This is a genomic window from Lachnoanaerobaculum sp. ICM7, from assembly GCF_000287675.1.
Lineage (GTDB): Bacteria > Bacillota > Clostridia > Lachnospirales > Lachnospiraceae > Lachnoanaerobaculum.
Genome location: NZ_ALJL01000024.1, coordinates 1 through 57,671 on the forward strand (window position 1 = coordinate 1; position 57,671 = coordinate 57,671).

Consider the following 57,671-nt stretch of genomic DNA (forward strand, 5'->3'; position numbering starts at 1 on the left):
AGTTTCTGAAGTTCTTTCGTGCTATCAAAGCGCGTGATATCACCAACTTCTGCTATGAAACCAGCTACGGTTGTTATTCCTATACCTTTTATTTCAAGCAGCTTATCCGCATACCTGACCTGTTGGCACAGTTCTTTGATCAGGTCATTGACCCGTTCAAGGCGTTTTGTCTGGAGTTCATAATCCTCTATCAGATCCTGTATCTCCATCCGAGCTTCTGTAAGACCTGCTTTTAATCCTATGCTTTTCATGGCTGCATTCAGAATCAGCATAGCCTTCTTATGCCCATTTCCTCGGAGTTTAGCGTCTTTCCATATCTTTATGATACCTTCCACTCCTAGTCTTACTATCTCCTCAAGAGTTGGTGCCTGCTTTAACACCAGCAGACCTCCCTTGGCATCTATGTGTGTATAAATCCCCTTATATTCCGGGAAATACACTGCAACCCACTTCTGCAGACGGTTCTTCGCCCTTGTCTGTTCTTCTACAAGCACAAACCGGCGGTTTGACGCATTCCGCAGTTCTGCATATACACCTGTCGGCATATATGAATAAAAATATCGTCCATCCCTTACAAGCCCTGCAATAACACGAGGATCTTTTCTGTCATTTTTAGATGGACTATTGTCATCTAATTCTTTGGTCTTATGCACATGGTGCGGATTTACCATCACAAACTTTATGTTCTTTTCACCCATGAACTGCCCAAGATCAAACCAGTAGTGACCGGTTGGCTCTATTCCTACCAGTGCCTCTTCAAATTCACTTTTCTGCATCAGTTCCACAATCGTATTGTAAAAGCTGTTGAATCCCTCCATAGAGTTTGAAAACGCTACAGGCTTTCTAGTAAGCTCGATGCCTCTCCAGTTAAAAGCTCTGAAATAATGCTTCTCACTGCCAACATCAATGCCAACAATCATTGTTGTTTCTTTTACTTGCTCAATCTTCTTATTTTGTGTAGAATTAATTTTTAGATACCTTCCTTATTCTGTTCATTTGCTAACTGGCCGGTCAGCAATGACAGTTTAACTTAGGTATCTATTTTTGTAAAATTATTTACTTTCTACACTTTGAATTATACAGGAAGCTATTCATTTATTTTATAATTATAGCAAAAAAGTGTCAAAACTCTTCAACTTCAAAGAGTCTTGACACTTTCTATTATCTGTTCATTATCAAATTTTTATATCTTGCAAGTTCTTCCTTGGCCTTTTTGAAGTCTACCATATGCCATTCCCAGTTCGGGCTGCCGACTGTTCCCGGTGTATTGATATGACCTTCTTTACCAAGTCCGATGATATCAGCCAAAGGTATGATGGCATACTCTGCCTTACTATTTAACACATAGGTCAAAAGTCTGTCCTTTATATTGCCTGCCTTTATACCCTGCTTCTTTAAAAACTCTCTGACCTTTCTCTTTGCAGCCACAGTCAGGCTTTCATACCACTGCATCAAAGTATCATTATCATGAGTTCCTGTATAGAAAATAACATTTTCTATATCATTTGATATATCTTTTGCATACTTTCCTTTTGTATCAATGGAGAATAAAAGGATTCTCATTCCCTTTAAGTGATAGTGATCTTTTAGCTCCAATACCTCAGGACGCAATTCTCCCAAATCTTCAGCTACAAGATTTACACCAGGCAGCTCCTTATTTAGGGTATCTATCACTTCATAGCCCGGAGCCTCAACCCATTCTCCGTCAATAGCTGTAGGACATGATGCAGGTATCTTCCAGAAAGTATCAAATGCACGGAAGTGATCGATACGGATGATATCAAATAACTTATTGCTGTATCCTATTCTATCCACCCAGAACTTATATTTGTGTTTCTTTAGGTAGTCCCAATCATAGATAGGATTTCCCCATCTTTGTCCTGTAGCACTGAAATAATCAGGCGGCACACCTGCAATAAACAGCGGTCTTCCGTCGGTATCAAGTAAGAAATTGTCCTTACCTGACCATACATCTACAGAGTCAAGTCCGACATAGAAAGGCACATCGCCCATAACTTCAATGCCTGCTTCATTGGCATATCTTTTTACATCCATCCACTGAGTATAGAAAATATATTGAATAAAGCATTGATATCTTGCTTCTTTTTCTACATTCTCAGAAAGTACACTCTTATCTCCTGACCAATTCTTGTCATCAGCCTTCCAATCATTCCAGCAATCACCGTTGTTGTCAAGCTTTAGGGCACGGAATACACCATAGGTATATACCCAATCCTGTGACATAAAGTCTACATATGCAGGATCTTTTTGTCCGTCTCCGGCTACAAAATTTTCGAAGGCTTCTCTTAGGTAACTCTCTTTAAAAGCTCTTACAGCTGTATAATCAACTCTTTTTGCATTTTCTCTAAATTTATCAGGTTTCTTATCAAGTAGTCCTGCTTCGAAAAGCAAGTCAAGGCTGATATAAAGCTCATCACCTGCACATGAAGAGTATGGTTGATAAGGAGAGTTTCCAAAACCTACAGGATTTAGCGGTAAAATCTGCCAGATCTTTATGCCATTCTCCTTCATTATATCAATCCACTGATAAGAAGCCCATCCAAGCTCCCCCACACCTGTGGTAGAAGGGAGAGCTGAAACCGGCATTAAAATTCCTGTTTTTTTCATTCAATACTCCTTATAAATGCCAGATATCCTTGTTGTACTCCGCGATGGTTCTGTCTGATGAGAAGAATCCTGCTTTTGCCATATTTACAAGAGCTTTCTTTGACCAAGCTGTCTCATCCTCATAGTCATTTAGCATTTGCTCTTTTGTCTTTATATAATCCTTTACATCAAGGAGTGCCATAAACCAGTCTTTATTTACAATTTCCTTGTAAAGTCTGCACAGATTCATCGGGTCTCCGATACGAATAAGTTCTTTGCTGATAATGAAGTCTACCAACTCCTCCACCTCAGGGTCGTTGTCATAGATATCGGCAGAACTATATGAAGCTGTTTCATAGAGCTTTATTACATCTTCAGACTTCTTACCGAAGATATAGATATTTTCATCACCTACAAGCTCATGAATTTCTACATTGGCACCGTCCTCTGTACCAAGTGTTACAGCACCGTTTAGCATAAACTTCATATTTCCTGTTCCTGAAGCTTCCTTTGATGCAAGTGAAATCTGCTCAGAAATATCACAAGCAGGGATAAGCTTTTCAGCCTTTGTGACATTGTAGTTTTCCACCATAACTATCTTAAGATATGGACTTACAGCCGGATCATTGTCCACCAACTGCTGCAGGCAAAGTATCAAATGAATGATATCCTTTGCTATAGTATAAGCAGGTGCCGCTTTTGCTCCGAAAATCATTGTGATCGGACGCTTAGGTAGATGTCCCTTCTTGATTTCTTTATATTTGTAAATAGCATAGAGTGCATTCATCTGCTGTCTCTTATACTCATGTAAACGCTTTATCTGAATATCAAATACAGAGTTCTCATCAATATCAATATTCTGAGTCTGCTTTAAATACTTCTTAAGCTCTAATTTGGCATCCTTTTTAATCTCTCTAAGCTTCTTTAACACCTTCTCATCATCTTTATAAGCTAAAAGCTTTTCAAGATTTTCGGCATTATCCATATACTCAGGTCCTATAAGCTCGTTTAAATACTCTGAAAGCTCATGATTGCAATGAATTAGCCATCTGCGGAATGTAATACCGTTTGTCTTATTGTTAAACTTCTCAGGGTAGATATCATAAAAATGCTTAAGCTCGGAGTTTTTCAAAATCTCAGTATGAAGAGCCGCAACTCCGTTTACCGCATATCCGAAGTGAATATCAATATGTGCCATATGTACACGGTTCTGATTGTCTATGATATATACTCTCTCATCACTGAACTCTCTTCTTATTCTGGCATCAAGCTCATAGATAATAGGCAATAACTGTGGAACTACCTTCTCCAAGTAGCTGATTGGCCACTTCTCAAGTGCCTCTGCAAGTATTGTATGATTGGTATAAGCACATGTCTTTCTTACAACATCAATAGCAGTATCCATATTGAAGCCCTTTTGCTGTGTCAAGATACGGATAAGCTCAGGAATAACCATAGTCGGGTGAGTATCATTGATCTGAACACATACATGCTCATGAAGTCTGTAAAGATCTACACCTCTTTCTTCAGCTTCTCTTATAATCAGTTGTGCAGCATTGCTTACCATAAAGTACTGCTGATAAATTCTGAGCAGATGTCCTGCCTCATCACTGTCATCAGGATATAAGAACAATGTAAGGTTCTTACCGATATCATGTTTATCAAAATTTATTCCGTCTCTTATAATAGACTCATCCACACTGTCAATATCAAAAAGATGTAATTTATTGCATTTGCTCTGATGATATCCCGGAACATCTATATCATACATTGTAGATTTCAAAGTAAAGTCTTTGAAAGGAACTTCAAAACTCACATCAGTTCTTGTAAGCCAACTGTTGTCTGTAATCCATGGATTCTTCTCTTCATACTGCTTATTGTCTACAAACTTTTGTAAGAAAAGTCCGTCATGATAGTTTAATCCTACACCGTCGCCGTTTAATCCCAGTGTTGCGATAGAGTCAAGGAAGCATGCGGCCAAACGTCCAAGACCACCGTTTCCAAGTGAAGGCTCAGGCTCCACCTCTTCAACTGCTGTTATATCGTGGCCATTCTTTGCAAGTATATCTCTTACCTCATCAAAGATTCCAAGATTGATCATATTGTTAGATAAAAGCTTTCCAATCAGGAACTCTGCTGAGATGTAATATAGCTTTCTGTTTCCTGTATTATGCTCCATTCCTTCCATCTTCTCTTTTGTAATGTTCAAGAGTGCTGTGTAAATTTCCGCATCTGAAGCTGCTGAAATTTCCTTACCAAGTTTGTTCTTTAAAATTTCTTCTAATGACATACCTTTTTCTCCTTTTTTCAAATCCTACGGATTAAAGTTCCGTTTGCTTCAAGTACTTCTCCGTCAAACTTTCGTGAAAATAAAATCTCTTTCCCCATATCTATTTTGATCGGATTTTCCGAAGCATTTATTAAGACTTCCATACTGTTTCCGTCTTCATCAATCTTGATATATTCCACACATCTGTCATTATCATAGTTATGTGGAAAGTGGAAATGTGGACTCCTACACATTTTCTCATTGCGCCTTAACATTATAAGACTTCTCATTGTAGCAATTTTTTCTACATTTTCAATGCTGTCAATCTCACTCCACGGCATACATCTCCTGCAATCCGGATCATGTGCACCTTCCATGGCTATCTCCGTACCGTAGTAGATACAAGGGCTTCCCGGAAGTGTGAAAAGAATTGCAAGCTGCTGATAAAACTTATCCAAATCATGGAAGCGGTTCATAAGTCTCTCAGTATCATGTGAATCCAGTAGATTAAATAAAACATTGTTTGACTGCTGCATATACATTGTATAACAGCGGTTGACCATATACTCAAACTCATGCTTTTTCATTGTCTTATCAAGGAAAAAGTCATGAATTCCACTAAGCAGAGGATAATTCATCACAGAGTCGTATTCATCTCCCTGAAGCCACTGTATTGCATCATGCCAGATTTCTCCAAGCAGGTAAATATCGGGCTTTATAGCCTTTAGATGCTCTCTGATTTTTTTCAAAAACCTGTGTGATACCTCATTACCTACATCAAAACGAATACCGTCTATATCAAACTCTCTTATCCAATCTTCACAGATTTTACAAAAATAGTTTATAACCTCATCATTGTTGGTGTTAAGTTTCGGCATACCGTCCGTAAATGCAAAAGTGTAATACCTCTTATCCCTTGTATCTCCTCTTTTTGCAATGTCTGCCCAGTTTTCAACCATGAACCAGTCTGCATACTTTGAGGATTTCCCGTTTTCAAGCACATCAAGCCATGGCCTAAATTTTCTTCCGGAGTGATTAAACACCGCATCCACCATAATACTAATACCCTTATTATGAGCCTCTTTGCAAAGTGCTTTCATGGTATCAATATCTCCAAAAGAAGGATCTATCTCTGTATAATCTGTTGTATCATACTTATGATTAGATTCGGCTTCCATTATAGGATTCAAATAAATGCCTGTTATTCCAAGGTTTTGCAGGTAATCAAGCTTACTTTTGATTCCTTCCAAATTTCCACCGAATTTCTCATAATTATTAACACTTCCATGATCTCTCCAAGGCAGAATATCATCTGTATTTTTTTCCGGAGTACCGTTACAAAATCTGTCCGGGAATATCTGATACCATATGGTGTCATTTACCCATGCAGGTGTAATATTTATATCTGACGGATTCATCCACGGCATAATGAAGCATTGCAGCATTCTTCCGTCCATATGGAACTGTTCCTTGGTTAAAAATCCGTCTTCAAAATAATACCAGACACTGTCATCTGTATGCAGTTCAAAAAAATACTTACATCTTTTGTATATCGGAGTAAGAGTTGTAGTCCACCACAACTGATTTGATAATCGTTTTTTGTATACTATTTCTTCTCTTTTTCCGGTCCACTTCTCGCTTCCGCCAAGTATTCCGGCTTCAAACGGGTCACCATAGTGGATAAAGACCTGTTTAACATCATATCCTGTTTTTAAATTTATAATAAGTCTGTCCTTATCAAGAGCATAACTCATCTGTTCTGATGTTCTATGGTATACACCGGTAAATTCCATTATATCTCCTCTATTCTTTTCTTACCAAGTATCAATACACTTTGTTTTCCTACTTTTATAGGAGCCTTTGCGCTTATATTCTTTTTCCAAAGCATACTGTCATTGCCGTCACAAAGTACTTCAAAATCTCCGTCTAAAGACTTAACTTCAAAGTCCTTCTTTGAAGCATTATAAATGACTTTGACCTGACTCCATAAAGAATCCTTATCACTGTTTACACTAAATCCTACTACCTGCTTTTGTTTCCACATATCGGTGATATGTTTATAGCTATTTTCAGATTTATCGCAAAGCCCCGAAATTTGCTTTCTAAGTGCAATCAGACCTTTATAGTAGTCGACAAGGTCCTTATTCTTATATGCAAGTCTCCAGTCAAGCATGTTTACAGAAATAGGCATATTGTAGGTATTGTCATGTCCGGCCTTTGTTCTGCAAAACTCCTCACCCGATAAGAAAAACAAAGTACCCTGACAAGTCATATAAATTGCGGCTGCCAGCTTGTTTAATCTCATTGCCTCTTCTTCCGTGACTGTATAATCTAATTTATCCCAAAGTGTCTGATTGTCATGTGCCGAAACATATGTGACTATCTGTGACGGTGCTTTCACACCTTTAAACTCTTTGTTGTATTTAGGATCACACCATGCGCTTATACTTGCAAGTATATCGTCCTCTTTATCCTTGCCTCCGTTTACAAATCCTGCTTCTCTTATTCTGAGAGCCGAACCTTTTATAGCATCTCTGGTGTTGTCACAAAATACTCCTATGTTTTCATCTAAAAGAGCTATATTGTATTTGTTTGCAAGTTTTTTATTATACTCTATTGCGGTATCTGTTGCAGACCAAGGCTCACCATAGATTATCTTTTCACCCTTACCGTATATGATATCAAGCTCTTTTCTGATATTGTTCATCAAATCAGTATCCAGAAGTCCCATCAAATCAAAGCGAAATCCGTCAATATGATATTCCCTTGCCCAGTAAAGTACAGACTCCAAAATATATTTTGAACACATGGCTCTCTCACTTGCCACATCATTTCCGCAGGCGGAACCGTCAGATACCTTACCGTCACTAAATACTCTGTAAAAATACCAAGGCAGAGTTCTTTGAAACCATGAATCAAGTGAGTAAGTATGATTGTATACCACATCCATAATTACTCCAAATCCGGCTTCATGGATTGATTGTATCATCTCCTTCATTTCAGTGATACGAACCTCTCCATGAAATGCATCTGTAGCATATGAACCTTCAGGTACATTGTAGTTGACCGGGTCATATCCCCAGTTGAACTCATAGTCTTTTGTTTCATCCACAGAACCGTAATCATACATCGGCATTATTTGAATATGTGTAACACCGAGTTCTTTCAGATAATCAAGTCCTGTAGGATGAATACCGTCATTATTTAGTGTTGTATGCTTACAGGTAAAAGCTTTATATTTTTTGCGATACTCCGGAGGGAAACCTCCCGACTTGGCAAAGGAAAATTCTTTTACATGAAGCTCATACACAACTCTTTCTTTATCCTTTTGCGGTGCCTTATCATTCTCCCATCCCTTAGGGTCGGTTTTTTTTAAGTTTACCGCCATACTTCTTATACCGTTGACTCCGGATGCTTTTGCATACGGGTCCGCAGTTAGTACTTCTTTAGAGTCTCTTTTTATCAAATAGTCATAGTACACTTTATGAAGCTCTTTGTGTGAGTGAAAGCTCCAAACTCCCTTATCCTCTTTTTCCATAGGAATCTGCTCATAAGCCTTACAGCCGTCTCCTGCTTCATAAAAGTTTAGTACTACGCTCTTTGCACCCGGTGACCACAGTTTGAATGTGGTCCCGTTTTCATTACATTCCACACCTAGGTCGTTTCCTTCATAAATATAGTTTTCAAGAAACTCCTTTGAAGAGTAATATTTTTTGAGTTCAATTATATTTTCCATTATTATCCCTTAACAGCACCTGAGATGCCGTCTACATAGTATTTCTGCATGAATAAGAATAAGAGTGCAATCGGAATGGAAATAAGAACTGCACCGGCAGCAAAGCTTGTGTACCAGCTGTCGATATATTCTTTTTCAAGCATCTTCCAAAGTCCTATAGCTATCGTATACTGGTCCGAGTTTGCTCTGCATATAACTCTCGCAAAGATAAAGTCAAGCCATGGTCCCATAAATGATGTTAAGACAGTATATACAATAATAGGTTTACTAAGCGGTAATGTAATCTTATAAAAAATCTGCCATCTGGTACATCCGTCCAAAAGCGCCGCCTCATCTATAGCTGCAGGAATTGTATCAAAAAATCCCTTTGCAATCTGGAATCCAAGCCCTGCACCTCCGGAGTAACATAGAATAAGTGCCAATTTAATAAGATTTCCCTCTGTAAGTCCCATTGCCTTTAATATAAAATACACAGCAATCATTGACATAAATCCCGGGAATAGTCCTAGTACCATTGCCATGTTCATATAAGGCTTTCTTAATTTAAACTTTATTCTTGAAAGACAGTATGAAACTGCAAGTACATAAAATGCCGACAATATACATGAACATATTGCGATAAACAAGGTGTTCATAAACATCTGCGGAAAGTTTAATATAGTTGTATCACTGAACAGCTTTGCATAGTTGTCAAGTGTAAATGCCTTTGGGAAGAAGGTTGATACATATGATCCTTTTTCCGCTCTGAAGCTTGTTAAAACTACCCAGAATATAGGGAAAAGCCAAATAACGGCCAATATAGCAAGAACGATATGTACAATAGTGTTGTTTATCATTCTCTTTTTCTTTGCAGATTGAAATTGCTTTGCCATAATTAGAATCCTCCCTCTTCCTTATATGATTTACTGTTTCTGTATGTGAACAGTGCACCGATTGCCAAAATAACAAATGTCATAATACCGATAACCGCACCGATATTGTAATACTGTTTGTCAATTGTCAACTTATAAAGCCATGTAACCAAAAGGTCTGTCTTACCTGCTGTTGAAGAGAGATCTGTGACAGGATCTCCTCCCGACAAGAGGTAGATAACATTGAAGTTGTTGATATTACCTGTAAATGTAACTATCAAATAAGGTGTTGTAACATAGAGCATGTACGGCAATGTAATCTTTGTAAATGTCTGTATTGCATTTGCTCCGTCAACTCTTGCCGCCTCATAAAGATCCTCAGGAATATTTTGCAATACACCTGTAAGCTGAAGCAAGGTATACGGTACACCAACCCAGATATTTATTATAATAACGGTCACTCTTGCCCAAGTAGGATCAGTAAAGAAAGGAAGACTCTTATCACTTGCTATAAGGCCAATGTTTCTAAGAAGTACATTTACCGCACCTTCAGGCTGTAACATTGTACGCATGATAAGAAGTGATACGAACATAGGTACCGCACATGAAAGTACAAAACAAAATCTCCAAAATCCCTTTGCTCTTGTTCCTTTTCTGTTTATAAGGAGTGATAAAATCATACCGAAAATATAGTTACTGAATGTTGCAAAAAACGCCCAAATAACTGTCCATCCAAGCACCGACCAGAATGTACTTCCAAGGATACTTTTTGAATCAAACAAAGTCTTGAAATTATCAAGTCCCACCCAATCAAACAGCATTAAATGATTATCTATACGGCTGTAGTTTGTAAATGCCATACAGATCATAAATACTAAAGGAAGTATTGTAAATATAAATACAAATGCTGTAGGCGGTGTCATAAACAGACGATACAAATTTTCATTTAAAAGTGTTTTCAAATCTTCCGCAAAGTTATTTACATGCTTACCTTCTTTGCGAAGACATTCAGCTTTGTATGCACTCTTTAATGTACCTCTCCAGATAACTACCATAAGAACGGTAATTAAAATTGCGGCCACACCGTACAGCAATATAAGTATGGACTGGTCGCCCTTTGTATAGGTATAAATCTGCTTTGCCTCATCCCATACTTCCTGCTGCTCTATACTTCCAAGTGTTCGTAGGCCTGCTATAAAGCCGATTCCGTTTACAAACATAAAGACAAGATATGCGATCTCTATAAAAAGATATATGAGTCCTTTTATAACCTGTCCGTTTACTATATTTCCAAATCCCATCAGGATCATGGAAAGCTTAGTTGATAATCCGCCCTCTTTTATTGCATTGGTGCAAGTGTATGGAGTCGGAAATTCATTAACTCTTTTTTTAAATAAACCCATAACATTTACCCCTTAATTTATTCCGTTACTGTTCATTGCCGCATTCATTGCTTCTGTCTGTTCTTTGGCATTATCATGTGTCACGCTCTTGTTTCTGATTCCCTTGCCCATGTTTTCAACAGGACTCCAACAATTACTCATAGCCGATACGAAAGGCTGAAGAATTGATGTATTGTTAAAGGTATTGTTCTGTGCCAAAACAAGTGCATCAGATGCTATCTCAGGATCCTTTAAAAGTTCGGTATTACAAGGAATAACATTTCTCAACTCATAGTGTGCTTTCTGTGCTTCCATTCCTCCAAGGTATACTGCAAGTGCAACCGCCTGTTCCATATGCTCACTGTGAGAATTTACTCCGATTGCCTTTGAACCTGCATATGCGAGCATCTGCTTTTGTTCACCTTTAATACTGTATGTAGGAAGTGAAGCTGCACCCATATTTTCTCCAAGTGCTTCCTTAATTGCATTTGCATCCCATGAACCTGTAAACATTGCATTTACACTTCCGTCACGAAGCCCTGCAAGTGCAGAACCGTCAGCATCAATTTTGAAATTAGGATTTGCTGCAAGGTCTATAACATAATTTGTGGCATCTACAGCCTTGTCGCCTCCGAAGTCAACACCCTTTGATTCATCGTTTTCATTTCCGAACAATGTACATCCGTTTCCCAGATAGAATGAAGGCAGATACCATGAATTTACAAGCGGAAAAGATACCGTACCCTTCTTCAACATTGTATCAAGATTTTTTATGTCATCATCTGAAAATACGGACTTGTCATAAAACATATACCATGTGTTAGTTGTAAATGGTACACCGTAAAGCTCATTATTTACAGTAAGTGAATCCAAAAGCTCTTTTGAGTTGGTTGACTCAATAGTCTCTTTATACTTTCCTCCAAACTTTGCTATTGCCTTTGCATCGATAAGATTACTTATACGATCGTTTGCATACATAAATACATCGGCGCTCGCTTCCGGATCCTGTGATACCTGATCTGCAGCAGTCGCTTCATCTGCAACTCCGTAGACAAATGTGATATCCCATTCCGGATGTTCATTCGCAAAATTTTTACACATTGTCTGAAGCCACTCACCACTGTCTTTTGACTGATCTTCAGACGGCGACCAAACCATCAGCCTGACTTTCTCTACTCCGGCTGAGCTTTTACTGCCGGCACATGCGGTCAGCCCTACTCCCAGAGTCAAAGCCATGATTCCTGTTAGAAATCTTTTAAGACTTCCTACCATAATCTTACTACCTCCTGATTAAATTTTCGTATTGTTTCGTTAATGTAAATATATATCTTTTTTAATTTCCAGTCAATAAATTTTCATGTTTTCTTTATGTTTTTAAAGCCAGAAAATAATACTGTATACAGTATTCAAAAATTTTCGTTTTCTTTCCGAAATTCTTGAAAAATACCATATTATGTTCTTTGTTGCTTTTTACCATTTTATTCTATATAATGATATAAAAATGATTTTCTTTTATATGAAAGGATATTAAACTATGACTACAATACAGGATATTGCTGATAAATTAGGCATTTCCAAGAGTACTGTGTCAAAGGCATTAAATGATGCACCTGATGTTAGCGAAACTTTACGCAAACAAGTTCTTGAAACTGCTGTTGCATTGGATTATACAAAATTGAGGCGATATAAAAAGCCGATAAAAAAAATCTGTATTTTAATAGAAAGAGAAAATATAGAGTACTTGGAACCACATCACTTTGCTTATGATATTATCATCGGTTTTCGTCAGCTTGCAGAGCCTGCAGGCTTTGAGGTGGAAACAGTGCCTGTTGATACCGATTTTCAAAAAAATACGACATATGATATCTTTATGCTTGAACATGATTATGCAGGTTCATTTGTACTTGGATTCTCACTACATGATCCTTGGATTAATGATTTTAAAGACAGTCATACTCCTGCTGTGCTTTTTGATAACTATGTTACCGGAAATCCGTCTACAGCATATGTCGGCATTGACAATAGTGAAGGAATGGAGCTGATTCTTGATCATCTTACAAATCTCGGTCATAAAAAAATAGCTTATCTTAGCGGTTCACTTGGATCCTATGTACTTCAAATGAGACATGCGGCTTTTTTACATTCTATGCATAGTCATGGCCATAAAACGACACCTGAGAACACAGGCTGTTCTTACTATCTGTCTGAGTGTATAGAAAAGCATCTACCAAGATTTTTGGAAGCCGGAATGACTGCTATAATCTGCAGCCATGATAATATTGCAGCCGCATCAATAACTCAGTGCGGGCAGCTTGGCTATAAAGTGCCTGAAGATGTAAGTATTATCGGATTTGACGATTTGCCTATAGCGGCCTACACATCACCGCCCCTTACTACAATAAAACAGGACAGAATAGAGCTTGGAAAAAGCGGATTCTTTGCCCTCTCAAGTCTTTTAAGCAATATACCCATCAGTACTTTTTTACTTCATGCAAAGCTTATTGAAAGAAAAACAACATCAAAAGTCTGTACAGGCAAAAAAAGCGACAATCTGTGATAACACGGCAAGTCGCTTTTTATTTAGTTATAATTTTTTCGTATCAAGTATCCTGTTGGCATTTTCTATCCTTTCCTTCGTAGGCGGATCAATACCTTCAAGCTTATACTCAATTCCCAGATTATCCCATTTATGTCTTCCCAATGTGTGGTATGGCAATACTTCCACCTTCTCCACATTTTTTAATGAAGAAATAAATTCTCTAAGCTTGACAAGATCCTCATCATAATCACTTCTTTCAGGTACCAAAACATGACGAATCCACATCTTTTTACCCATTTCATCCATTGTTTTTGCCATTTCAAGAATATGATCGTTTTTCATGCCTGTTATAATTTCATGTCTTTTATTGTTTATCTCCTTTATATCAAGCATAATAAGATCCGTATATTGCATCAAGATTTTGAACTTTTCAAAAAACTTTGAATCTTTACTAAAAGGTCCTCCGGCAGTATCAAGACAGGTATTTACACCGTTTTCTTTACACAGTTTAAAGAGCTCTATTACAAAATCTATCTGTAGTAAGGGTTCTCCACCACTTACGGTAATCCCTCCGTTGTCCTTCCAATACGGCTTATATCTTATTGCCTTGTCAAACACTTCCTGAGCGCTGAATATCTGATTTTCCTTTGTAGACCAGGTGTCCGGATTGTGACAGAACTGACACCTCATAGGACAGCCTTGTACAAATACAACAAATCTGACCCCCGGACCGTCCACCAGCCCGAATGTCTCAAATGAGTGTATATTTCCTCTTACTTCCATATTTCCTCCAAAAGCTAAAGGCTATGCAAAGTAAACTTCACATAGCCAAATATCAAATCAGTTTATATTATAGCTTATCGTGGCATGTTCTGGCAATAACGTCAAGCTGCTGCTCTCTTGTGAGGTCGATAAACTTAACGGCATATCCTGAAACTCTTATTGTGAAGTTTGCATACTCCTCCTTCTCAGGATGTTCCATAGCATCTATTAGTTTTTCAGTACCGAAAACATTTACATTAAGGTGATGCGCTCCCTGATCAAAATATCCGTCCATTACCTGAGTAAGGTTTTTCTTTTGTTCATCCTCTCCATGTCCGAGAGCTGACGGATTGATAGTCTGAGTATTTGAAATACCGTCAAGTGCATACTCATACGGCAACTTTGTAAGTGAATTAAGTGAAGCCAAAAGTCCATTTTTTTCTGCACCGTAGCTTGGATTTGCTCCGGGAGCCAGAGGCTCTCCCGCCTTTCTTCCGTCAGGCATGCTTCCTGTCGCCTTACCGTATACTACATTTGAAGTAATTGTAAGTATGGATGTAGTCGCTTCCGAATTTCTGTATGTATGTCTTTTCTTAACCTTTTTAAGGAAAGTCTTTAAAAGCCATACCGCAATATCATCGGCTCTGTCATCATCATTTCCGTATCTTGGGAAATCACCTGTTGTCTCATAGTCAACCACTATTCCGTTTTCATCACGTATTGTCTTTACCTTGGCATATTTGATTGCACAAAGTGAATCTACTACATGTGAAAATCCTGCAATACCTGTTGCAAATGTTCTTCTGACATCGGTATCTATAAGTGCCATCTCTGCAGCCTCATAATAATACTTATCATGCATATATTGAATAAGATTTAATGTATTTACATAAAGTCCTGCCAGCCAGTCCATCATTACATCATATTTCTCCATTACCTCATCATAATCAAGGTATTCAGATGTTATAGGTCTGTAAGCCGGTCCGACCTGCTCTTTTGACTTTGCATCCACACCGCCGTTTATAGCATAAAGCAGGCATTTTGCAAGATTTGCTCTTGCTCCGAAGAACTGCATTTCCTTTCCTGTTTCTGTCGCCGATACACAGCAGCAGATTGAATAATCATCACCCCATACCGGACGCATTACATCATCATTTTCATACTGTACAGAACTTGTTCTTATAGAAATCGCTGATGAATACTCTTTAAATGCCTTTGGAAGTCTGCTTGAATAAAGTACGGTAAGGTTCGGCTCAGGTGAAGGTCCCATATTCTCAAGTGTATGTAAGAATCTGAAATCATTCTTTGTAACCATCGACCTTCCGTCCATACCGAGTCCTGCCATCTCAAGTGTAGCCCAAACCGGATCGCCTGAGAAAAGCTGATTGTAAGAAGGTATTCTTGCAAACTTTACCATTCTGAACTTCATTACAAGGTGATCTATCAACTCCTGTGCTTCACTTTCTGTAAGATTTCCTGCATTTAAATCTCTTTCAATGTAAATATCAAGAAATGTTGAAATTCTTCCGACACTCATTGCCGCACCGTTTTGTGTCTTTATAGCCGCAAGGTATCCGAAGTATAACCACTGTACAGCCTCTCTTGCATCCTTTGCAGGTTTTGAAATATCAAATCCGTATGCTGCAGCCATTTCCTTCATCTGTTTAAGAGCCTCTATCTGCATTCCCAGTTCATCTCTTTGACGGATTATTTCATCAAACATTGTACCGTCGCCACATTTTTCCAAATCTTCCTGTTTCTTTTCTATAAGAAAATCTATTCCATAGAGTGCAACCCTTCTGTAATCTCCTACAATTCTTCCTCTACCGTATGTATCAGGAAGTCCTGTAATTATTTTATTATGCCTTGCCGCATGCATTTCAGGTGTATAAGCCTCAAACACTGCCTGATTATGAGTCCTGTGATATTCTGTAAATATCTTATGAAACTTCTCATTTGTCTGATAGCCGTAAGTACTTGCTGCCTGCTCTGCCATCTTGATACCACCAAAAGGCATAAAAGCTCTCTTTAAAGGTTTATCTGTTTGAAGTCCTACAACCTTTTCAAGATCTTTCATATCTTCATTGATATATCCCGGTCCATAGGCAGTTAGAGTCGAAACAACTTCTGTCTCCATATCAAGGACTCCGCCTTTAACTCTTTCCTCTTTTTGAAGTCTTGAAAGCTCACCCCAAAGCTTGTTTGTAGCTTCTGTAGGACCCTCCAGGAAACTCTCGTCTCCATCGTATATTGTATAATTATTTTGTATAAAATCACGTACATCTATATCGTCACGCCATTTTCTTCCCTTAAAACCATCCCAGCACATAAGTACCTCCTTTTAAAATAAACAAATTAGTTAGGCTTTACTAACCTCTTTATGTCCTGATAATATCACCATTAAATTTATTATTCAAGCCATATTTGTTAAATTTTTCTCATGTTTCCAATAAAAAACAATTCCTAGCTATTTACTGGGAATTGTTCTGATATTTATACATTATTCTATTATACTTTTATCTTTATTTATCTATTTTAAAGACATTACTAACTGCAATCGATATAAAAATTGTGATAAGCATGCTTGGTATTGTACTTCCTATCGGTGTATCAAACTTCATCAAGATTCTGTATATTATAAAGCCTGTCACCCAGATAATAATATTTTTTATTGAAAACATTTTTTTATCATTACTTATTTTCAATATAAAGAAATCCGCTATTTGTATTGCAATCATCGGTGCAAACACCGACCCTATAAGATATAAAAATCCTGTAATATCATCCATAGGTAATACAATTCCTCCCAAAGTTCCTATTACGGTAATAGCTACCGCCACCCACTTTGACTTTATTTTTGAAAATATTGATTCTGTAGATACTCCTGCCGAATATACATCTAAAAATGTTGTAGTCACTGTCGAGAGTACCACTATAAAAAGTCCCATTATGCCAAGTCCGGCTTTCAGTAAAATCTTGGCTATATCCGACTCCATTGTAAATAAGGCCGCACTCATTCCTATAATGTACATCCAGATACTTACAAAGCCGTAAACAATACTGCTTGCAGCAGTTGCTTTAACAGGCTCTTTTGCCTCTTTTGTATAATCACTGATAAGAGGCAACCATGACAGAGGCATAGCTATTGAAAGCTCCATTGCGGCACCGAAACTTATACTGTTATCTCCTTTATCGAATGCTGTCCCACCTTTAAATATGATAAAGCTTAAAATTATTGTCATTAAAAATAATGCCGACATGGCAATTACATTTAACTTACCTAAATTTTTAACCCCTATAAGTATCCACACCAAAATCAGTCCTCCGATAACAATGCACCATATAAAATGTCCTATAGGCAGTATACCTTGAGTAGCTGAGGCTCCGTCATAAATCATTATACCTGTCCAACCGAAAAGCTGTAAGATGTTCAATATTGCAAAGAAAATCCCACCTTTTGTTCCGAAACTTATCTTTACGGTGTCCATTGCGCTTTTTTGAGTCTTTGCACCTATCATTCCTGCCAAAAAAAGTAAAATACAACCCACTATATGTCCAAGCACTATGGCAAATAAGCCTTTTAAAAATCCTAAAGATGCAAAGTATGTACCTGTTAAAATCTCTGCTATGGATACTGCGGCTCCAAACCAGATCAAACCGTTTTCAAATACTGATGTTTTCTTATTCATTATCTGCCTCCTTTGCATACTCTCCGTTTATATTAAATGCATGATTTAGAGGGCCGCTCCCCTTTCCTATATCAAGCATAGCAAGTAGAGCATCGGATATATAGTTCTTTGCCCTTTCAACGGATTCTTCAAGTGTATATCCCTTTGCAAGATTTGATGCTATTGCCGATGAAAGGCTACATCCGGTACCGTGAGTATTTTTATTATCTATACGTTTTCCTAAGAACCACTTTGCTTTTTTATTCTCATACAATAAATCATTGGCATCATTTATACTGTGTCCCCCTTTTAACAGTACCGCACAATGATGATTTTCATAAATTATTTTTGCCGCCTCCAACATGTCTTTTTCATCTTTAATACTTATACCGGAAAGTACTTCCGCCTCAGGTATATTCGGCGTTATCACTCTTGAAAGAGGAAAAAGTTTTTCTTTTATTGATTTTATTGCACTGTTCTCCATAAGATTTGATCCGCTTGTAGCTACCATTACCGGATCAAGTACAATATTTTTCGCCTTATATTTTAGAAGTTCGTATTCAATAGCTTCCACTATTTCCGGCGAAGATACCATGCCTATTTTTATGGCATCAGGAAAAATATCATCAAAAATCATCTCCAACTGACTCTTTATAAATTCAGGAGCAATATTTAGAATTCCCTTTACCCCTGTAGTATTCTGTGCTGTAAGTGCCGTTATGGCACTCATTGCATATACATTGTTTGCAGTCATTGTTTTTATATCAGCCTGTATACCTGCCCCTCCGCTTGAATCACTTCCGGCTATTGTCAATACTTTTTTCATATCATGTCCCCTCGATTAATTCACTTGCCAAATTATAAAGTTCCTTTGTCGCCTTTTTTATATCGGCAGCTCCAAATATTGCAGATACTACTGCAACACCGTCTATACCGCTTCCTTTAAGTTTTAATATGTTTTTAGAATTTATTCCTCCTATTGCCACTTTAGGTATATTTACAGCTTCACATATGGATTTTAATGTTTCATATGAGAGAATACCTACATCATTTTTTGTAGAAGTTTCAAATACCGCACCTAAACCTATATAATCTGCACCGTTTCTTTGTGCCGAGACAGCCTCATCTACCGTATGTACTGAAACTCCTATTATCATATCTTCTCCGACAATCCTGCGGACATCTTTAAGTTCCATATCATCCTGCCCTATATGTATTCCGTCGGCATTTGAGGCAATAGCCACATTCAGATTGTCATTTACAATAAATGGAATATTATACTGTTTACACAGTTGCGATATCTTTTTTGCCTCCTCTATAAAGCTGTCTTCATCCAAGCTTTTTTCTCTAAGCTGTACACAGGTTACACCGCTTTCAAGTGCCTCTTTTAGTTGCTCATATAAAGTTTTATTCTCTGTCCACGCTCTGTCTGTAACCGCATAAAGATGCATGTATTTCTTATCTAATCTCATACCTCGCTCCTTTTTCAAGTTCATCAGGAGTAAGATTATAAACCGCATCTATTAAATAATTTCTGTAGCTGCTGTTACCGTCTTTATCTGTCATACGCTTCTTTGCTATTTCTCCACATAATCCCATTGCACTTACACAGGCAAAAGCGGCTTCTAAAATGTTGTCAGGATTTGCACTTATATATGCTGCCGTCATAGCTGAAAGCTGACATCCGCTTCCGGTAATTTTACTCATTATACTGTCGCCGTTATATACACAGTATGCAATTTTACCGTCCGTAACTATATCAATAGCAGATGTTATAACTGTTACACAGGAGTTTTTCAATGCAAAATCCTTTGCGAACTCAACAACATTATCAAGATTTTTTTCATTGATAAAATCAACGGAATCAACACCCCTCGTATTACCTTTTCCTGCGGCAAGGCATTTTATCTCTGATAAATTCCCACGTACAACGCTGAATTTTACCTTTTCAAGCAGTTTTTTTGCAGTATCCGTTCTTAATTTGGATGCTCCTGCTCCCACAGGATCAAGTACTATAGGATGATTCAATTCATTTGCCTTTTCACCTGCCGCAATCATTGAAAGAATCGTTCGTTTATTTAATGTACCTATATTTATATTAAGGCCTGAACATATTGATGTTATCTCTGCAACTTCGTCCAAATCGTCAGCCATTATAGGACTTGCTCCACAAGCAAGAATTATATTTGCACAGTCATTTACTGTCACATAATTTGTTATATTATGTACCAGAGGTGATTTTTTTTTGACATTTTCAAGCATTTCTTTTATCATATTCTCACCTCTCTTCCCACAATTTTAAACAACAAAAATGAAACAACCGTCTTTTTGACATTACTTTTACTCATAAGTAACCCTCCTAAATTAAAGTTTTAACCATAAAACTTATATACTTATATTCAGGTAAATTTTTGCAATAAAAAATGAGATACAAGAACCTGTATCTCCTGAAAAGAAAGTCAAAAAAACATCTCCCTACGTTGGCATTATCCAAATCAGGTAAACGGTCGAAAGTCACACTTCCCTCTCAGCCTATATATAAGCTCCCAAGTTTATATCGTTATATTTTACAAAAAGTATATCACTGCAATTAAAAATGTCAATAAAAAAAGTCAATTGCAACTCTTGAATTTGTATTCGGCTTAATTAAGCTTTCAACAATTGCCACATGCTTTTTTGATGTTGCATACTTATTAAGAGCATCTTCATCATTTACATCAAGTATCAAAACCAAATCATGAGTACTTGTAGGTAAAACATTATAAACAACATCTGCCTTGACTACTTCATCCATACTTTTGCATAAATCAAGCAGACTGCTTTTTATCTCTTCACCTATAATTTGCTTATCCACACCCTCATTAAACTTCCACATTACGATATGTCTTAACATAAATTCTCCTTTACATACATTACTCTTTTTTTAATTTTGAAAAGAATTCACATACAGCCGTAGCGGACTTTTTATTCATTCCTTCCACCGACATAAGTTCTTCAAAACTTGCATTTTTAATATTTTCAATTTCTTTAAAATGCTTCATAAGTGCTTTTCGCCTTACAACTCCTATTCCCTCTATATCATCAAGTATCGACTTTACCTGAGTTTTTGATCTTAGGCTTCTGTGATACTCTATTGCAAATCTGTGCGCCTCATCCTGTATTCTTGTAATCAGTAAAAATCCTTGAGAATGAGTATCTATAGGAATTTCTACATTGTTGTAATACAGTCCTCTGGTCCTATGGTTATCATCTTTTACCATTCCGCATACCGGAATATTAAGTCCGAATTCCTCCAAAACCTGTAAGCAGATATTTACCTGACCTCTTCCACCGTCCATTAGTATTATATCAGGCAGTTTATTAAATCCGGTATCCTTTTCATCAACACCGCGGTCAAATCTTCTAGTAAGCACTTCCTTCATTGAAGCGTAGTCATTTGGACCTATTACAGTTTTTATTTTGAATTTTCTGTAATCACTTTTTTTCGGCATTCCATTCTCATAAACCACCATAGAACCTACAGATTGAACACCTGAAATATTGGAAATATCATAGGCCTCCATTCTTTTTAAATTAGGCAATGATAATAGCTCTTCAATTTCCTTTACAGCTCCCACACTTCTTGCTTCCTGTCTTTGAAGCTTTTCTCTGTCTTTTGTTAGAACAATTTCAGCATTTTTCTTTGCAAGTTCCACCAGCTTTTCCTTAGAACCTTTCTTTGGAACAATTATATTTACCTTTGAACCTCTTTTAGCAGAGAGCCATTCCGAAATAAGGTTTTCATCCTTTAACTCATACTGTGACATGATTTGACTCGGTACAAAAGGTGTTCCTGCATAAAACTGCTTTATGAAGCTCTCCAGAATATCCACTTTTTCATCATCCATTGCCACTTGTATATAATGATGTTCTCTACCGACCATCTTTCCTTCCCTGATAAAGAATACCTGTACAACAGCATCTCTCTCATCTCTTGCCATTGCAATAATATCCCTGTCTTTGGAATCATCCGAAGTAATTTTCTGTTTTTGTGTAATATGAAGTACGGAGTTTAATAAATCTCTTTGCTTTGCCGCATCTTCAAATTTCAGCTCAGCTGAAAGCCTTTCCATTTCAGTTCTTATTTTATTTATAATAGGATCAAAATCACCACTTAAAAAGCGAAGTGCTTCGGCCGCATTTTTATTATATTCATCTTTTGATATGTAATTTTGGCATGGAGCATCACACTGGTGTATAAAATAATCCAGACATGGACGCTCCGCTCCTATATCCTTTGGGAGATTTCTACTGCAAGTCCTTAGCTTATAGACTCTGTTTAAAAGATTTATCGTATCTCGTACCGCATTACCGCTTGAAAAAGGCCCGAAATATCTGTTTTTGTCCTTCTTTATCTGCCTTACCATCTGCAGCCTCGGGTATTCCTCTTTCACTGTAAGTTTTATATAGGGATAGGTTTTATCATCCCTAAGCATTGTATTATACCTTGGTCTATGTTCTTTTATCAGATTATTCTCAAGTACCAATGCCTCAAGCTCGGAATCGGTTACAATATATTCAAATCTTTCAATCTTTGAGACCATTTGTTTTATCTTAGGACTCTTATCCTTACTTGATTGAAAATATTGCCTTACTCTGTTTCTCAATGAAATAGCCTTGCCGACATATATAATATCATCCTTTTTGTCATGCATTATATAAACGCCCGGCTGGCGTGGCAACTTCTTTAATTCATCTTCTATTACAAATGCCATCTGTTACCTTAGTCTTTTCCCCTCAAAATGTATTTGCATATCAAGATATGCAATAAAATCTGCAATATCTATTGTCTTATCAATGCCGTTTCTCTTTAATCCGTAAATATCAAATATAGCATCCAACTGCTTATCTGTTATATTTTCCTTGTTGGCTAAGATTATTTTCTTTTTTGTATAATAATCATCCGCATCCAGAAAGTCTATAAAGAAATTCTTAGGCTCATCTTCACTTTCTTCCTTCAGCGTTTTGTTAATTGTCTCTATATTAATTTCACTATTTATATCTGTAATTTGTTTAGATACCTCAGATATATTTTCTACCTTTTCAAAGCGATACTTTTGTTCTGTCTCAGGATATTTTTCTCTGTCAACTTCACTTAAGAACATATCAAGCGGTCTTGCATATACTCCAAAATCTCCGTAAAGTGCCTGATATATTACCAGCTGTTCCTTACTTTCAGAATGTGTGGCAACAGCAATTATCTGATAAAGCTTATTTTTAAAATGTCTGTAAAACTCTCCAGGTCTTGGATTCTCTCTCATTATATCACCCTCTTTTTAGTCAAAATTTTCTTTTAAAAATTTCCATACATTATCTATAAGTTCATCTATACTTGATGCTGTATAGATTATTTCATCCGGATCATGTATATAAAAAATAACCTGGCCGACTTTTCCTTCCTTATCCGGATCAAAATCAAGCATCAGATATCCGCAATTGAGATATGTCGCAAAAGCAAACCAATCTTTATGGAATAGATATGGTTTTATTCTGTTGTCTCTCATTTGTTCTATAACATCATCGGTAAAATAGTCCGGATAATCTGTTAAAAGAGCATCCCTGTCTTGAAAATAGCTCTTTACCTTTTTCATCTCTTCAAGGCTGAATAATGTAAAGTTGATTTCTCTGTCGTCTATGTCACATTGCAACAATTCAAAATATCCGCTGCCGTTTTTGTATGAATAAAGCTCTTTAAAATCCTCAGGCAATTTTATTCCGAAAGTTTTTTCAAAATCTTCAAACTCACTTTCACTTGCGCCACCTATTTGTTCATACTCTTCAAAGTACCCTTCTTCTACAGGATCATCTATTCCCAATTCCTCAAAATTCTCACAGATATATTTTTCAGCTTCTTTCAGCTTTTCTTTTATTGTCATACCCAATTATTCTACCTTCTTTTTATTTTCGCTAATATTGGTTTTATTATATCACATTGAAGGGTAGTTGCCACTGAGAAGATGAAAAAGTCAATATTATAAAATTATAAACTTTTCACCCTAGGTATAAAATTATATACTTTAAAAAAGTTGATTTTTTTTCACTTTACGAGTATAATTAACTTGCAGGTAGAGATATGCTGTATACTCATGATATCGAATTTGCGTTTAAGCGATATTTAATATCGTCGATCATGAGGCCACCTTTGAGGTGGTTTTTTTATTTTTATTTGGGGTAAATTTTTACATGAATATTTATGTATATTCAGATGAATCCGGAGTATTTGATAAAAAGCATAATGACTATTAAATAAGATATACTATTTAGCTCGAAATGAAATGTTTAGTGACATAAATAATATTTCAAAAATGAATATAGTATTTTTACCATAAAACAGACGAGTGAAAATTTATAATTTCACTCGTCTGTTTTATTATCCTTCAATATTTATTTTTCTATACCTTATAATGGCATCTTTTGACCTTATTCCAATACCAACTTTTCCTTCATGTGGATAAATCATAGAGGTAAAGTTATACTTACCTCCAAGCAAATAAACTTCCAACACATTTCCGTCTTTTATTATACTGAAATCTATATCGTACTCTTTTTGTATATTTGCCTTATATATTCTTATTCCACTTCGTATATTATCATCAGCTTCCGTAAAATCCGTAATAATATTACCAAAGAGAAAATCAAGTTTTATTATTATTTTTTTCTCTTCACTGTCAAAAAACTCAAGATTTAATTCCGAACTGTTTTTATCTCTTGTTATTACACCTGATATATAAATCCTTTCACACATTTTATCCAATATATTTGATATATTTTTGTCGTTTCCTTTAGTCTTTTGGCTGTATTCAACGTCACTTTTTAAATCTAAGTCATGACTGTAAGGTAGCATTTTCAAAATGTTTTCTTCCATATCAATTAGTCTTGGATATGACATTATTCCACGATACCCGCCTTCTTCCACCGGACCATGATCATTAATCCATGGCATCCATTCCCAACCTCCAAGCCAGGCCATTGAAATATTTTTTCCATACTTATCCTTATATGTTTGTGATGCGTAATAATGAGGACCAAAATCCAATGTTCCGCTATACTCATGGAAGAAAATACAATTTTTAAAGTTAATATTTCCAACCATATATACAGTAGGTAGAAAATCGGTTCGATTCATAGGTGATGCTGTTATAACCCACTTTCCACCTATTTCAAATATATCAGGACATTCAAACATTGTCCCTTCACCGGCTTTTGCTTCATAAAGTATTCCTCTATAGCTCCAGTCAAACAAATTCTTAGAATGAAAAAGATAAATTCTTCCATGGCTTTCAAGATCAGACGCGTTTTTGTCAGATCCTCCAATTACCATTTGCCATGTACCATCATGAAAAATTACTTTAGGATCTCTAAAGTCTTTTCCGATAGATTCAATAATCGGATTTTTCTCATATTTTATAAAATTATATCCGTCAAAAGAATATGCCATACATTGTCTTTGACAAACTTCACCTTCTACCAATGAAACAGCCGTATAAAAAGCATATATTTTATCTTCATTAACAACTACAGAGCCTGAAAAGCATCCACCTTTGATATAATCCTCATATTCCTCTTCCGGAATAAGAACAGGACTGCACTCTTCCCAATGTATTAAATCAGGGCTCACGGCATGACCCCAATGCATTTTATCCCAGTTATTGCTGTATGGATTACATTGAAAGTACAGATGATATTTACCTTGAAACCACACGAGACCGTTCGGATCATTTATCCACCCTCTTTTTAGAGTAAAATGATATTTCGGTCTGAAAATATTTTGCTTCATACTCATGACTTTACTGCCCCCAACGTCATTCCGGCTGTCATTTTTTTATTTAATGAAAAATATATAACCAGTGTTGGGAATACAGACATTGCAATGGCCGCATAGGTTGCCCCCCAATCCTTTAATCCTCTCGGCCCTATAAAGTCGGCAAGGCCTATAGATATTGTTTTCAGTTCTGTACTGTTTATAAATACAAGACTGAATGTATAGTCATTCCACACTGTTATAAAGTTCATAGCAAGCACTGTCATTATTGTATTTAACGACAACGGTATAATTACTTTTGTATAAATACCGTAGATACTTGCCCCGTCAATCACTGCAGCCTCTATAATTTCATCAGGAATAAATGAATAAAAATTTACAAACAACATTATCGATACAGGTAATTGAAATGCCAACAGAGGCAATATAACACTTATCCTTGTATTTATAAGTCCAATTTTTGCAAACATTGTAAATAATGGTATCAATGTAACTGCATATGGGATTGTAAGTCCTATAAGAAAATATCTGTATATCTTCTTCCTCCCTGTGAATTTCATCTTGGCAATAGCAAATGATGCCATTGAACTGATTAATACAATAAACACTAATGACACTACAGAAATTATAGCACTGTTTTTTATATAGGTAACTATATTGCTTTCAGTGAATATTCTAATAAAATTCTCTAAAGTAAAGCTCTTTGGAAAGCTGAACGGTTCTGTCAACAACTCTATATTCGGTCTAAATCCGGCTACAATAAGCCATATAACAGGATAGCCCTGAATTATAAGGAACAGAATCATAACAGACCAATATATTATTTTTCTGATATTTCTTTTCATATATCCTCCTATTCGTTTTCGCCATCCATATATTTACTGATTAATAAAACTCCAATAATACTGAGTATTACAATTATTACAGCAATTGCACTTCCATATCCGTAGTCTCTGCTCGTAAAAGCTTTTTTATACATATATGTTGCAAGTATTTCAGATCTGTGATTCGGACCTCCCTTAGTCATATTCATAGGTGCCGCAAAACCTCTAAGCGCACCTACCAGACTCAATATACATGAAAGCATAATTACATTTGCTATAGCAGGTATTCTGATTTTTACCAGAATCTGCAACTCTGTAGCTCCGTCTATTCTTGCCGCCTCCAATATATCAGGTGATACTGAAACCAACGCAGAATAAAAAATAATCATATAAATACCTATATATTGCCAGCCTTCCACAGAAGCAACCGCCCATAAAACAGTTTTATAATCACTTAAAAATGCAATAGGCTCCATACCAAGCATTTTTCTGAAGATATTGAATAAACCCAAAGGCTCATAAGAATAAAATCCTGTAAACAATTGTGATATTGCAATAACCGTAATAACAGAAGGTATGTAATATGCAGTTTGTATAAAGCCTCTTCCTTTTTTAAGATATGTAAGTAAAACTGCAATGCTAAAACCGAAGCCAAGCTGCAGCACCATTACAATAACTATATATATTATGTTGTTTCCAAATGCTTGTCTGAATACGCTGTCTCCAAAAAGTTTTATGTAGTTATTAAAACCAACAAAAGACTTCTTTCCTATACCGTTCCAATCTAAACAGCTATAATAAATTGAAACGAGTATAGGAACCATAACTATAACAGAATAGACAATAAAAGCAGGTAGCAAAAATACAGCAATCGCTTTCTTATCTCTCAAAATTTTCATAAAATTCTATTTATTTGCCTCCAAGGCCTCATCCACCGCCTTTATAAAGTCATCCGTTGTTTCTTCACCCATACAAAGTCCCGGTAGATTATCATTAATTGTTGCTATTACATCTTCATTCAATACTACATCCCAAGGCCTTGCTGCAGTTGAACCTATATTATTTGTATCTTCCATTACCTTTAAAAATAACGGATCAAAGCTGCTGTTGTCACTCATATCCACCTTTTGCGGTGCCAAATGCTCATGTGCAAAATATGCAGGGCTGTAGTTTTTAACTATAAATGTCAGGTAATCTTTGTACTGATCATCAAAAGTCTTAGGATTAACTGCTAAACCTATGCCACCAAATGCCCAGTAGTCATTTTCATTTGTTTTTCCGTCCTTTATTGTGGGCATATAAAAATAATCGACATTCAATCCTTCCGGTCTATTCTTATCTGTAAAATAATTCAACTCCCAAGTACCTGTCGGATACATTGCACTCTTTCCACTAAGAAATAAATTTAATCCTGTAGCTACATCGGTTGTTGAAAATCCCGGCTGGAAATACTGTCCTATTTCAGACATAAAAGTTGCAGCCTTAACGCCCGGTTCATCAGACATCTTAGCTTCTCCTAAAGATAATTTATTTAAATACTCATTACCTGTCATTCTGAACGGATATGTTGCAAGAAGTCGAAGCAATGGCCATCCGTCTCCTCCACCGATTCCAAATGCAGTATACCCTTTTTCTTTTAAAACCTTGCAATCTTCTAGAAGCTCATCCAATGTCTTTGGTGCTTCGATTCCGGCATCTTTAAACATATCAACATTATACCAGATCATTTCTGTTGAAAGCTCTAAAGGTAATGTATACAATTTACCGTCAGAAGTCCTTCCATAGTTTAATGCCAATGGAATATAGCTGTCTTTTTCACCTATTTCATCAAGAAATGCGTCCATATCTGTGAGCATTCCCTGTTCTCCAAGTTCTGTAGCATACGGTGTCGCATCAAGGTCAAACATATCAGGCATCTGTCCACCTGCAATCATTGTTCTAAGTTTTTGATCATACGATGTCCTGTCTGCATTACTGTCAATTACAAGCTTTATATTTCCACCCTGCTCATTATATTTTTTTGTTATCTCCTGCAATGTTACCATTGTATCATCCGATGCGGATCTTGAAGAAAAATAATGAATCTCTCTTACGTTACTGTCTTTGTTTTCAGCCTCTGTAGAATTTGTGTTTGTTTGTGCTTTATTTCCGCAACCCATTAATACCATTCCGGCTATAAGGCATATAGTTCCTATCTTCTTGTACATAATAATCTCCTTTTAAACTTCATACAAATGAATATCAGAAACCCTGATACTTCCGTCTTTTACAAAAAATCCCCAATTTGTTCTTTTCATGTTATAGGCTCTCATTGTCAGAGCGGTAGTATTATTCACATAAAGACATATTATACTTCCGTCTGCCACAACCCTTATATGTACTTTATTATCCTTTAAACTTTTATAATCAAAAGGTCTTTCAAGTTCAATCATAAAGGGCTTGTCCCCGTCAACATACCACTGATTTACGCCGCTTATACGTCTTGGCCACATATCTGCCACAATTCTGTTATAAAAAGGCTCAAATCTAAGGTAATAGCCGTTTGCCAGGGCTGAATCCTGTCTCAAACCTATTCCGAAAGATCTAACTCCTTCACTGAATTCTATTACCGCTTCTATCATACATGTTTCTTTCATTCCGTTGATTACATATGACTTCTCCCCCTCAAAATTTTCTATTTCAACTTTATTTATTTTTTTATTTACGGCTTCCTTATTAAACATATTGATCAATCCGTCAGCAGGTTTTACAGTAAGCTTATTATCAGTTGTTTGGTCAATCTCATGTGCAATAAAATTTCCGCCCCATTCATACTGTCCGAAATCACTTTCACCACGCTTAGTAGGAACCCAAGCAAACGCCATTCTTTTATCACCGACCTGTGCTGTTTTTGCAGCATAAAACGCTCTTCCGTCAAAGGTATCTTCTATAGGAGAGGTCCACGGTCCGCTCAGCTTATCAGACATCCTATAATGAGTTACAAATTTTTCTGAAAAAGTTGAATACACAAGATACCATTTGTTTCCAAGTTTAAACAAATCCGGACATTCATGTGTCATATAAGATTCAGGATTATAAAACGGCTCTTTTGCCTCCCAGTGAATTAAATCATAAGATCTGCATAATCCTACACATCCTCCGTTCTTTTCACTTGCTCCCCGCAATCTTGCAGCCAAAAGCATATCAAAACATTTCTCATCTTCATTATAAAAAACAAACGGATCACGCCAATCAAAAGGCTCGTAAATACTTTCATCTGCACCGAATGTAAGCTCAGGCAGTTTTTCCCAATTTATCAGATCTGTACTTATTGCATGTGCAACATATTGTAAAGGTTTTCCGTCCCTGTGATACTTGGGATTATAATTATTCTGTGCGGTATAAAACATATGAAATTTGCCGTCATTACCTTCTATTACAGACCCTGTATAACAGGCATAGTCCGCATCGTCATACTCCCCGACAGGTAATACAACCTTACAATCTTTTATATTAACCCCGTCCTCCGTTATCAACAGATTCCAGCTTGTACGATATCCATACTCATCCTGTGTATTTCCTTTTCTTTCATCATGAAGATAATAAATATAAAATTTACCATCATGCGCAAATGGAATAGTATCTCCAACCCAACCGTCTTTCGGTTTATAAAAAATATTTTTCATATATAACCTCTTATCTGATATAACTATTTTTTTGAATGCTTTTAAAATCTTGTTTTTATACTAAACTATTTTATATAAATATCCTATTCGCAAATGCTCCAAAGTTTTTATAAATGATTATGCAAGTGTATGTTTTCTTGCATTTTTCATGCAAATATGCTATTGTTTTCATGGTTTTTCAAGATATACTCTTGTCTTTTCATAATCATTTTCATAAAGGAGGTCTTATATGGTTACTATTAATGATGTTGCAAATGCAGCCGGTGTATCTATTTCAACGGTTTCAAGAGTTATAAACCAAAGTAATACTGTATCTGTTTCTACAAAAAACAAAGTTATGGAAGTGATAAGAGAACTTGGTTATTCACCCGGTCCGACATTAAAAAGAGAAAATCGTAAATCAAATAAATTAATCGGTGTTCTTTTTCCCGATATATCTAACAATGTCTTCGGCAGAATATTACAGGGCATCAACAGTGTGGTAACACCTCTTGGATATAATACTGTTATATGTGAAACAAATGGTGAACTCGATAAAGAAATACACTTTTTGGATGTCTTAAAAAATAAGCAAGTTGAAGGTATTATTATGGCAAACGTTCATATACCGCAAGAACATATGATGTGGATACATAGAAACAATAAGCCTGTTATATATGTATGTCAGGATATTCCTGATTTTGAGCTGAAAATCCCTGTCAGTTCTGTAAATATGGATAATCAACAGGCCATCTGTGATATGGTGCATTTTCTTTATAATATGGGGCATAGGAATATAGCATTTATTGGAGGCCCACTTCATGATTTATCAGCCGGAAAGAAAAGATATGAAGGCTATATGAAAGGAATCAGGGAATGTTCATTAAATACTTCCCAAGACCTTATAAGTCTACAGGATTCTTTTACTATAGAAGACGGCTATGCCGGAATGAATCAAATATATGAAAAAGCGTCTATCCTTCCAACAGCAGTTCTTTGTGCCTGTGACAATATCGCTGTAGGAGCGATAGATTTTATGTATGATAATAATATACAAGTACCGGGGCATATTTCAGTAACAGGTGTGGATGACAGTAATCTTGCAACTGCTATCAGGCCATCGCTTACTACAATACGTCATGCTACTTTTGATACGGGAGTAAAATCTGCACAGCTTTTACTTGAATATTTCTCATCAAGCACTTTTAAAGGAAGCGCATTTAAAATGCCATATCAGCTTTTACGCAGACAGAGTGTAAAACATCTATAATATAAATAGGACTCCCCTTTTGGGAAGTCCTTATCTTTATTTCAATCCGTCGATTGACTCTATTCTTTTTTTATCTCCGATATCCTCAAATCTTATCAAAAGTTGTCCGTCATCATCTGCAAATTTAGCATAGATATTATTGTTTTCCCAATGATAATCTGTACCGTTCCATGCAAGGAAGCCTTCTACCAAAATTTTATGGTCCAGCTCATACTGGCTTATAGCACTCATTATAGTTCTGATAAATAACTTTGTATCCACAGGTGCAAAGAATTTTTCAGGTAAATCGTAAAGTGCCACAAATGCAATACCGCCCGAATGTTTACATGGATAATATCCGTAGTTCTTTTCACTTATGCCACATGAAATCATTGAAAGTATATATCCGGTTACTTTCTCTGTCAAAGGAAGATTTGGATTTGTTAAGGCTGCAAAACCTACCTTTTCTCCAAATTCTCTTGCTTCTCCAACAAGTTCAAGTAAGCTCTCATCAAATCCGTTTATATTCTCCCAGCCCCATAGCCAGTCATTTGATTCGATTGCTTCACTTCCTATGTATTGTATCGGATACGTGCTCTTTCCGATTTTGATTTTCTTTGTATGAAAATCCACATTCCAAGCCTGTCCTTTGGCTACATACATCTCAATAGCCTCCTGTACACGAAGCATACCTCCAAATACTGCCGATACTACCTCTGTCCAGTCTGTACGATTCATTTCATAATCTGTTTTTAATATATTAACTCTCTCTGCCATAATACTTCTTTCCTGTTTTTGATACTATAATTCAACCAAAAATGAGCAAAAAATGCAAGCATTATTTTAAGACTCTGTACTCGTTCATTACTTTTCCGTCTTCAAAAATAACAGGCTTTGCAGTAAGTCCTTCAGCTTCATTGTCATAGTATCCCATCAGATAATCATTTACATCCTGTAAACTGTCAAACTCTTCTACCTGATACGGTAACTCAAATGCCAGCTTCTCAATAAAGAGATATTTATCACCGTCTTCTACCAAAATACCTGTATGCCCTATGAACTCCTGTACCTTATTCATACCGTCGTCCATGGTCATAAATACTGAAATCATATGCATCTTATCATTGTTAAACGAAATCTGCTTCTCTTCCCATGATTTTATTATTTCATCTGACAAAACATTTGTATCATGTGTATTTGTTACATCAATATATGAAAATAATGTATCAAATTTCTTCTTATCTTCACCTTCAAAAATATTTTTATCTTTTATAGAATCAAAATCGTTGAAAAGCATTGTTGTATCACCCGGTGTAGGATTTCCGACTTTTATAAAATCTCCCATCAAAGAATATGATGTGATTCTGCAATTTCTGCCTACATATCCTCCCTTGGCAAGCCATGCATCTATAAGCTTATCCTGATCGAATGTTGGGAAAGCGGCATCTATGGTTGTCATACTCTGAACCAGATTCTTAGTGCCTACCGCATTATTATACTCATCTACCGCATCAAAAAAGTTCTTTATCTTTTCATCACTAAGACCGGCATTCTTTAGAGCATTTTTTACTCTGTTTCTGGTATCTTCATCTACAAGATTTGAATACTTTAATTTTATATCCGCCTTACTTACCGCTGTGCTTGGCTCATCTGCCACACTTTCAGTGTCTTCAACGGTTTCAACACTTGTCTCATTGTGTTCTATAGTCACCGTAGTGTCTTCATTTTTATCTGTTCCTTTACTTCCACATGCCGCCAAAACAATAGCTGCACCCATAACTGTCATTAAAAATTGCTTTTTCATATAAAAACCTGCTTTCTTTTTTAGTCGCTTTAGTATATCACTTTAATTATATTTATAATATATAAGTTTGCAGATTTCTTTTTTAATAATAAATGAAAAAATATTATAATCGTGTTCAAATATTTGAAAATTAATTTAATTACTAAACTATGTTGTTCCCCCTTTAATACGGTTTTAAAAAGTGATATAATTCTATTTTAATTTTATATAACAGTTCATACTAAAGAAGGAAGGCGTATTATGAAAATCGGTTTCGATAATCAGATGTATTTAAAAACACAATCTGAGCATATAAGAGAAAGAATAGCAAGTTTTGGTGATAAACTCTATCTTGAATTTGGCGGAAAGCTCTTTGATGATTACCATGCATCCAGAGTACTTCCGGGCTTTGAACCTGATTCAAAGCTTAGAATGCTTCTTCAACTAAAAGATCAGGCCGAAATAATTATTTCAATCTCTGCATCGGATATTGAAAAAAACAAGATTAGAGAAGATCATGGTATTACCTATGATGCCGATGTAATCAGACTTATAGATGAATTTCGAAGAAAAGGATTGTTTGTAGGCAGTGTATGTATTACACAGTATTCGGGACAAAAGAGTGCGGACAAATTTAAGGAAAGACTTGAAAATCTCGGTATAAAAGTATACAAGCTTTATTTGATTGACGGGTATCCAAGCAATGTGGCACATATCGTGAGTGAAGAAGGTTATGGAAAAAATGATTATATCGTCACATCAAGACCTCTTGTAATAGTTACCGCTCCGGGACCCGGATCCGGAAAGATGGCTACATGTCTTTCTCAGCTCTACCATGAGAATAAAAGGGGAATTAAAGCAGGTTATGCAAAGTTTGAGACATTTCCTATCTGGAATTTGCCGCTAAAGCACCCTGTAAACCTTGCATACGAGGCTGCTACAGCTGACTTAAACGATGTAAATATGATTGATCCTTTCCATTTGGAAGCATATGGAACAACAACTGTAAACTACAACAGAGATATAGAAATATATCCTGTTTTGATGGCAATTTTTGAGGGAATATTTGGAGAATGTCCATATAAATCTCCTACAGATATGGGAGTAAATATGGCCGGTAACTGTATTATTGACGATGAGGTATGCAGAGAGGCAAGTAAACAGGAAATCATAAGAAGATACTATAATTCACTTGCAAGATTTGTTAAAGGAGAATGCAAAGCTGATGAAATTTATAAACTTGAGCTTATAATGCAGCAAGCAAAAACAAGTGTTAATGACAGAAAAGCTGTTTCTGCAGCACTATTAAAAGCTGAAGCCACAAATACCCCTGCAGCAGCTATTGAACTTGAAACCGGTGAACTTATTACAGGTAAGACTTCCGAGCTTCTCGGTGCAAGTGCCGCACTTATTTTAAATGCATTAAAAGCTCTCAGCGGTGTGGATGATGAAATAAAGCTTATTTCACCTACAGTTATTGCACCTGTACAGGAATTAAAAACCACATATCTTGGTGGTAATAATCCGAGACTTCATACAGATGAAGCTCTTATAGCTCTCTCTATTTCAGCCGCTACCGATGAGAATGCAAGAAAAGCCTTAAATGCCCTCCCGAAACTTAAAGGTTTACAAATGCATTCTTCCGTAATGCTTTCAGAAGCAGATGTAAAGACTCTAAACAAACTTGGAATAGGACTTACCGCCGAGCCGAAATACGGTAAGAAAAAGAAGTTCTAAATTATAATCCATAAAAAATACCACCCGACTTACCGGGTGGTTATTTTTTAAATATCTAAATCTTCAAAATCATCATCTTCATCATCAGAATCGTTTTTAAGTTCTTCTACTACTTCAAAATCCTCTTCTTCTATAACTTCACCGTTTGATAGGTCTATTACATCAAAATCATCCGATTCATCTTCCGACTTTACAGGCTCTTCTTCCTTTTTCTTACTTAAAGGCATATATTCAAGAGTAGTTTCATCATTCATCTCTTCTTCAGGTATCAAATCCACTTTTGAAGTAATGTTACTCTTGTTCTTCTTCTTGGCAGGTTTTTGTGCCGTCTTTGCAGCCTTCTTTTTATTTGAAGCTCTTGACAAAAGTAAAATTATTATAAAAATAATCAATATAACCGCAAGTGCAATTAAATTTCTTACCCACTCATTACTCTTCTCATATTTCTTTTCAAGTGCATTATATTCTTCAGTCGATACACCTGTGTCTACATTTGGATCGGCAAAGTACCTTTGTATTGTATGCTCTTCCATATCATATCTGTAGAAGTCTTTTTTACCTTCCGAATTCATGGCATAAACAACACAATATCTCTTTTCATTGTCACTGCCCCAAATCCATCCACGAATCTTTTTACCGTTTATATTTATAATACTTTCAATAAATCCCTTAGGTACCTCTACACCTTTATCAATAGGCATTACGGTAATGCTCTTGGTATTTGTGGTAAGCTGTGTATATACAGCCCATGTATCCGCAGCATCATCATATATGTAGAAATCTCCTGAGCCGTCATTGCCTACAAGATAAAGGATATATACATCCTGACCCTTCATTTTTCCGGCCTTGACATCTCTACCTTTATATGTGAATGTAGACTCTTCAAAACCTTCAGGCAGGATATTTTTATCAAATGAATCCGATACCTGATAATCAATTCCGCCTAAGGTAAGCCCGTTATCTGTGGAAACCAGATCCAAAACATCTGCACTGCTCTCGCTCTCTTCGATAACTTCTTCTGCTGAAGTTTCTGAAGAAGACTCTGAGGCTTCCTCTTTTTTTACCGCACTTTTATTTACATTTATAATATAACTTTCTACAGCCGAACCGTCAGGTGATGTTACCTTTACATTAATAGCATTCACTCCGACCACAAGATTATCATTTCCTGTTATAACTACTTTTGCCCCATCCTGTCTTGCCTTTGCGTTGACTGCAATGTTGGATATATTTCCTGCTACATTCATGTCGTAATTTTTCACAGTACTGCTAAAATCAGGTGAAAGCTTACCCGGACTGACTTTCAAAGAAGAAAGCATTGCATCCTTTTTATCTACCGCAACTGTAGTTGCCGCTTCCTTATTCTTTTCAACAGTAGACTCTTCGGCAGTAGTCTGTTCTGCAGATTTTATCTTTATTCTTCCGCTGCCTTGAGACTGCATTGTAGCCATCTTTGAGTTTGTATCATATACTTCCCATGTACTTACAACGACTGTAGTTTCCCCGGCTGTCTTGGCTTTAAATTTCAGGGAATAGTTTTGATTGTTGCTGCTGCTTCCTGTATTGGATGTGACTTTTATACTACCTGCCCCACCCTGTGCATTTGTTCCTCCGACAAAATCCAAAATGCTGTCATCATAACTGAGCATTATATTTGCGCTGTCAATGTTTCCGTCTGTTGACGATAAACTCATTACCAAATTTACTTCATCACCCACTGCTGCATTGACATCTGCAAAGCTTATACTGATACCCATAGCAAAAGCATTAAAAGCTATTACAACTGAAAATATCAATGTAAGTATAAATGAAGGTATGACGATATTTACATTAGGCTTTTTTAAATATTTCATCTTGATCCTCTGACATTAATCCTACATAAAATGTAGATACAGTATTAATTTCCTCTCTTTATATTTATGCTGTACTTCTCTTTAGTTCCGTTTTGAGCTGTAACAATTATGTCAACCGTGGAGTTTGAATAGTTCAGTTCAATATCACCGATTCCTGATATAGTTGTACTTGCATCGGCTGCATTTGCTTTAATATTAACATTATTTACATTTGACGGCAATTCAACCGTATAAGAATAATTGTCACTACTAAAGCTTGGTGTAATATTATATCCGCTTATACTTAATGAAGATAACCTGTTATTCGGACTACCGTCTCCTGTCGGCATTACCTCAGGTAATTCAGGCATATCTCTATAAACAGGTATATGGAATGTGAAAACTCCCTTTTTATCCTCTTCCGAATATGCTCTCGAGAGCATAGCTCCCTCATTCTTTGCACCTTCAATATTTGTCATATATTGATGCTTATATTTGTTTTCACCAAGAACATTAAATTTCTTTAAATAGAATGTATTCTGTCCTGCTTTTGAATAAGTACTTCCATAGAACATGGCGCCACCTATTATTGCTTTAGCCTTTGTATTCCATGGACGAAGGTATGTATTTCCGCTTCCTGCCCATGCCAATCCTCTGCTTGTTGCACTCTGGTTTCCCGACTGATAAGCTTCTATATTGAAGAAATTATAAATACCTGTTGCTCCGCTTATAAGCCCTGATGTTCCTTTAACTCCCTGTTCCTGTATAAGCATTGCGGCTATAACATAGGGATTTACACCGGAACTCTTTGCGGCATCCATTATCATATCAACATATGTGGTTCCGTTTGAAAGTGCATTAGAATTTGTATTTTCTGTAGATGAACTTGAACCTGTTGATACATTTATATTATTTGAAGCACTTACACTCTCTTTAATTGTATCACTGTTTACAACTCCTGGTCCATTTGCTGTATCATTAAACTCTGTAGTAGGCTCAAAAACCGGTGCAGATGCAGGTTCTGTGTAGCCCGGACCGTTATCCTTATCCTCTACTGTAGGAAGTTCCTCTTTCGCTGTTGTTGAGGCAGTTCCACTTTCTACACCGGGACCTACAAGATTTGCATTTTCATTGGGATCTGCCACAGGACCGTTTGTATTGGCCGAATACACTTTGCCTTCACTACTTTGTACACTTTCCGGAGCCTTTACACTTGAGTAACTAACTGTACTGTTCTTATTCGTTCCGGAAGTCTTTGCTTGAGTTGTAGAATCTGCTGCTATTGTAGTTGTCGCAGTTGTAGCAGAAGTTGTAGGTGCCGCTGTTTCAGACGGTGCAGTACTCTTAATACTTGATTTACTCTCCATAAAAGTACCTTTAAGCATCTTCTCAACACCTTCCTCAGTCTGTTCACCTGTAGTATATCCATGATTTAAAAACTGAAATATATTGGTTGAATCCAAAAAGTTTCGTGGATCCATATAGTATCTTATAATACTTTCACTTGCTGCAACCCATTCATTCGAATCAAATCCCGGCCATGTGCCGTTACTCCAGTTATACGCACCTCTTGCAGTTGATTTCCAAGACGACTTTGCATTCTTTTTTACAAGATTAACTCCTACTATCGATTCATTTCTTATTACTTCATCCCATGAAATATCTACATTTTGTACAACAAATTTCCAGTTTGGATATTCAGCATGTAAAGCTCTTAGCCTGTTCTTATAACTCTCAGGAAAACCTGCTATCTCAGACTCAAAATTCTTATCTGTTGTATACTTTGCAGTACTTTCCGTCTTTATATAATTCTTTGCCACATAACCTTCTCTGTCACCTGAACCGGTATTAAAACTTATTTTATACCAATACATTCCGTCACTGTTGACTTCATCAAGTACTGTAACACTTGTATCTCTTTCCAGTGTGGCAACAGTATTATTTCCGGTACCGGCATTTGATCTTACATTAAGTGCACTTACATCTACTGTACCCTTCTTTGTAGTAAATGCATTGATATCTTTTATAAAAATATTTCTTCCGACACCTGTTACAAGTATCGTACCCATTGTTGTTACCAGAATAAATTTATTTAATAATGTTTTCTTCATTAAACCTTCCTATATCTGTTTTTTATATGTACATTTTAACTGTCATTTTAGATTATCAGGTCCAAATCCGAACGGTAACAATTCTTCCAATTTCATGTTTTTTATCTTTGCACCGTCAGACATTACGATTTCAAATTCCTTGGGGTTACAAAACTCCTGCATGACCTGTCTGCAAACTCCACATGGAGTACATAAAGCATCCGCATCCTTATCTTCAAAGCCTCCAACAACGGCTATCTTACAAAAATCATATATTCCTTCAGATACCGCTTTAAAAAAAGCTGTTCTCTCCGCACAATTACACGGAGTATATGCCGCATTCTCTATGTTACAACCATGTATAATCTTTCCTGATTTGGTCATAAGTGCAGCACCTACTTTATATTTTGAATATGGAACATAGGCCATCTTTCTGGCCTTTTTTGCTTCTTCCAGTAATTCTAAATCAGACATAATTCTCCTAAAACTGTACTAATCCGTCTATAGGTCCTGTAAGTAAAATATCATTTGCATATATTACAGGTCCTTTAGCACGGTATTGCGGGCTCATCTCATACTTTATTTTGCCCTTTACCTTTACCCAGTCCTTATTTTTAAAATTCTTTGCACCTTTATAGTGACATACAAAGCCAAGGAACTGAATATCGGCCTCACAACAAGTCATTGCTCTTCTTCCCGGAATCAATATATCATCACCGATTCCGTCAGGTCTTACCACCTGAGCAACAAACTCAACTTCTTTTCCGTCATACTTTTCAGTTCTGTCCATAGCATCCACGTAGAAAATACCATATTCCTCCGGCTTTATAACAAGTTTAGAATCATCAAGATTATATGGAAGATTTATACTGAAATCTCCTGTAATCTCTCCCTCTTCTCCTTCAAAAATGATTTCTGCATTAGGTGCCATGGCCTTTATTTGAAGATGATATGTGCTCAAAATTTCCTCATCAATATTATCCGCTCTGTTGCATATAACAAGTTCGGAATCCTTAAGCATCTTACCCATATATGCCTTTAGATCCTTGTTTTTTATATAGAGGTCCAATGTAGATGTATCATATATTGTAATCATCTGATTTACATACCAGATATCAGGTATTTGTATCTTGTCCTGTTCCCATAGCCCGTTCCATTCTATAAGAATTCTCTCCGGATCCACCTCTTTAGTAAATTCTACCATCTTTTCTTTTGTGAAATCCGATATATCATCTATGTATTTTACTGTTGTGTGAGTAGATTCCAATAATTCCTTATCGTATTCCTCCTCACCTTCTTCACATACAATCAATAATGTATTTCCTTCAGTTTGAAAATACTCCTGCTGCATTGTGAACTTCATAAACTGTGTTTTTCCGGCCTCCAAAAAACCATTGATGACAAAAATAGGTAATCTTTCCATAACTTCTCCAATCAATAAGTTTTAAGCTCTAAAACACTTTTCTATTTCTTCGGTCTTTAATCCTGCACCTATTACACATACCTTACCTGTATACTCCGCATCACCTCTTCTGATGTCGCTCTCTCCCGGAACAAGGTCAAAGTAGAACCAGTCGTCACTGTTTGCATCCTTTAACATTCCCTTAGCTCTAAGAACAACACCGAACTTTTCTTCATCTGCAAAGCTGTCAAGTATACTCTTTAACTTTTCTTCACTTATTGCCGGTACCTGCTCCATTCCCCAGCTGTCAAATACATCATCTGCATGATGGTGATCATGATGGTCATGCCCACATCCGCAATGATCATGGTGATGTTCGTGATCGTGATGATGTTCGTGATCATGCTCGTGGTCATGGTGATGCTCGTGATCATGCTCGTGGTCGTGATCATGACATCCGCAGTGCTCGTCATGCTCATGGTGATGGTCATGCTCATGATGATGCTCATGGTCGTGATCATGGCATCCACAGTGCTCATCATGTTCGTGATGGTGCTCATGTTCATGGCATCCACAATCCTCATCGTGTTCATGGTGATGTTCGTGATCGTGGTGATGATCATGCTCATGATGATGTTCATGCTCCCTTGCCAATTCTTCAAGCAATTCACTCTTTAAATCTATAGGGCTTGATAAGAGCTCTTCTATTTTTTCATTGCTTAATTTATCAAGAGGTGTTGTAACTATTGTCGCATCAGGATTTACATTTTTAATAAGTGCAACGACTTCCTCAATTTTAGTGTTATCCACCAAATCTGTTCTTGACAATATTATAGTATTGGCAAACTGAATCTGATTGTTAAAGAACTCTCCGAAGTTCTTCATATACATCTTACACTTCTTTACATCAACAACTGTCACTGCTGAGTTTGACTCTACAGGTAAATCTTTTTCTACATCTGAAACGGCCTTCAATACATCTGAAAGCTTACCTACTCCACTCGGCTCTATAATAACTCTGTTCGGCTCATAAGTTGATAAAAGTTCCCTTAAAGATGCTTCAAAATCTCCTGCCAAAGAACAGCAAATGCATCCTGAGTTCATCTCTCTGATTTCAATACCTGAATTCTTTAAAAATCCTCCGTCTATACCTATTTCACCAAACTCATTTTCTATTATTATTGTTTTTCCCTTGTCCTTATTTCCTTCAACAAGTCTCTTTATAAAAGTAGTTTTTCCTGCACCTAAAAAACCTGAAACTACATCAATCTTTGTATTTGCCATTTTATCTCCATTCTAAAATCTCTAAAAAGCAAGCCTGATTATAAAATCAAACTTGCAAGGTAACTTTGTTTAATAATATATTTAAATTATGAATGCTTTATATCTGCTTATAATAAGCTATTTGTGTATATAAGGCTTTACTCTAACTATAACAAGTGATGCCGCTATTCCTATAAGCATACCGCTGACTACGCCTGCAATCATAAGTACCGGTAAATATGTGAATACTCCGTTTGTCCTTACAACAAAAGCCGCACAGATTATCTGTCCAACATTGTGCATTATACCTCCGATGATACTTATTCCCACCATTGAAAAGCCTTTGATTTGTTTTGCTAAAATCATGCAAAGTAAACTAAGTGTGGCTCCTGATATAGAATAAAACATCATTGAAATATTTCCGAATGTCATAGCTATCAAAACAATTCTAAGCAGTGAAACTATTACTCCTGTTTTTACATCAAACAAATAAAAAGCAATAATCACAATCAGATTTGCAAGTCCTAACTTCATGCCGGGAATACCTAAATTGATAGGTATTAATGTTTCAACAAATCCAAGTACCATTGCCAAAGCCGTCAGCATTCCGATAGTCGCTATCTTTCTTATATAATTACTTGAAAAATGCCTCATTAGTCTGCTACAACATATGCTATCTTAATATTAACTTCAAGCACTGTAAGTCCTGTCATATTCTCGATAGCATTCTTAACTCTCTCCTGTACTTTCTCACTTACTTCAGGGATATTGTAGTTGTAACTTACATTGATTGCAAGGTCAACACAAACCTTATCATCATTTACCTCTACCTTAACTCCTCTCATACTCTTTGCAGTCTTACTTCCTGAAAGTTTACCTACTATTTCTTTAGTAGGATTTCCTGCCATTGAGTCTACACCTTCTACCTCTGTAGCGGCAATACCTGCAATAACGGCAACAACTTCATCGGCAATCTTTACTTCACCAAGTCTTCCGTTTTCATTTGTCTCTACTTCGAAATTATCTTTTATATTCATTGTATCAGCCATAAAAGCCTCCTTATTTTCTATAATTATTGATTATATCAAATATTGTGTAAAATTAAAAGAGAGGAGGGAAAAATAGCAAAATGTCGGGTGGAAGCACCCGACATAACTAGATTTTTATTTTACTTTCTTATTAAGTTTTACGATACCTATTCCTGTAAGTGCCCATACAAGTGCAAATATCATACCTGAATAATTTAATATTGCATATGGCAAATAATGTAATGTATCTACACCGAGTGTACTTGCCATATAAGCCCCTGCCGCTGTCCATGGAATCAGACATTCCGTACATGTGACAGAGTCCTCAAGTGTTCTTGACAATACCTTCGGATGCAGTCCCATCTTAATATAAGCATCCTTAAAAGCTTCACCCGGCATCAAAATAGATACCTGACCGTTACTTGTAACACCTGTGATTATAAGACAAGTAACTATTGTTGAAGCAACAAGTTTAAATGTTGAGTTGATTTTTTCAAGCATCTTTGAAATAACAACTTCCAAGGCACCTGTTACGCTCATAGTACCTGCAAATGAAATAGCACAAACCGCAATGAGAAGTGTATTCATCATTGACATCATTCCACCTCTGTGAAGAAGTCTTATGAGTTCCGGTGCAACCTCGTCCTTAGTCATTCCAATCATCTCTACATTAAATCCGTTTAATGTAACATCCACTATGCTCTTTAAATCTGCACCTTGGAAAACGGCTGCATTTATAAGAGCAATTGCTGATGCCACAAGCATAACGGGAATTGTAGGTTTCTTTGTAATTGATCCTGCAAGTACTATTACAAGAGGAACAAGTAACAAAATATTCCAGTTAAACATTTGATCAAGTGTACCTGTAAGTATATTTATGGTCTCAGGTACTATAACATTTTTTCCTGCACCTACATGTCCCATTATAAAGTAGAATATTATAGACAAAACAGCCGCACTTCCTGTTGTCCACATCTGATTATATACATGCTCATAAAGATCCACTCCACAAACTGCAGATGAAAGGTTTGTAGTATCTGAAAGAGGTGAAAGCTTATCTCCAAAATATGCACCTGAAACTACAGCACCTGCAACCAATGCAAGATTTGAATCCATTCCTATAGCTACACCCATGAAGGCAACACCTATTGTTCCTGCTGAACCCCATGATGTACCTGTAAGTACCGATACTATGGCTGTAAGTATAAATGCTGTGAGTGCAAGATACTTAGGACTGATAAGTTTTAAACCATAGTAAATAAGCATAGGTATAGTGCCTCCAAGCATCCATGAACCTATCATAAATCCTACAATTATAAGAATTAATAATGCACCCCAAACCTTTGCAATCTTGTTTGCAATCTCATTCATTATATCATCATATGAATATCCAAGGAAAATTGCTTGTACTCCTGATACCACAGCTGCCAAAACAATCAAAGGCTCCGCAGGCAAATCTAAAAATGCAATTCCCACACCAAGTATTATAAGCATTGCAAGTATAGGAAACAACGCTTGAAGTACTGTAGGTTTTCTTTTTATCTTACTCATAAAAATTCTCCCAATTTATATTATTTTTAAATCTAAATAAAGCTTCTTCCAGTAATTTTTTAGGCAATGCGGCATTTACTCTAAAAAATCCTCTTCCGTCTTCACCATATCCGCTACCAAGTGAAAATGCTATATGAGCCTTTTTTATCATAAGCTCTTTAAATTTATCTTCCGTAATATTTAATGCTCTGTAATCAACCCATGAAAGGAAGGTTCCTTCCGAGTCAATTACTTTAAAGCCTTTCATATCATTTTCAAAGAAGCTTTTTATGATGTCCATGTTATCTTTTATTTTTTCTTTTGCAATATTAAGCCATTCTTCGCCGTACTCATAAGCTGCTATAACAGCAGGTATACAAAAATAACTCGGATTATGTATTCCGCCCTGTCTAAGCAGTTTTTTAAAGAAATTTCTCAATTTTTCATTTTTAATAATTATATTGCTGGCCTCAAGTCCTGCAATATTAAAATTTTTTGATGTTGATAATCCTATTATTATATTCTCATACATATCATAGAAAGATGCATAAGATATGAATTTTCCCTTCCAGATAAAGTCGGCATGTGTTTCATCGGATATTATAAGTACATTGTGGCGCTTACATATTTCCACAGTCTTTTTTATTTCATCTTCCGTCCACACTCTCCCCACAGGATTATGTGGTGATACTGTAATAAATATTTTTACTCCGCTCTTTATCTTATCTTCAAAGTCCTTGAAGTCTATCTCATAATGTCCGTCTTTTAAGCTCAATGAACATTCTACCAATTCTCTGTCATTGATGCGTACGGCATTTTGAATAGGATCATAGAGTGGCGTAAATACCAAAACTTTATCATCTTCTTTTGTATAGTTTTGTATTATCAAGGATATTGCCTGAATTATTCTGGGACAATAAACTATCCACTCATTTTCAGGATTGAAGCCATAATTATTTTTTGCCCATTTTTTTGACAGTTCTATATATTTATCACTTACATTTGTATATCCGTATATTCCATGATTTGCAGCCTCTATAACAGCTGTCATAATTTCCGGTGCTACTCTGTAATCCATGTCGGCAACTGTAAGAGGAATCAAATCATCCACTCCGCAATCTGCTATTATCTCATCCCATTTAGCACAATTTGTATTTTTTCTGGAAACTATATTGTCAAACACCTAATCCCCCTTTCTAAATTTACACATACAAATACGGGCTATATACAAAACTGTATAATAGCCCAATATATTTTATGATTTTCCTGTTTTATGATTTGATACTACATCAAATACTACCGCGCCCAAAAGTACAGCACCTTTAACAATGTATTGATACTGATCCGGAAGTCCGAGAATTGACATACCCTGATTTATAACACCCAAGAGAATTGCACCAATCATTATTCCCTGTACGGTTCCGGAACCACCATAAGCGGATGCTCCACCTATGAAGCATGATGCAATAGCATCCATCTCATAGGAACTGCCCATGTTTCCATCTACAGAACCTATACGTGCTACTACTAAAAGTCCTGAGAGTCCTGCCAAAATACTCATAAGAAAATATGCCCAAAAGTACACTCTTCTCGGATCTATACCTGAAAGCCTTGTAGCCTTTTCATTACCGCCCACAGCATAGAAATATCTTCCAAATACTGTTGAACTTGTAACAAATGCAAAAATAGCAACTACAACCAAAATCCAAATAAGCATTATAGGAATGCCCTTATAACTCATAAGCTTATATGCGTAGAATAATATAACAAGGTCAAATATACAAACTCTTGCAGCTGTTAATCCGAATCCTGCAGTTTCATATCCTTTTTTAACCTTTTTTCTCTCAGCCATAAAAGTATATGCTGTAATTGCTGCTGCAACTATTATTCCAACAACCATAGAGGAAATAACTCTCTGGTTTACATCAAGTCCCGGAATTTGGATATATGATGTAAACAGACTTAAGAATTTCTTATCCATTATAGGAACAGTCTTGGAATCCAAAATAACTCTTGCAATACCTCTAAACAGGAACATACCTGCCAATGTACAGATAAAGGGTGGAATATGAATATACCCTATAAGCCATCCCTGCCATACACCTATAACACATGCAACTGCAATTGACGCCAATATAGCAACAAAAGGGCTTATTCCCATACTGAGCAATTTAGCTGAGAGTGCGGCAGACAGACATAATGTGGATCCTATAGACAGATCGACATTACCACCGGTAAGTATACACAAAAGCATACCGCATGCCATTATAAGAACATATGCATTTTGCAGTAGCAGATTTGATATATTCTGTGCTAAAAGAAGTCTACCCCCTGTAAGATATGTAAAGAATACAAAAACTACAAGCAGTGCAAGTACCATTGTATATTTTTTTACAAATTTATTTGCATTCATTTTTGCCTCCTAATTTACTGCAGCACAATCGGATTTTAAGATTGTACTCATTATTTTTTCCTGTGTAGCTTCCTCGGCACTAAACTCTCCGGTTATCTTACCTTCGTTCATAACATATATTCTATCGCACATACCTAAAAGCTCAGTAAGATCTGATGAAATCATTACCACAGATTTACCTTGACCTACCATATCGTTGATAATAGAATAAATCTCATATTTTGCTCCCACATCTATTCCTCTTGTAGGCTCATCCAGAAATAAAACTTCAGGTCCTGCAAACATCCATTTCGATAAAAGAACTTTTTGCTGATTACCGCCTGAAAGATTTCCAACCTTTTGTAAAACAGAAGGGGTTTTCGTTTTCATGGCTTTTACATACTCTTTTGCAACCATGTTTTCCTTTGAAACATCCACAACTCCTCTTTTATCTGCAATTTTTTCCATTCTTGCAAGGGTTGTATTTCTTGCAATCGTTTCAGAAAGTATCAAACCGTCTGTCTTTCTATCCTCTGTAACATATGCCAGACCGTTTACTATTGCATCCCTGGAACTGTTTAAAAAGACCTCTTTACCTGCAATAAATTCCTGACCTGAGATACGACTTCCATAACTCTTTCCAAAAAGTGATTTGGCCAGTTCTGTTCTTCCTGCGCCCTGCAATCCTGAAAAACCTACGACTTCACCTTTTTTTACATTAAAGCTTATATTGTTTACAACGCATTTTTCAGTGTATATCGGATGATATACCGACCAATCTCTTGCTTCAAATATTATTTCATCACTTATTACATGTTCTCTTGCCGGATATCTGTCTTCAAGCTCACGTCCAACCATACCTTTTATAATGCGTTCTTCATTTATAAGGTGATCCGAGTTGTCAATAGTTTCAATTGTCATTCCATCTCTTATTACTGTTATTTCATCAGCCACATATGCAACTTCCTGCAATTTATGTGTAATAATGATTGATGTAATGCCTTTTTCTTTTTTAAAACGTATGAGCATATCAAGTAACATCCTTGAATCCTCATCATTAAGTGAAGATGTAGGCTCGTCAAGAATCAAAAGCTTTACATCCTTTGATATGGCCTTAGCTATCTCTACAAGCTGTTGCTTTCCTGTTCCGATATCCTTTATTAAAGACTGTGTGTTTTCATTAAGTCCTACAGCTTTCATAGCCTGATCGGCTCGGTGAAAGGTTTCATTCCAGTCTATAATACCAAATCTGTTTTTTCTTTCATTACCAAGAAACATGTTTTCAGCAATTGTAAGCTCCGGTATAAGGGCCAGTTCCTGATGTATAATCACTATACCAAGCTTTTCACTGTCATGTATCTTTTGAAATTTACATTCATTATTGTTGTAGAGAATCTGACCTGTATACTCATTATGTGCAATGGTTCCGGAGAGAATATTCATCAGAGTGGATTTTCCCGCTCCATTCTCTCCTACCAATGCATGTATACTTGCTCTTTCTATCTTAAGGTTAACATTATTTAAAGCTTTTACTCCGGGGTATTCCTTTGTAATATTTTTCATTTCTAAAATATAATCTTTCAATACATCCGCCTTTCCGCCATATAAGGCAATATTATAGTCTTATATCGTTATCTACGATAATATTCCGCAAAGATTCCCCGAAGTCTGCGGTGATTTACTGTACAGGATGTGGATAGCCATCACTTCCCATTGTATAATATCCTGTATCAACAAGTTCCTTTTGAATATTATCTTTTGTTACTGTCACAGGAACTAAAAGATATGAAGGTATTACAGCCGCACCGTTGTCATATGATGTGGTATCGTATGTACAGTCAAAGCTCCATCCGGATTTTTCAATAAGTGATGCATCAGGTTTTTCATTATTTAATATTGCCTCACCAAGGTTAAGTGTAGCAACAGCCTCGTTTGCAACAGCCTTATAAACTGTCATTGTTTGCTTTCCGTCAATAATATTTGCAAGGTTTGCCTCATCTCCGTCCTGACCTGTAATTATTATCTCATTACTTCCGGCATAATCTGACTGTATGGCCTGTGTTACACCTAAAGCTGTAGAGTCATTTGAACATACTGCAGCATCAAGTTGTGTACCGTCTGAGTAATATGAACCCAGAATATTCTGGAATCTTGATAATGCCTTTGATGTATCCCACTGTGCAGTACCGACCTGCTCAAATGTTGTCTGTCCTGAAGGAACTACAACTGTTCCTTTTTCAATATATGGCTTTATAACATCCATTGCACCGTTAAAGAAGAATTTTGCATTATTGTCGGCAGGATCTCCACCTGTAAACTCAATGTTAAATTTCTTATCACCTGCGTTTGCAAGGTCAAGTTTTTCAGCCACAAATTCACCCTGCAGTTTACCTACAGTATAGTTATCAAATGAAACATAGTATGATATTGCATCTGTGTTCATTATAAGTCTGTCATATGCAATAACCGGAATGTTTTGGCTCTTTGCCTCGGCAAGTACCTGTGCAAGTGATTCACCGTCTATTGCGGCAACTACCAATAAATTAACCTTATCGGCAATAAGACCCTCGATATCCTTTACCTGTTGATCGATCTTATTGTCAGAGTAAGTAAGTGAAACCTCATAGCCTGCTTTTTCAAACTCTTTTTCAAGATAAGAACCGTCACGGTTCCATCTCTCAAGAGACTTAGTAGGCATTGATATACCTATTTTACCACCCTTTGACTCTGTAGTTTGAGAGCTTCCTTCCGCCTTGGTACTCTCAGCCTGTGTCTGCTCAGTTGCTGTCTTTGCAGGTTCATTTCCGTCGGTACATGCCACCAATGATAGAGCTAACATACCGGCTGCTACAAACGCACATAATTTCTTCATTTTCATATTATCCTCCTTATATAAACCCGATTTTAACGTCCCCAATCAGGTGTTTTTATAACTTTGAATTAAAAAATATATTATTTACTACAGTCTCCAGATATTCCTGTCTTCCTGACTCAGGTAACTCAGGCTTTTTCATCTTTAATGCATATTCAGCACATTCTACCAATGTAACAGATCTGTTTCTTATCTTCTCACCGATTCCTGAGTTATAACTTGAATATCTTTCCTTAACAAATTCATCTATTCTGCCGTCTTCAATTATTTGTGCGGCTTTTATAAGGCCAAGTGCAAATGTATCCATACCTGCTATAAATCCATAGAACATATCTTCTGCTGTATTACTTGGTCTACGGTTCTTTGAATCAAAGTTTAATCCACCGCTTAAACCGCCTGCCTTTAATATTTCATACATAGCAAGAGTAGTGTCATATACATTTGTAGGGAACTGATCTGTATCCCAGCCAAGTAAAGTATCACCCTGGTTTGCATCTACGGAGCCCAGCATGCCGTTAATTGCAGATACTCTAAGCTCATGCTGGAATGTATGTCCTGCCAATGTAGCGTGATTTGCCTCAATATTCATCTTAAAGTCCTTATCAAGTCCATATTTTCTCAAGAATCCTATTGCTGTTGCCGCATCAAAATCATACTGATGTTTCATTGGCTCCTTCGGCTTCGGCTCGATATAGAAATCACCCTTAAATCCGATACTGCGTCCATAATCTCTGCACATTGTAAATAATGTGGCAATATTCTCCTCTTCAAGCTTCATATCTGTATTAAGAAGAGTCTCATAACCTTCACGTCCACCCCAGAATACAAATCCCTTTGCTCCAAGCTTTACAGCATTTTCAAGACCTTTCTTAGCCTGTGCGGCTGCAAAACAAAACACATCAGCACTGTTTGAGCTTCCTGCACCGTTCATAAATCTTGGATTACTGAACATATTGCATGTTGCCCAAAGGCATTTAATATCTGTTCCCTTTGTCTTTTCAAGAATATAATCTGTTATTTCATCCAAACGTGCATTTGTAACATTGATGTCTTCCTGATCTTCAGGTACGATATCTGTATCGTGGAAGCAATAATATTTGATTCCAAGCTTTTGCATGAATTCAATACCTGCATCAACCTTAGCTTTTGCATGCTCCATTGTTCCCAGATTTTCACCAAAACCTTTATCGGCAGTACCCTGTCCGAACATATCTACACCGCTTGCACAAAGATTATGCCACCATGCCATAGCAAATGATAAATGTTCCTCCATAGTTTTACCCATTATTACTCTTTTAGCATCATAGTATTTGAAGCTGAGTGGGTTCTTGCTCTCACTTCCTTCAAATTTAATAGGTGAAATGCTTGGGAAAAATTCTTTCATAAATATGTCTCCTTTCAAATTTGCAATAATAAAGATAATATTGCTATGTAGTTTATAAACGACTTTCCATGTGATATTATAATAACTGATATATTAAGCCAAATGTCGATAATCTTGTTATTGATATATGTTAATATTGCTATTTCTATGTTAAAATAATATATAGTATAGAATATACTGAATTTAAAAACAAAATAGATACTGATTATACATTTATTTGTCTATTTTTTAACTATATTTGCAACTTAATTTATTCTGTTTATATAAAGGAATGTATGCTATGGACTTGAACTCAATAAAAACTAACAAAACCGAATATGAGATAATAAGACATACAAAAACAAACTCCCTTGCCATGCTTATGATTGAGATACTTTCAAGAAGTGTGCACTGTCATTCGGATCTTGAAATAGGTATGATACTTGAAGGTAATATAGATCTTGTTATTGACAATGAAGTTTTCAAACTGAAGAAAAATGATATCTACATAGTAAACAGATATCAACCACACTCTTTCTACAGCAATAAACATCATAATAAGATGGTTATATTTTTGATAAATCATGCACTGTATAAAAATATAGGACCGGATATTATATATAAGAAAAATCATATAGTATATGATGAAAAGAATTCTGATTTGTATAAAACAATATTTGAATGTGCAATGTGTTATGCAAGTGAGATTGCTTTTACTGAACTCGGAGCCGGTGCAAAGGCTCTTGACTTGATTTATAAACTGAGTAAAATAGCAAATCCATTTATTGATGAGCACAGTACAAAACAAAGCCGTTCAAAAGGTAAGCGTTTGCAAAGAATAACCGATTACATGTCCGAACATCATTCTGAGAATATAACTTTGGAAGATATTGCAAATCTGGAGTCACTGTCTACTTATTATATATCTCACTTTATAAAGAAAATGACCGGCACTACTTTTACTGAATATTTAAATAATATAAGATTTGACCATGCATTTTCGCTTCTAAACAAGACCAATTTAAGGATAAGCGATATTTGCTGTGATGCAGGCTTTTCAGACAGCAGATATTTAAACAGGATATTTAAACAAAAAATGGGAATAGATATACAATCATACCGAAAGAACATAGATAAAATAGAACTGCCGCTAACAGACCAGCCCTATATGACTGTACAAAATCATATATCACAGAGCAAATTTATGTCGGAGATTGAAAAATATTATGAAGAGAATTTAAAACTATGATATCTTTCTTAAACTAAATCAAGTCTTTGAATACAAAAAAGCTACCAATGCAGTATATCATTGGTCGCTTTTTGTATTTTCATATTTATATTTGTATTGTTATATTCTTACTACAATCCCAAAAGAACAACTCTACGCTTCCTCCGACTTTCTTTAACTCTTTAACAAATTCACCCGGAAGACTTTCAGCAACTTTAAAATTGTAAGATTCAGTATCTTTTATCTCCTTTAAAGTATTATATATCCATCTTTTTTTGCTACTTACATTTTCAGTACATTTAGTATTATTTAGTATAGCCGTCAAATCATTGTAAAACACTTCATAATCCATATCATCCGGAAAATAATGCGAGTGCCACTTATAATAGCTCAATGTAAACTCACCGTAATCCTCTAAATCTATATATAATTTATACTGACAAGTAGGGTTAAGGACAGTTATACAGATATTACCTTCTTCTAAATATTCATACTCTTTATTCATTTCACCAAAAGTATGAATTTCATATTCAGCCTCTAAATCATCTAATAATTTACATATTTCATTCTTTTTATCAATGGGATTTATGTCCATACTTATTTACATGCCTTTCGCTTTGCTCAAGGCACAAAACATTATAAAAATATTTCCTTGAGCCTTTTTTATTTATAATTCTTCTTGTAGGGGACTCGGTATACTACAAATCACAGCTTTCAAAAAATCTAAATAACATAAATATATTGTCATTATTTTATTCAATATAAATACGCTTTATAAAAGTAGACTAATTAAAAATCATAATGACTCCACAAACTGATAATTTTAATAATTTTATCTTCCTCATAAACTTCGTAAACAAGCCTATGCTTTATGTTTATCCTACGTGAATAAGCCCCTTTCAAATTTCCTTGTAATTTCTCATACGAAGGTGGAGTTTTATATGGATCATTTCTTATCAGCTCTATCAAAATCTTCGCCTTATTATCAAGTTTTGCAGACTTTAAATTAGCAATATCACCTACCGCTTTTTTAGTGTAAACAATAGAGTACATTACCACTCCACCTGATCCTCTGGTATACAATCCTCTAGGGGAGTCTTCAATCCTTCAACAATCTTTTCTTTCATACCCGGAATTGATGACAAGTATAATGTTTCCATCAATCCGTTATAGTCTTCTTCACTTATAATTACAGCATTTCCGTCCTTAGTGTTTACATTTATCGGCTCATTATATTTTATAGTTTGCTCCAATAGTCCAAAAATTTCTTTTCTAAAATTTGTTATATTTGTATTAATCATAAAAACACCTCCTATATGTACATTATAGCGTACATATAAGAGGTGTCAATAGTTTTATATTTAATCAATTACTTCTTCTGTATATACTTTCTGATATCAAGTGCAATAGCAACTACGATAATGATACCCTGTACTATAAACTGGAAGTCCGGCTTGATTCCGAGGAATTGCATTGAGGATTTCAATAACTCGAATACCAAAACACCGATTACACAACCTGATATTCTACCGATACCACCGTTTACAGATACACCACCGATTGTACAAGCCGCGATAGCCTCAAGCTCGTATGATGCACCCATGTTTACAGATGAACCACCTGATTTAGCTCCCAAAAGGAAACCTGCAATTGCATAAAGAACTGCTGCTGATGTGTAGATAAGTATCTTTGTCTTCTTTACATTAACACCTGATACTTCTGCTGCCGCCTCATTTCCACCGATTGCATACATATACTTACCATGTCTTGTTTTATTGAAAACAAACCACATGATGAGTCCGATAACAAGTGCATAGATGAAAAGATATGGAATCTTTAAGAAGTTTCCTGTAGCAACTGTTGTATATGCTGTTCTGTATCCACCGATAGGTTCAGCCTTTGTATAAACAAGACATACACCATATACTATAAGCTGCATACCGAGTGTTCCGATGAACGCAGGAACGTTCAAATGAGCTATAACAATACCGTTGATACATCCGAATACAGCACAAATAGCTATAGCTATTAAAAGCACTACAAGGATATTCATGTCACCAAGGTTTGGAAACATTTTATTTGCATAGTCTTTATTCTGTAAAAGTGTACCTGCTACACAAGCTGAAAGACCTACCAGACGACCTGCTGAAAGATCTGTACCCTTTGTTATAAGACAGGCTGATACACCAAAGGCAATGATTACTCTTGGTGCCACATTTACCAAAACATTTCTTAAGTTACTTGCTGAAAAGAAATTGTCCTTCATTATACCTGTAAACAGTACAAGCAAAAGTAAAACTATTATGATACCGTTATCCAGTAACAACTTCTTTATATCTAAAGATTTTGTATTCATAGGTATTCCTCCTAAAATTTAGTAGCCAATGCCATGATACTCTCCTGTGTAGCATCGTCTTTTGATACTTCACCGGTGATCTCACCATTGCACATAACGATTATTCTGTCAGACATTCCAATAAGTTCAGGCATCTCGGAAGAAATCATTATGATGCCCTTTCCCTGCTTTGCCAGGTTTATCATTATCTGGTATATTTCATATTTTGCACCTACGTCAATACCTCTTGTAGGCTCATCCATTATCAGCACATCAGGGTTGTTTGCAAGCCATCTTGCTATAATAACCTTTTGCTGATTACCTCCTGACAAAGACTGTATTAATGTCTTATTACTTGGAGTCTTTATACTTAGCTTGCTTACATTTTCATCTACGACCTGTTTGATTTTACCGTCATCCAATGCAATACCTGCTACAAGATAATTATTGAGTGAAGAAATAGCAACATTGTCAGCTATTGAAAGGCATCCGAGTATTCCTGTTCCTCTTCTGTCCTCTGTAATCATACCAAGTCCGTCTTTTATAGCATCTCTTGGTCTTGCTATATTCTGCTCTTTGCCCTTCATGTATACTTTTCCGGATTTTACACTTCTAAGTCCAAATATGGCTTCCATAAGTTCACTTCTACCTGCACCCACAAGTCCGCCAAATCCGAGTATCTCACCTTTTCTAAGTTCAAATGAGCAGTTTCTGAATATATTTTCATGTATACTTGTAAGGCCGTCGACCTTAAGTATAACTTCACCTTTTTCTAAGTCATCCTTTGGCGGATAGATATTTGAAAGCTCTCTACCAACCATTTGTCTTATGATTTCACCGTCGCTGATATCTTTTACTTCCCATGTACCCACATAGGTTCCGTCTCTCATTATGGTGATATCATCGGCAATCTCTCTTATCTCCGCCATCTTATGTGAGATATATATAAGAGATACACCTTTTTCTTTTAATTCTCTTATTATTTTAAATAATCCGCTTACTTCATTTTCAGTAAGTGATGATGTAGGCTCATCCAAAATGATGATCTTTGCTCCCATCGAAACAGCTTTTGCTATTTCTACAGACTGCATCTGTGATATAGATAATGTCTGCAATAATGCATTGGGATTTACATTAAGTTTTACTTCTTTTAGCCATTTGGTAGCTTCATTTTCCATCTTCTTATGGTCTATTACTTTTAGAGGGCCTATATTTATTGTAGGATATCTGCCCAAAAACATATTTTCGGCAATAGATCTTGCAGGTACAGGCTGTAACTCCTGATGAACCATTGCCAATCCCTTATGAAGTGCATCATCAGGGTTTAATATATTCATTTTTTCTCCGTCTACATAGACCTCGCCGGTATCCATTGTATATATTCCGAACAGACATTTCATAAGTGTAGACTTGCCTGCTCCGTTTTCACCCATAAGAGCATGTACGCTGCCCGGTCTGACATTAAGATGGATATTGTCCAGTGCTTTTACACCGGGGAAACTTTTAGAGACCCCTTTCATTTCCAATCTGTACTCTGACATCCATTGCTCCTTTCAAAAATCGGGTGTGCACCGGCACACCCGAAAGATGTTTACTTAAGTTAATTTTTGATTATTTTACAAGCTCTAAGATCTCTGCTGCGTTGTCCTTTGTAACCTTTACATAGTCTACAGGAATCTTTGTGTCAACCTTCTCACCACCGGCAAATGATACAGCTGCCTTTGCTGCTGCCTGTGCCTGGCTGATGAAATCGTTAAATACTGTACCTGTCATCTTGCCTTCTGAAACGTTCTGAACTGCCTCTGCAAGTGCATCAACACCTACGATATAGATATCTTCGCCAACTTTTCTTCCTGCTGCATTGATAGCCTGAAGTGCACCAAGTGCCATAGCATCATTGTTACAGAAGATAACTTCGATGTCGTTTCCATACTGTGTAAGAGCATCCTGTGCAATCTGCTGTCCCTTAGCCTGATCCCAGTCACCTCTCTGAATTAAGAGCTGCTCAGCCTTTAATCCGCTCTTCTCTGTAAGAGCCTTAACTGAATACTCTGTTCTGTACTGTGCGTCAATATTCTCAGGATCACCCTGGATCATGATGTACTTAACTGTTCCGTCACCATTGATGTCACCCTTATTGTCAAGTTCTGCAATTTCCTCACCCTGGAATGTTCCTGACTGACGAGCATCTGCACCTACATATGTTGCACTTATACCGTCTGCTGCCCATCTTGACTCCTCTGTCTCATCAGGCTCACGGTTGATGTATACTACAGGGATTCCTGCTTCCTTAGCAAGATCTGTAACTGTTGGAGCTGAAGATGACTGTACAAGGTTAAGAATCATAACGTCAACCTTAGTTGCGATAAAGTTGTTAATCTGGTTTGTCTGCTCTGCCTGATCGTTCTTACCGTCCTGAACTACTACGTTCTCTTTTGGAATACCAACTTCCTCTGTAAGATATCTAACAAGCTCGTTACGATATAATGTCATAAAGTTATCATCAAACTTATAAATTGAGATACCTACTTTGATATCCTTTGCATCCTTACCTGTAGCTGCAACTGCCTCTGAAACACTCTCAGCCGCCTTGCTTTCTTCCTTTGACTCTGTAGCTGCTGCTGTTGTCTCTGCCGGCTTACTTCCACTTCCACATGCTGCTAATGAAAGAGCACACACAGATGCTACTGATACTGCTAAAACTTTTTTGAACAATTTCATTGTTTTTCCTCCCTTAGGTTTGTTCGTTTATTTGTAAGCTTATTTTAATATTACTTACGATTATTTTACAGAGAATATTTTTACTCTTTTTATTGATTTTTTTTCGCAGCTGTAAACAGGAAAATTTTCCATAAAAAAAGTGTGAAAAATGAATAATCACTTTTCACACTTTATTTTTATTCTTTGTTTGCAGGTGTTATTTCCATATTTCTGAGATTATTTAATATAGTGGCATTCAGCGGAATACTTACACCCATAGGATTTATAAGGAATCCGTCACATTCAGGTGTCATAGGGAAGTTTATAAGGTGCTTAGCCTCTATTATTGTTTTCTTTACATTTGCATCACCCGGCATTTTATCAAACTCTATATTGTCTGTAAATATAGGTATCATATTTCCGCCATTATCACTTATCCTTAACATAAGCATCTGCATCTGTGTTTCTCCGTCTACCTGTGCCTCTCTAACCGGTACAAGGAATCTTGCCTTTAAAATATTTACAAGCATCTCCTCTTCCAATTCACGAATCTCAGGTGTATTCGGATTATCAAGGTTTGCTCTTATCTCTTGTCCGAAATAGAGCATTGTAAGCTGTAATGATCTGTTCTCTACAGGTCTTTTTTCAGGTGGTAACTCGCTAAAATCCGAGAGTTTCACTATTTCTTCAAGTTGAATTATAAATTCATTACCCTGATAATTGTACTTGATAGCATTCACACCGGCTATTGCCATATGTGTAAAGGCTCTCAAAATACCTTCCT

49 protein-coding genes and 1 riboswitch (1 of these 50 running past the window's edge) are annotated in these 57,671 nt (G+C 36.3%); of the genes, 4 read left to right on the forward strand and 45 right to left on the reverse strand.

The window, feature by feature from the left end:
- From HMPREF1140_RS08335 to HMPREF1140_RS08370, 8 genes are all read right to left on the reverse strand, one after another.
- On the reverse strand, positions 1–968 hold a 968-nt coding region (locus tag HMPREF1140_RS08335), incomplete at its 3' end, for an IS110 family transposase (protein WP_035620208.1).
- Between the two features lie 193 nt (positions 969–1,161).
- Positions 1,162–2,628: a 4-alpha-glucanotransferase gene (gene malQ / locus HMPREF1140_RS08340; RefSeq protein ID WP_009663419.1), complete on the reverse strand. Its 1,467-nt coding sequence runs from the start codon at positions 2,626–2,628 to the stop codon at positions 1,162–1,164.
- 10 nt (positions 2,629–2,638) lie between these two features.
- Positions 2,639–4,897 (reverse strand): glycogen/starch/alpha-glucan phosphorylase, encoded by a 2,259-nt coding sequence (locus HMPREF1140_RS08345; protein WP_009663459.1) that lies wholly within the window; start codon positions 4,895–4,897, stop codon positions 2,639–2,641.
- A gap of 17 nt (positions 4,898–4,914) precedes the next feature.
- Entirely contained in the window at positions 4,915–6,669 is a 1,755-nt protein-coding gene (locus HMPREF1140_RS08350; RefSeq protein WP_009663431.1) for a glycoside hydrolase family 13 protein, read from the reverse strand.
- A complete protein-coding gene (pulA, locus tag HMPREF1140_RS08355) occupies positions 6,669–8,612 on the reverse strand; it encodes a type I pullulanase (protein WP_009663481.1) in 1,944 nt (647 codons plus the stop codon). The genes HMPREF1140_RS08350 and pulA overlap by 1 nt, the downstream gene beginning before the upstream one ends.
- Positions 8,613–8,614: 2 nt before the next feature.
- Positions 8,615–9,484, reverse strand: coding sequence for a sugar ABC transporter permease (locus HMPREF1140_RS08360; protein WP_009663462.1), 870 nt, complete (start codon positions 9,482–9,484; stop codon positions 8,615–8,617).
- Between the two features lie 2 nt (positions 9,485–9,486).
- Complete coding sequence (locus tag HMPREF1140_RS08365) at positions 9,487–10,866, reverse strand: carbohydrate ABC transporter permease (RefSeq protein ID WP_009663510.1); 1,380 nt, start codon at positions 10,864–10,866, stop codon at positions 9,487–9,489.
- Positions 10,867–10,878: 12 nt separating this feature from the next.
- Complete coding sequence (locus tag HMPREF1140_RS08370; protein ID WP_009663493.1) at positions 10,879–12,117, reverse strand: extracellular solute-binding protein; 1,239 nt, start codon at positions 12,115–12,117, stop codon at positions 10,879–10,881.
- Between the two features lie 262 nt (positions 12,118–12,379).
- On the opposite strand from HMPREF1140_RS08370, the gene HMPREF1140_RS08375 reads away from it, so the two are divergent.
- On the forward strand, positions 12,380–13,402 hold the full coding sequence (locus HMPREF1140_RS08375; RefSeq protein ID WP_009663517.1) for a LacI family DNA-binding transcriptional regulator: 1,023 nt from the start codon (positions 12,380–12,382) through the stop codon (positions 13,400–13,402).
- Positions 13,403–13,429: 27 nt separating this feature from the next.
- Here HMPREF1140_RS08375 and pflA read toward each other — a convergent pair whose 3' ends face one another.
- The 15 genes from pflA to HMPREF1140_RS08450 form a co-directional block, all read right to left on the reverse strand.
- Positions 13,430–14,167, reverse strand: coding sequence for a pyruvate formate-lyase-activating protein (gene pflA / locus HMPREF1140_RS08380; RefSeq protein WP_009663533.1), 738 nt, complete (start codon positions 14,165–14,167; stop codon positions 13,430–13,432).
- A gap of 67 nt (positions 14,168–14,234) precedes the next feature.
- Entirely contained in the window at positions 14,235–16,475 is a 2,241-nt protein-coding gene (gene pflB / locus HMPREF1140_RS08385) for a formate C-acetyltransferase (RefSeq protein ID WP_009663483.1), read from the reverse strand.
- Positions 16,476–16,668: 193 nt separating this feature from the next.
- Positions 16,669–17,835: a putative hydroxymethylpyrimidine transporter CytX gene (gene cytX / locus HMPREF1140_RS08390; RefSeq protein ID WP_009663451.1), complete on the reverse strand. Its 1,167-nt coding sequence runs from the start codon at positions 17,833–17,835 to the stop codon at positions 16,669–16,671.
- Complete coding sequence (gene thiD / locus HMPREF1140_RS08395) at positions 17,828–18,640, reverse strand: bifunctional hydroxymethylpyrimidine kinase/phosphomethylpyrimidine kinase (RefSeq protein WP_009663521.1); 813 nt, start codon at positions 18,638–18,640, stop codon at positions 17,828–17,830. The genes cytX and thiD overlap by 8 nt, the downstream gene beginning before the upstream one ends.
- 1 nt (position 18,641) lies before the next feature.
- The gene (gene thiE / locus HMPREF1140_RS08400; protein ID WP_007592143.1) at positions 18,642–19,286 is read right to left on the reverse strand and encodes a thiamine phosphate synthase; all 645 of its coding nucleotides are present in this window, start codon (positions 19,284–19,286) and stop codon (positions 18,642–18,644) included.
- A complete protein-coding gene (gene thiM, locus HMPREF1140_RS08405; RefSeq protein ID WP_009663435.1) occupies positions 19,273–20,088 on the reverse strand; it encodes a hydroxyethylthiazole kinase in 816 nt (271 codons plus the stop codon). The genes thiE and thiM overlap by 14 nt, the downstream gene beginning before the upstream one ends.
- 180 nt (positions 20,089–20,268) lie before the next feature.
- Positions 20,269–20,372, reverse strand: a riboswitch (TPP riboswitch).
- A 41-nt stretch (positions 20,373–20,413) separates the two neighbouring features.
- Complete coding sequence (locus HMPREF1140_RS08410; RefSeq protein ID WP_009663452.1) at positions 20,414–20,707, reverse strand: Dabb family protein; 294 nt, start codon at positions 20,705–20,707, stop codon at positions 20,414–20,416.
- A gap of 19 nt (positions 20,708–20,726) precedes the next feature.
- Complete coding sequence (gene uvrC, locus HMPREF1140_RS08415) at positions 20,727–22,568, reverse strand: excinuclease ABC subunit UvrC (RefSeq protein ID WP_009663467.1); 1,842 nt, start codon at positions 22,566–22,568, stop codon at positions 20,727–20,729.
- A gap of 3 nt (positions 22,569–22,571) precedes the next feature.
- Entirely contained in the window at positions 22,572–23,114 is a 543-nt protein-coding gene (locus HMPREF1140_RS08420; RefSeq protein WP_009663423.1) for a DUF1653 domain-containing protein, read from the reverse strand.
- A gap of 15 nt (positions 23,115–23,129) precedes the next feature.
- The gene (locus tag HMPREF1140_RS08425; RefSeq protein ID WP_009663470.1) at positions 23,130–23,729 is read right to left on the reverse strand and encodes an SMI1/KNR4 family protein; all 600 of its coding nucleotides are present in this window, start codon (positions 23,727–23,729) and stop codon (positions 23,130–23,132) included.
- A 494-nt stretch (positions 23,730–24,223) separates the two neighbouring features.
- Positions 24,224–25,636, reverse strand: a complete 1,413-nt coding sequence (locus tag HMPREF1140_RS08430; protein WP_009663484.1) for a glycoside hydrolase family 32 protein — start codon at positions 25,634–25,636, stop codon at positions 24,224–24,226.
- Complete coding sequence (locus HMPREF1140_RS08435; RefSeq protein WP_009663487.1) at positions 25,633–26,460, reverse strand: carbohydrate ABC transporter permease; 828 nt, start codon at positions 26,458–26,460, stop codon at positions 25,633–25,635. The genes HMPREF1140_RS08430 and HMPREF1140_RS08435 overlap by 4 nt, the downstream gene beginning before the upstream one ends.
- 8 nt (positions 26,461–26,468) lie before the next feature.
- Positions 26,469–27,338 carry a carbohydrate ABC transporter permease gene (locus HMPREF1140_RS08440; RefSeq protein WP_009663465.1) on the reverse strand — a complete coding sequence of 290 codons (870 nt, stop codon included), beginning with the start codon at positions 27,336–27,338 and terminating at the stop codon, positions 26,469–26,471.
- Between the two features lie 6 nt (positions 27,339–27,344).
- A complete protein-coding gene (locus HMPREF1140_RS08445) occupies positions 27,345–28,646 on the reverse strand; it encodes an ABC transporter substrate-binding protein (protein ID WP_009663495.1) in 1,302 nt (433 codons plus the stop codon).
- Between the two features lie 12 nt (positions 28,647–28,658).
- Positions 28,659–30,104 (reverse strand): glycoside hydrolase family 32 protein, encoded by a 1,446-nt coding sequence (locus tag HMPREF1140_RS08450; RefSeq protein WP_009663491.1) that lies wholly within the window; start codon positions 30,102–30,104, stop codon positions 28,659–28,661.
- Between the two features lie 229 nt (positions 30,105–30,333).
- Here HMPREF1140_RS08450 and HMPREF1140_RS08455 point away from each other — a divergent pair, with 229 nt between their 5' ends.
- Positions 30,334–31,353 carry a LacI family DNA-binding transcriptional regulator gene (locus tag HMPREF1140_RS08455; RefSeq protein ID WP_009663485.1) on the forward strand — a complete coding sequence of 340 codons (1,020 nt, stop codon included), beginning with the start codon at positions 30,334–30,336 and terminating at the stop codon, positions 31,351–31,353.
- Positions 31,354–31,389: 36 nt separating this feature from the next.
- On the opposite strand, the gene HMPREF1140_RS08460 is transcribed toward HMPREF1140_RS08455, so the two are convergent.
- Positions 31,390–32,109: a DUF6882 domain-containing protein gene (locus tag HMPREF1140_RS08460; protein WP_009663494.1), complete on the reverse strand. Its 720-nt coding sequence runs from the start codon at positions 32,107–32,109 to the stop codon at positions 31,390–31,392.
- A 61-nt stretch (positions 32,110–32,170) separates the two neighbouring features.
- On the reverse strand, positions 32,171–33,136 hold the full coding sequence (locus tag HMPREF1140_RS08465; RefSeq protein WP_009663498.1) for a DUF4300 family protein: 966 nt from the start codon (positions 33,134–33,136) through the stop codon (positions 32,171–32,173).
- A gap of 240 nt (positions 33,137–33,376) precedes the next feature.
- On the opposite strand from HMPREF1140_RS08465, the gene HMPREF1140_RS08470 reads away from it, so the two are divergent.
- Positions 33,377–34,852 (forward strand): DUF1846 domain-containing protein, encoded by a 1,476-nt coding sequence (locus tag HMPREF1140_RS08470; RefSeq protein WP_009663504.1) that lies wholly within the window; start codon positions 33,377–33,379, stop codon positions 34,850–34,852.
- A 47-nt stretch (positions 34,853–34,899) separates the two neighbouring features.
- Here the strand turns inward: HMPREF1140_RS08470 and HMPREF1140_RS08475 are convergent, their stop codons facing one another.
- The 13 genes from HMPREF1140_RS08475 to xylA form a co-directional block, all read right to left on the reverse strand.
- Positions 34,900–36,705 carry a cadherin-like beta sandwich domain-containing protein gene (locus tag HMPREF1140_RS08475; RefSeq protein WP_009663429.1) on the reverse strand — a complete coding sequence of 602 codons (1,806 nt, stop codon included), beginning with the start codon at positions 36,703–36,705 and terminating at the stop codon, positions 34,900–34,902.
- 44 nt (positions 36,706–36,749) lie between these two features.
- Complete coding sequence (locus HMPREF1140_RS08480; protein ID WP_009663449.1) at positions 36,750–38,795, reverse strand: SH3 domain-containing protein; 2,046 nt, start codon at positions 38,793–38,795, stop codon at positions 36,750–36,752.
- 42 nt (positions 38,796–38,837) lie between these two features.
- Positions 38,838–39,248 (reverse strand): cytidine deaminase, encoded by a 411-nt coding sequence (gene cdd / locus HMPREF1140_RS08485; protein ID WP_009663425.1) that lies wholly within the window; start codon positions 39,246–39,248, stop codon positions 38,838–38,840.
- A 7-nt stretch (positions 39,249–39,255) separates the two neighbouring features.
- On the reverse strand, positions 39,256–40,197 hold the full coding sequence (locus HMPREF1140_RS08490; RefSeq protein WP_009663430.1) for a TIGR03943 family putative permease subunit: 942 nt from the start codon (positions 40,195–40,197) through the stop codon (positions 39,256–39,258).
- 21 nt (positions 40,198–40,218) lie between these two features.
- The gene (locus HMPREF1140_RS08495; RefSeq protein ID WP_009663434.1) at positions 40,219–41,460 is read right to left on the reverse strand and encodes a CobW family GTP-binding protein; all 1,242 of its coding nucleotides are present in this window, start codon (positions 41,458–41,460) and stop codon (positions 40,219–40,221) included.
- A gap of 117 nt (positions 41,461–41,577) precedes the next feature.
- Positions 41,578–42,093 (reverse strand): Gx transporter family protein, encoded by a 516-nt coding sequence (locus HMPREF1140_RS08500; protein WP_009663522.1) that lies wholly within the window; start codon positions 42,091–42,093, stop codon positions 41,578–41,580.
- Positions 42,093–42,488: an Asp23/Gls24 family envelope stress response protein gene (locus HMPREF1140_RS08505; protein WP_009663526.1), complete on the reverse strand. Its 396-nt coding sequence runs from the start codon at positions 42,486–42,488 to the stop codon at positions 42,093–42,095. Before HMPREF1140_RS08505 ends, HMPREF1140_RS08500 begins: the two co-directional genes overlap by 1 nt.
- 114 nt (positions 42,489–42,602) lie before the next feature.
- Positions 42,603–44,018: a Na+/H+ antiporter NhaC gene (gene nhaC, locus HMPREF1140_RS08510; protein WP_009663505.1), complete on the reverse strand. Its 1,416-nt coding sequence runs from the start codon at positions 44,016–44,018 to the stop codon at positions 42,603–42,605.
- Positions 44,011–45,180 carry a MalY/PatB family protein gene (locus tag HMPREF1140_RS08515; RefSeq protein WP_009663418.1) on the reverse strand — a complete coding sequence of 390 codons (1,170 nt, stop codon included), beginning with the start codon at positions 45,178–45,180 and terminating at the stop codon, positions 44,011–44,013. The genes nhaC and HMPREF1140_RS08515 overlap by 8 nt, the downstream gene beginning before the upstream one ends.
- Before the next feature lie 72 nt (positions 45,181–45,252).
- Entirely contained in the window at positions 45,253–46,410 is a 1,158-nt protein-coding gene (locus HMPREF1140_RS08520) for a sugar ABC transporter permease (RefSeq protein ID WP_009663424.1), read from the reverse strand.
- A gap of 9 nt (positions 46,411–46,419) precedes the next feature.
- Complete coding sequence (locus HMPREF1140_RS08525; RefSeq protein ID WP_009663479.1) at positions 46,420–47,973, reverse strand: sugar ABC transporter ATP-binding protein; 1,554 nt, start codon at positions 47,971–47,973, stop codon at positions 46,420–46,422.
- A gap of 94 nt (positions 47,974–48,067) precedes the next feature.
- A complete protein-coding gene (locus HMPREF1140_RS08530; RefSeq protein ID WP_009663514.1) occupies positions 48,068–49,267 on the reverse strand; it encodes a substrate-binding domain-containing protein in 1,200 nt (399 codons plus the stop codon).
- Positions 49,268–49,316: 49 nt separating this feature from the next.
- Positions 49,317–50,645, reverse strand: a complete 1,329-nt coding sequence (xylA, locus tag HMPREF1140_RS08535; RefSeq protein WP_009663528.1) for a xylose isomerase — start codon at positions 50,643–50,645, stop codon at positions 49,317–49,319.
- 280 nt (positions 50,646–50,925) lie between these two features.
- On the opposite strand from xylA, the gene HMPREF1140_RS08540 reads away from it, so the two are divergent.
- Complete coding sequence (locus HMPREF1140_RS08540) at positions 50,926–51,873, forward strand: AraC family transcriptional regulator (RefSeq protein ID WP_009663433.1); 948 nt, start codon at positions 50,926–50,928, stop codon at positions 51,871–51,873.
- A gap of 85 nt (positions 51,874–51,958) precedes the next feature.
- On the opposite strand, the gene HMPREF1140_RS08545 is transcribed toward HMPREF1140_RS08540, so the two are convergent.
- The 7 genes from HMPREF1140_RS08545 to HMPREF1140_RS08575 all read right to left on the reverse strand — a co-directional run.
- Positions 51,959–52,447 carry a hypothetical protein gene (locus HMPREF1140_RS08545; protein WP_009663422.1) on the reverse strand — a complete coding sequence of 163 codons (489 nt, stop codon included), beginning with the start codon at positions 52,445–52,447 and terminating at the stop codon, positions 51,959–51,961.
- A 194-nt stretch (positions 52,448–52,641) separates the two neighbouring features.
- A complete protein-coding gene (locus tag HMPREF1140_RS08550; RefSeq protein WP_009663421.1) occupies positions 52,642–52,905 on the reverse strand; it encodes a Txe/YoeB family addiction module toxin in 264 nt (87 codons plus the stop codon).
- Positions 52,905–53,153, reverse strand: a complete 249-nt coding sequence (locus tag HMPREF1140_RS08555; RefSeq protein WP_009663508.1) for a type II toxin-antitoxin system Phd/YefM family antitoxin — start codon at positions 53,151–53,153, stop codon at positions 52,905–52,907. Before HMPREF1140_RS08555 ends, HMPREF1140_RS08550 begins: the two co-directional genes overlap by 1 nt.
- A gap of 68 nt (positions 53,154–53,221) precedes the next feature.
- On the reverse strand, positions 53,222–54,208 hold the full coding sequence (locus tag HMPREF1140_RS08560; protein WP_009663518.1) for a galactose/methyl galactoside ABC transporter permease MglC: 987 nt from the start codon (positions 54,206–54,208) through the stop codon (positions 53,222–53,224).
- 11 nt (positions 54,209–54,219) lie between these two features.
- Positions 54,220–55,728 carry a sugar ABC transporter ATP-binding protein gene (locus HMPREF1140_RS08565; protein WP_009663454.1) on the reverse strand — a complete coding sequence of 503 codons (1,509 nt, stop codon included), beginning with the start codon at positions 55,726–55,728 and terminating at the stop codon, positions 54,220–54,222.
- Between the two features lie 70 nt (positions 55,729–55,798).
- On the reverse strand, positions 55,799–56,908 hold the full coding sequence (locus tag HMPREF1140_RS08570) for a galactose ABC transporter substrate-binding protein (protein ID WP_009663458.1): 1,110 nt from the start codon (positions 56,906–56,908) through the stop codon (positions 55,799–55,801).
- A gap of 176 nt (positions 56,909–57,084) precedes the next feature.
- Positions 57,085–57,671 carry the 3' portion of an SseB family protein gene (locus tag HMPREF1140_RS08575; RefSeq protein WP_009663446.1) on the reverse strand. The gene runs 208 nt beyond the window's last position, so only the last 587 of its 795 coding nucleotides appear in the window; its start codon lies off the right edge, out of view; it ends in the stop codon at positions 57,085–57,087.

Bases quoted from the DNA above. Each gene is read 5' to 3' on its own strand.
- malQ (WP_009663419.1), bottom strand. From the start codon at position 2,628: ATGAAAAAAACAGGAATTTTAATGCCGGTTTCAGCTCTCCCTTCTACC.
- HMPREF1140_RS08345 (WP_009663459.1), bottom strand. From the start codon at position 4,897: ATGTCATTAGAAGAAATTTTAAAGAACAAACTTGGTAAGGAAATTTCA.
- HMPREF1140_RS08350 (WP_009663431.1), bottom strand. From the start codon at position 6,669: ATGGAATTTACCGGTGTATACCATAGAACATCAGAACAGATGAGTTAT.
- pulA (WP_009663481.1), bottom strand. From the start codon at position 8,612: ATGGAAAATATAATTGAACTCAAAAAATATTACTCTTCAAAGGAGTTT.
- HMPREF1140_RS08360 (WP_009663462.1), bottom strand. From the start codon at position 9,484: ATGGCAAAGCAATTTCAATCTGCAAAGAAAAAGAGAATGATAAACAAC.
- HMPREF1140_RS08365 (WP_009663510.1), bottom strand. From the start codon at position 10,866: ATGGGTTTATTTAAAAAAAGAGTTAATGAATTTCCGACTCCATACACT.
- HMPREF1140_RS08370 (WP_009663493.1), bottom strand. From the start codon at position 12,117: ATGGTAGGAAGTCTTAAAAGATTTCTAACAGGAATCATGGCTTTGACT.
- HMPREF1140_RS08375 (WP_009663517.1), top strand. From the start codon at position 12,380: ATGACTACAATACAGGATATTGCTGATAAATTAGGCATTTCCAAGAGT.
- pflA (WP_009663533.1), bottom strand. From the start codon at position 14,167: ATGGAAGTAAGAGGAAATATACACTCATTTGAGACATTCGGGCTGGTG.
- pflB (WP_009663483.1), bottom strand. From the start codon at position 16,475: ATGTGCTGGGATGGTTTTAAGGGAAGAAAATGGCGTGACGATATAGAT.
- cytX (WP_009663451.1), bottom strand. From the start codon at position 17,835: ATGAATAAGAAAACATCAGTATTTGAAAACGGTTTGATCTGGTTTGGA.
- thiD (WP_009663521.1), bottom strand. From the start codon at position 18,640: ATGAAAAAAGTATTGACAATAGCCGGAAGTGATTCAAGCGGAGGGGCA.
- thiE (WP_007592143.1), bottom strand. From the start codon at position 19,286: ATGAGATTAGATAAGAAATACATGCATCTTTATGCGGTTACAGACAGA.
- thiM (WP_009663435.1), bottom strand. From the start codon at position 20,088: ATGATAAAAGAAATGCTTGAAAATGTCAAAAAAAAATCACCTCTGGTA.
- HMPREF1140_RS08410 (WP_009663452.1), bottom strand. From the start codon at position 20,707: ATGTTAAGACATATCGTAATGTGGAAGTTTAATGAGGGTGTGGATAAG.
- uvrC (WP_009663467.1), bottom strand. From the start codon at position 22,568: ATGGCATTTGTAATAGAAGATGAATTAAAGAAGTTGCCACGCCAGCCG.
- HMPREF1140_RS08420 (WP_009663423.1), bottom strand. From the start codon at position 23,114: ATGAGAGAGAATCCAAGACCTGGAGAGTTTTACAGACATTTTAAAAAT.
- HMPREF1140_RS08425 (WP_009663470.1), bottom strand. From the start codon at position 23,729: ATGACAATAAAAGAAAAGCTGAAAGAAGCTGAAAAATATATCTGTGAG.
- HMPREF1140_RS08430 (WP_009663484.1), bottom strand. From the start codon at position 25,636: ATGAGTATGAAGCAAAATATTTTCAGACCGAAATATCATTTTACTCTA.
- HMPREF1140_RS08435 (WP_009663487.1), bottom strand. From the start codon at position 26,460: ATGAAAAGAAATATCAGAAAAATAATATATTGGTCTGTTATGATTCTG.
- HMPREF1140_RS08440 (WP_009663465.1), bottom strand. From the start codon at position 27,338: ATGAAAATTTTGAGAGATAAGAAAGCGATTGCTGTATTTTTGCTACCT.
- HMPREF1140_RS08445 (WP_009663495.1), bottom strand. From the start codon at position 28,646: ATGTACAAGAAGATAGGAACTATATGCCTTATAGCCGGAATGGTATTA.
- HMPREF1140_RS08450 (WP_009663491.1), bottom strand. From the start codon at position 30,104: ATGAAAAATATTTTTTATAAACCGAAAGACGGTTGGGTTGGAGATACT.
- HMPREF1140_RS08455 (WP_009663485.1), top strand. From the start codon at position 30,334: ATGGTTACTATTAATGATGTTGCAAATGCAGCCGGTGTATCTATTTCA.
- HMPREF1140_RS08460 (WP_009663494.1), bottom strand. From the start codon at position 32,109: ATGGCAGAGAGAGTTAATATATTAAAAACAGATTATGAAATGAATCGT.
- HMPREF1140_RS08465 (WP_009663498.1), bottom strand. From the start codon at position 33,136: ATGAAAAAGCAATTTTTAATGACAGTTATGGGTGCAGCTATTGTTTTG.
- HMPREF1140_RS08470 (WP_009663504.1), top strand. From the start codon at position 33,377: ATGAAAATCGGTTTCGATAATCAGATGTATTTAAAAACACAATCTGAG.
- HMPREF1140_RS08475 (WP_009663429.1), bottom strand. From the start codon at position 36,705: ATGAAATATTTAAAAAAGCCTAATGTAAATATCGTCATACCTTCATTT.
- HMPREF1140_RS08480 (WP_009663449.1), bottom strand. From the start codon at position 38,795: ATGAAGAAAACATTATTAAATAAATTTATTCTGGTAACAACAATGGGT.
- cdd (WP_009663425.1), bottom strand. From the start codon at position 39,248: ATGTCTGATTTAGAATTACTGGAAGAAGCAAAAAAGGCCAGAAAGATG.
- HMPREF1140_RS08490 (WP_009663430.1), bottom strand. From the start codon at position 40,197: ATGGAAAGATTACCTATTTTTGTCATCAATGGTTTTTTGGAGGCCGGA.
- HMPREF1140_RS08495 (WP_009663434.1), bottom strand. From the start codon at position 41,460: ATGGCAAATACAAAGATTGATGTAGTTTCAGGTTTTTTAGGTGCAGGA.
- HMPREF1140_RS08500 (WP_009663522.1), bottom strand. From the start codon at position 42,093: ATGAGGCATTTTTCAAGTAATTATATAAGAAAGATAGCGACTATCGGA.
- HMPREF1140_RS08505 (WP_009663526.1), bottom strand. From the start codon at position 42,488: ATGGCTGATACAATGAATATAAAAGATAATTTCGAAGTAGAGACAAAT.
- nhaC (WP_009663505.1), bottom strand. From the start codon at position 44,018: ATGAGTAAGATAAAAAGAAAACCTACAGTACTTCAAGCGTTGTTTCCT.
- HMPREF1140_RS08520 (WP_009663424.1), bottom strand. From the start codon at position 46,410: ATGAATGCAAATAAATTTGTAAAAAAATATACAATGGTACTTGCACTG.
- HMPREF1140_RS08530 (WP_009663514.1), bottom strand. From the start codon at position 49,267: ATGAAAATGAAGAAATTATGTGCGTTTGTAGCAGCCGGTATGTTAGCT.
- xylA (WP_009663528.1), bottom strand. From the start codon at position 50,645: ATGAAAGAATTTTTCCCAAGCATTTCACCTATTAAATTTGAAGGAAGT.
- HMPREF1140_RS08540 (WP_009663433.1), top strand. From the start codon at position 50,926: ATGGACTTGAACTCAATAAAAACTAACAAAACCGAATATGAGATAATA.
- HMPREF1140_RS08545 (WP_009663422.1), bottom strand. From the start codon at position 52,447: ATGGACATAAATCCCATTGATAAAAAGAATGAAATATGTAAATTATTA.
- HMPREF1140_RS08550 (WP_009663421.1), bottom strand. From the start codon at position 52,905: ATGTACTCTATTGTTTACACTAAAAAAGCGGTAGGTGATATTGCTAAT.
- HMPREF1140_RS08555 (WP_009663508.1), bottom strand. From the start codon at position 53,153: ATGATTAATACAAATATAACAAATTTTAGAAAAGAAATTTTTGGACTA.
- HMPREF1140_RS08560 (WP_009663518.1), bottom strand. From the start codon at position 54,208: ATGAATACAAAATCTTTAGATATAAAGAAGTTGTTACTGGATAACGGT.
- HMPREF1140_RS08565 (WP_009663454.1), bottom strand. From the start codon at position 55,728: ATGTCAGAGTACAGATTGGAAATGAAAGGGGTCTCTAAAAGTTTCCCC.
- HMPREF1140_RS08570 (WP_009663458.1), bottom strand. From the start codon at position 56,908: ATGAAATTGTTCAAAAAAGTTTTAGCAGTATCAGTAGCATCTGTGTGT.